Origin of the sequence: Agromyces sp. NBRC 114283 (genome assembly GCF_030268405.1) — a bacterium.
Lineage (GTDB): Bacteria > Actinomycetota > Actinomycetes > Actinomycetales > Microbacteriaceae > Agromyces > Agromyces mediolanus.
In genome coordinates, this window is sequence record NZ_BSQP01000001.1 from 1,896,070 (window position 1) to 1,950,833 (window position 54,764).

At 71.6% G+C, this 54,764-nt stretch carries 56 protein-coding genes, 2 tRNA genes and 1 other RNA gene (2 of these 59 only partly in view); 33 read left to right on the forward strand and 26 right to left on the reverse strand.

Going from position 1 to position 54,764, the window contains the following annotated elements; genetic code table 11:
• Both QSJ60_RS09125 and QSJ60_RS09130 read right to left on the reverse strand, forming a co-directional pair.
• On the reverse strand, positions 1-384 hold the 5' end (the start) of the coding sequence (locus tag QSJ60_RS09125) for an ABC transporter ATP-binding protein (protein ID WP_230762871.1). It extends 405 nt beyond the left edge of the window; 384 of the gene's 789 nt are visible here — the first part of the coding sequence; it begins with the start codon at positions 382-384; its stop codon lies beyond the left edge, outside the window.
• Positions 384-1,157, reverse strand: coding sequence for an ABC transporter permease (locus QSJ60_RS09130; RefSeq protein WP_229781646.1), 774 nt, complete (start codon positions 1,155-1,157; stop codon positions 384-386). The genes QSJ60_RS09125 and QSJ60_RS09130 overlap by 1 nt, the downstream gene beginning before the upstream one ends.
• A gap of 107 nt (positions 1,158-1,264) precedes the next feature.
• Between QSJ60_RS09130 and QSJ60_RS09135 the strand changes: the two genes are divergently transcribed.
• Positions 1,265-1,813: an ECF transporter S component gene (locus tag QSJ60_RS09135; RefSeq protein ID WP_285463393.1), complete on the forward strand. Its 549-nt coding sequence runs from the start codon at positions 1,265-1,267 to the stop codon at positions 1,811-1,813.
• An 84-nt stretch (positions 1,814-1,897) separates the two neighbouring features.
• On the opposite strand, the gene QSJ60_RS09140 is transcribed toward QSJ60_RS09135, so the two are convergent.
• Positions 1,898-2,590, reverse strand: a complete 693-nt coding sequence (locus QSJ60_RS09140) for a phosphocholine cytidylyltransferase family protein (protein WP_189084636.1) — start codon at positions 2,588-2,590, stop codon at positions 1,898-1,900.
• 211 nt (positions 2,591-2,801) lie between these two features.
• Positions 2,802-3,368: a hypothetical protein gene (locus QSJ60_RS09145; RefSeq protein WP_285463394.1), complete on the reverse strand. Its 567-nt coding sequence runs from the start codon at positions 3,366-3,368 to the stop codon at positions 2,802-2,804.
• Here QSJ60_RS09145 and QSJ60_RS09150 point away from each other — a divergent pair.
• Genes QSJ60_RS09150 through QSJ60_RS09160 form a run of 3 tightly spaced genes read left to right on the forward strand, consistent with a single transcriptional unit; the run spans position 3,358 to position 6,406 of the window.
• Complete coding sequence (locus tag QSJ60_RS09150) at positions 3,358-4,521, forward strand: ABC transporter ATP-binding protein (protein ID WP_285463395.1); 1,164 nt, start codon at positions 3,358-3,360, stop codon at positions 4,519-4,521. The two genes, QSJ60_RS09145 and QSJ60_RS09150, sit on opposite strands and share 11 nt — an antisense overlap.
• Entirely contained in the window at positions 4,497-6,071 is a 1,575-nt protein-coding gene (locus QSJ60_RS09155; protein ID WP_285463396.1) for a hypothetical protein, read from the forward strand. Before QSJ60_RS09150 ends, QSJ60_RS09155 begins: the two co-directional genes overlap by 25 nt.
• A 47-nt stretch (positions 6,072-6,118) precedes the next feature.
• Complete coding sequence (locus tag QSJ60_RS09160) at positions 6,119-6,406, forward strand: DUF3039 domain-containing protein (protein WP_189084639.1); 288 nt, start codon at positions 6,119-6,121, stop codon at positions 6,404-6,406.
• A gap of 45 nt (positions 6,407-6,451) precedes the next feature.
• Here the strand turns inward: QSJ60_RS09160 and QSJ60_RS09165 are convergent, their stop codons facing one another.
• A complete protein-coding gene (locus QSJ60_RS09165; RefSeq protein WP_285463397.1) occupies positions 6,452-7,771 on the reverse strand; it encodes a nicotinate phosphoribosyltransferase in 1,320 nt (439 codons plus the stop codon).
• 93 nt (positions 7,772-7,864) lie between these two features.
• On the opposite strand from QSJ60_RS09165, the gene murI reads away from it, so the two are divergent.
• The 4 genes from murI (at position 7,865) to QSJ60_RS09185 (ending at position 11,088) form a co-directional block, all read left to right on the forward strand.
• Positions 7,865-8,704, forward strand: coding sequence for a glutamate racemase (murI, locus tag QSJ60_RS09170; RefSeq protein WP_230762881.1), 840 nt, complete (start codon positions 7,865-7,867; stop codon positions 8,702-8,704).
• Positions 8,689-9,465 (forward strand): ribonuclease PH, encoded by a 777-nt coding sequence (gene rph / locus QSJ60_RS09175; RefSeq protein ID WP_502871383.1) that lies wholly within the window; start codon positions 8,689-8,691, stop codon positions 9,463-9,465. Before murI ends, rph begins: the two co-directional genes overlap by 16 nt.
• Positions 9,462-10,097 carry an RdgB/HAM1 family non-canonical purine NTP pyrophosphatase gene (gene rdgB / locus QSJ60_RS09180; protein WP_285463399.1) on the forward strand — a complete coding sequence of 212 codons (636 nt, stop codon included), beginning with the start codon at positions 9,462-9,464 and terminating at the stop codon, positions 10,095-10,097. Before rph ends, rdgB begins: the two co-directional genes overlap by 4 nt.
• 64 nt (positions 10,098-10,161) lie before the next feature.
• Positions 10,162-11,088: a cation diffusion facilitator family transporter gene (locus QSJ60_RS09185; protein ID WP_285463400.1), complete on the forward strand. Its 927-nt coding sequence runs from the start codon at positions 10,162-10,164 to the stop codon at positions 11,086-11,088.
• A gap of 30 nt (positions 11,089-11,118) precedes the next feature.
• Here the strand turns inward: QSJ60_RS09185 and QSJ60_RS09190 are convergent, their stop codons facing one another.
• Together QSJ60_RS09190 and QSJ60_RS09195 are read right to left on the reverse strand one after the other, a co-directional pair.
• Positions 11,119-11,865: a DedA family protein gene (locus QSJ60_RS09190; RefSeq protein WP_285463401.1), complete on the reverse strand. Its 747-nt coding sequence runs from the start codon at positions 11,863-11,865 to the stop codon at positions 11,119-11,121.
• A 156-nt stretch (positions 11,866-12,021) separates the two neighbouring features.
• Positions 12,022-12,675: a biliverdin-producing heme oxygenase gene (locus QSJ60_RS09195; protein WP_285463402.1), complete on the reverse strand. Its 654-nt coding sequence runs from the start codon at positions 12,673-12,675 to the stop codon at positions 12,022-12,024.
• Between the two features lie 101 nt (positions 12,676-12,776).
• Between QSJ60_RS09195 and QSJ60_RS09200 the strand changes: the two genes are divergently transcribed.
• The 3 genes from QSJ60_RS09200 to QSJ60_RS09210 are packed head-to-tail and all read left to right on the forward strand — an operon-like array spanning position 12,777 to position 15,107.
• A complete protein-coding gene (locus QSJ60_RS09200; RefSeq protein ID WP_285463403.1) occupies positions 12,777-13,655 on the forward strand; it encodes an LLM class flavin-dependent oxidoreductase in 879 nt (292 codons plus the stop codon).
• Positions 13,656-13,689: 34 nt separating this feature from the next.
• Positions 13,690-14,328 carry a hypothetical protein gene (locus QSJ60_RS09205; RefSeq protein ID WP_285463404.1) on the forward strand — a complete coding sequence of 213 codons (639 nt, stop codon included), beginning with the start codon at positions 13,690-13,692 and terminating at the stop codon, positions 14,326-14,328.
• 44 nt (positions 14,329-14,372) lie between these two features.
• Complete coding sequence (locus QSJ60_RS09210) at positions 14,373-15,107, forward strand: YcnI family copper-binding membrane protein (protein ID WP_285463405.1); 735 nt, start codon at positions 14,373-14,375, stop codon at positions 15,105-15,107.
• Positions 15,108-15,198: 91 nt separating this feature from the next.
• Here QSJ60_RS09210 and QSJ60_RS09215 read toward each other — a convergent pair.
• Positions 15,199-15,283: transfer RNA gene (locus QSJ60_RS09215), tRNA-Leu, on the reverse strand.
• A 99-nt stretch (positions 15,284-15,382) separates the two neighbouring features.
• On the opposite strand from QSJ60_RS09215, the gene QSJ60_RS09220 reads away from it, so the two are divergent.
• The 7 genes from QSJ60_RS09220 to QSJ60_RS09250 all read left to right on the forward strand — a co-directional run bounded on the left by QSJ60_RS09220 (position 15,383) and on the right by QSJ60_RS09250 (position 20,081).
• Positions 15,383-16,609 (forward strand): TadA family conjugal transfer-associated ATPase, encoded by a 1,227-nt coding sequence (locus QSJ60_RS09220; RefSeq protein WP_285463406.1) that lies wholly within the window; start codon positions 15,383-15,385, stop codon positions 16,607-16,609.
• The gene (locus QSJ60_RS09225; protein ID WP_285463407.1) at positions 16,606-17,505 is read left to right on the forward strand and encodes a type II secretion system F family protein; all 900 of its coding nucleotides are present in this window, start codon (positions 16,606-16,608) and stop codon (positions 17,503-17,505) included. Before QSJ60_RS09220 ends, QSJ60_RS09225 begins: the two co-directional genes overlap by 4 nt.
• The gene (locus tag QSJ60_RS09230) at positions 17,502-18,425 is read left to right on the forward strand and encodes a type II secretion system F family protein (RefSeq protein ID WP_285463408.1); all 924 of its coding nucleotides are present in this window, start codon (positions 17,502-17,504) and stop codon (positions 18,423-18,425) included. The genes QSJ60_RS09225 and QSJ60_RS09230 overlap by 4 nt, the downstream gene beginning before the upstream one ends.
• A 73-nt stretch (positions 18,426-18,498) precedes the next feature.
• Complete coding sequence (locus tag QSJ60_RS09235; RefSeq protein WP_285463409.1) at positions 18,499-18,681, forward strand: hypothetical protein; 183 nt, start codon at positions 18,499-18,501, stop codon at positions 18,679-18,681.
• Between the two features lie 38 nt (positions 18,682-18,719).
• Entirely contained in the window at positions 18,720-19,112 is a 393-nt protein-coding gene (locus QSJ60_RS09240) for a TadE/TadG family type IV pilus assembly protein (RefSeq protein WP_285465292.1), read from the forward strand.
• Between the two features lie 88 nt (positions 19,113-19,200).
• Complete coding sequence (locus QSJ60_RS09245; RefSeq protein WP_285463410.1) at positions 19,201-19,581, forward strand: hypothetical protein; 381 nt, start codon at positions 19,201-19,203, stop codon at positions 19,579-19,581.
• Complete coding sequence (locus QSJ60_RS09250) at positions 19,578-20,081, forward strand: pilus assembly protein TadG-related protein (RefSeq protein ID WP_285463411.1); 504 nt, start codon at positions 19,578-19,580, stop codon at positions 20,079-20,081. The genes QSJ60_RS09245 and QSJ60_RS09250 overlap by 4 nt, the downstream gene beginning before the upstream one ends.
• Positions 20,082-20,108: 27 nt before the next feature.
• Here QSJ60_RS09250 and QSJ60_RS09255 read toward each other — a convergent pair whose 3' ends face one another.
• Both QSJ60_RS09255 and QSJ60_RS09260 read right to left on the reverse strand, forming a co-directional pair.
• Positions 20,109-20,807, reverse strand: a complete 699-nt coding sequence (locus QSJ60_RS09255) for a hypothetical protein (RefSeq protein ID WP_285463412.1) — start codon at positions 20,805-20,807, stop codon at positions 20,109-20,111.
• A complete protein-coding gene (locus tag QSJ60_RS09260; RefSeq protein ID WP_285463413.1) occupies positions 20,804-21,661 on the reverse strand; it encodes a hypothetical protein in 858 nt (285 codons plus the stop codon). The genes QSJ60_RS09255 and QSJ60_RS09260 overlap by 4 nt, the downstream gene beginning before the upstream one ends.
• Before the next feature lie 73 nt (positions 21,662-21,734).
• Here QSJ60_RS09260 and QSJ60_RS09265 point away from each other — a divergent pair, with 73 nt between their 5' ends.
• The gene (locus tag QSJ60_RS09265; RefSeq protein ID WP_285463414.1) at positions 21,735-22,133 is read left to right on the forward strand and encodes a TIGR03618 family F420-dependent PPOX class oxidoreductase; all 399 of its coding nucleotides are present in this window, start codon (positions 21,735-21,737) and stop codon (positions 22,131-22,133) included.
• A 49-nt stretch (positions 22,134-22,182) separates the two neighbouring features.
• On the opposite strand, the gene QSJ60_RS09270 is transcribed toward QSJ60_RS09265, so the two are convergent.
• On the reverse strand, positions 22,183-23,454 hold the full coding sequence (locus QSJ60_RS09270; RefSeq protein WP_285463415.1) for an MFS transporter: 1,272 nt from the start codon (positions 23,452-23,454) through the stop codon (positions 22,183-22,185).
• A gap of 64 nt (positions 23,455-23,518) precedes the next feature.
• Positions 23,519-24,379, reverse strand: a complete 861-nt coding sequence (locus tag QSJ60_RS09275; RefSeq protein ID WP_285463416.1) for a DUF3592 domain-containing protein — start codon at positions 24,377-24,379, stop codon at positions 23,519-23,521.
• An 85-nt stretch (positions 24,380-24,464) separates the two neighbouring features.
• Between QSJ60_RS09275 and prfB the strand changes: the two genes are divergently transcribed.
• Positions 24,465-25,574, forward strand: coding sequence for a peptide chain release factor 2 (gene prfB / locus QSJ60_RS09280; RefSeq protein WP_243567968.1), 1,110 nt, complete (start codon positions 24,465-24,467; stop codon positions 25,572-25,574).
• 18 nt (positions 25,575-25,592) lie between these two features.
• Here the strand turns inward: prfB and QSJ60_RS09285 are convergent, their stop codons facing one another.
• Complete coding sequence (locus tag QSJ60_RS09285; RefSeq protein WP_285463417.1) at positions 25,593-26,264, reverse strand: TetR/AcrR family transcriptional regulator; 672 nt, start codon at positions 26,262-26,264, stop codon at positions 25,593-25,595.
• Positions 26,265-26,370: 106 nt separating this feature from the next.
• On the opposite strand from QSJ60_RS09285, the gene QSJ60_RS09290 reads away from it, so the two are divergent.
• From QSJ60_RS09290 to QSJ60_RS09315, 6 genes are all read left to right on the forward strand, one after another.
• Positions 26,371-28,008 carry an amidohydrolase gene (locus QSJ60_RS09290; RefSeq protein WP_285463418.1) on the forward strand — a complete coding sequence of 546 codons (1,638 nt, stop codon included), beginning with the start codon at positions 26,371-26,373 and terminating at the stop codon, positions 28,006-28,008.
• A 24-nt stretch (positions 28,009-28,032) separates the two neighbouring features.
• A complete protein-coding gene (locus QSJ60_RS09295) occupies positions 28,033-29,493 on the forward strand; it encodes a Na+/H+ antiporter NhaC family protein (RefSeq protein ID WP_285463419.1) in 1,461 nt (486 codons plus the stop codon).
• A 98-nt stretch (positions 29,494-29,591) separates the two neighbouring features.
• Positions 29,592-30,710, forward strand: coding sequence for a cell division ATP-binding protein FtsE (gene ftsE / locus QSJ60_RS09300; protein WP_285463420.1), 1,119 nt, complete (start codon positions 29,592-29,594; stop codon positions 30,708-30,710).
• Positions 30,707-31,618 carry a permease-like cell division protein FtsX gene (ftsX, locus tag QSJ60_RS09305; RefSeq protein ID WP_189084665.1) on the forward strand — a complete coding sequence of 304 codons (912 nt, stop codon included), beginning with the start codon at positions 30,707-30,709 and terminating at the stop codon, positions 31,616-31,618. Before ftsE ends, ftsX begins: the two co-directional genes overlap by 4 nt.
• A gap of 114 nt (positions 31,619-31,732) precedes the next feature.
• Positions 31,733-32,209, forward strand: a complete 477-nt coding sequence (gene smpB / locus QSJ60_RS09310; RefSeq protein ID WP_189084666.1) for an SsrA-binding protein SmpB — start codon at positions 31,733-31,735, stop codon at positions 32,207-32,209.
• Between the two features lie 89 nt (positions 32,210-32,298).
• Positions 32,299-33,036: a tyrosine-protein phosphatase gene (locus QSJ60_RS09315; RefSeq protein WP_189084667.1), complete on the forward strand. Its 738-nt coding sequence runs from the start codon at positions 32,299-32,301 to the stop codon at positions 33,034-33,036.
• A gap of 37 nt (positions 33,037-33,073) precedes the next feature.
• Here QSJ60_RS09315 and QSJ60_RS09320 read toward each other — a convergent pair whose 3' ends face one another.
• Complete coding sequence (locus QSJ60_RS09320) at positions 33,074-33,742, reverse strand: SIMPL domain-containing protein (protein ID WP_285463421.1); 669 nt, start codon at positions 33,740-33,742, stop codon at positions 33,074-33,076.
• Positions 33,743-33,937: 195 nt separating this feature from the next.
• On the opposite strand from QSJ60_RS09320, the gene ssrA reads away from it, so the two are divergent.
• The 3 genes from ssrA (at position 33,938) to mgrA (ending at position 36,591) form a co-directional block, all read left to right on the forward strand.
• Positions 33,938-34,305, forward strand: a transfer-messenger RNA (tmRNA) gene (gene ssrA / locus QSJ60_RS09325).
• 127 nt (positions 34,306-34,432) lie between these two features.
• Entirely contained in the window at positions 34,433-35,458 is a 1,026-nt protein-coding gene (locus QSJ60_RS09330) for a hypothetical protein (RefSeq protein WP_285463422.1), read from the forward strand.
• Between the two features lie 77 nt (positions 35,459-35,535).
• Positions 35,536-36,591 carry an L-glyceraldehyde 3-phosphate reductase gene (mgrA, locus tag QSJ60_RS09335; RefSeq protein ID WP_285463423.1) on the forward strand — a complete coding sequence of 352 codons (1,056 nt, stop codon included), beginning with the start codon at positions 35,536-35,538 and terminating at the stop codon, positions 36,589-36,591.
• Between the two features lie 53 nt (positions 36,592-36,644).
• On the opposite strand, the gene QSJ60_RS09340 is transcribed toward mgrA, so the two are convergent.
• Together QSJ60_RS09340 and hisN are read right to left on the reverse strand one after the other, a co-directional pair.
• Positions 36,645-37,028 (reverse strand): hypothetical protein, encoded by a 384-nt coding sequence (locus QSJ60_RS09340; protein ID WP_189084671.1) that lies wholly within the window; start codon positions 37,026-37,028, stop codon positions 36,645-36,647.
• An 86-nt stretch (positions 37,029-37,114) separates the two neighbouring features.
• Positions 37,115-37,915, reverse strand: coding sequence for a histidinol-phosphatase (gene hisN / locus QSJ60_RS09345; RefSeq protein WP_285463424.1), 801 nt, complete (start codon positions 37,913-37,915; stop codon positions 37,115-37,117).
• A 153-nt stretch (positions 37,916-38,068) separates the two neighbouring features.
• On the opposite strand from hisN, the gene QSJ60_RS09350 reads away from it, so the two are divergent.
• Positions 38,069-38,144 (forward strand) — tRNA-Lys (locus QSJ60_RS09350).
• Between the two features lie 92 nt (positions 38,145-38,236).
• On the opposite strand, the gene QSJ60_RS09355 is transcribed toward QSJ60_RS09350, so the two are convergent.
• The 10 genes from QSJ60_RS09355 to QSJ60_RS09400 form a co-directional block, all read right to left on the reverse strand.
• Positions 38,237-41,791 (reverse strand): PIN domain-containing protein, encoded by a 3,555-nt coding sequence (locus QSJ60_RS09355; RefSeq protein WP_285463425.1) that lies wholly within the window; start codon positions 41,789-41,791, stop codon positions 38,237-38,239.
• 515 nt (positions 41,792-42,306) lie between these two features.
• Positions 42,307-43,350, reverse strand: coding sequence for a YihY/virulence factor BrkB family protein (locus QSJ60_RS09360; protein WP_285463426.1), 1,044 nt, complete (start codon positions 43,348-43,350; stop codon positions 42,307-42,309).
• A gap of 9 nt (positions 43,351-43,359) precedes the next feature.
• Positions 43,360-43,830, reverse strand: coding sequence for an SRPBCC family protein (locus QSJ60_RS09365; protein WP_285463427.1), 471 nt, complete (start codon positions 43,828-43,830; stop codon positions 43,360-43,362).
• Between the two features lie 62 nt (positions 43,831-43,892).
• Positions 43,893-44,486 carry an energy-coupling factor transporter transmembrane component T family protein gene (locus tag QSJ60_RS09370; RefSeq protein WP_285463428.1) on the reverse strand — a complete coding sequence of 198 codons (594 nt, stop codon included), beginning with the start codon at positions 44,484-44,486 and terminating at the stop codon, positions 43,893-43,895.
• On the reverse strand, positions 44,483-45,220 hold the full coding sequence (locus tag QSJ60_RS09375) for an energy-coupling factor ABC transporter ATP-binding protein (protein ID WP_285463429.1): 738 nt from the start codon (positions 45,218-45,220) through the stop codon (positions 44,483-44,485). The genes QSJ60_RS09370 and QSJ60_RS09375 overlap by 4 nt, the downstream gene beginning before the upstream one ends.
• Positions 45,217-46,341: a thiolase family protein gene (locus QSJ60_RS09380; protein ID WP_285463430.1), complete on the reverse strand. Its 1,125-nt coding sequence runs from the start codon at positions 46,339-46,341 to the stop codon at positions 45,217-45,219. The genes QSJ60_RS09375 and QSJ60_RS09380 overlap by 4 nt, the downstream gene beginning before the upstream one ends.
• The gene (locus QSJ60_RS09385; protein ID WP_285463431.1) at positions 46,338-47,594 is read right to left on the reverse strand and encodes an AMP-binding enzyme; all 1,257 of its coding nucleotides are present in this window, start codon (positions 47,592-47,594) and stop codon (positions 46,338-46,340) included. The genes QSJ60_RS09380 and QSJ60_RS09385 overlap by 4 nt, the downstream gene beginning before the upstream one ends.
• Complete coding sequence (locus QSJ60_RS09390) at positions 47,591-48,262, reverse strand: biotin transporter BioY (protein WP_285463432.1); 672 nt, start codon at positions 48,260-48,262, stop codon at positions 47,591-47,593. Before QSJ60_RS09390 ends, QSJ60_RS09385 begins: the two co-directional genes overlap by 4 nt.
• Positions 48,263-48,396: 134 nt before the next feature.
• A complete protein-coding gene (locus QSJ60_RS09395; protein ID WP_285463433.1) occupies positions 48,397-48,876 on the reverse strand; it encodes a hypothetical protein in 480 nt (159 codons plus the stop codon).
• A 92-nt stretch (positions 48,877-48,968) separates the two neighbouring features.
• A complete protein-coding gene (locus tag QSJ60_RS09400) occupies positions 48,969-49,154 on the reverse strand; it encodes a hypothetical protein (RefSeq protein WP_189084681.1) in 186 nt (61 codons plus the stop codon).
• A 164-nt stretch (positions 49,155-49,318) separates the two neighbouring features.
• Here QSJ60_RS09400 and QSJ60_RS09405 point away from each other — a divergent pair, with 164 nt between their 5' ends.
• The 3 genes in view from QSJ60_RS09405 to QSJ60_RS09415 are tightly spaced (at most 13 nt apart) and all read left to right on the forward strand, a layout consistent with a single transcriptional unit that may run on beyond the window.
• Complete coding sequence (locus QSJ60_RS09405) at positions 49,319-49,924, forward strand: TetR/AcrR family transcriptional regulator (protein ID WP_230762966.1); 606 nt, start codon at positions 49,319-49,321, stop codon at positions 49,922-49,924.
• 13 nt (positions 49,925-49,937) lie between these two features.
• The gene (locus tag QSJ60_RS09410) at positions 49,938-52,865 is read left to right on the forward strand and encodes an MMPL family transporter (protein ID WP_285463434.1); all 2,928 of its coding nucleotides are present in this window, start codon (positions 49,938-49,940) and stop codon (positions 52,863-52,865) included.
• Positions 52,862-54,764, forward strand: partial view of a YhgE/Pip family protein gene (locus tag QSJ60_RS09415; protein ID WP_285463435.1) — the 5' portion only. It continues 53 nt past the right edge of the window; only the first 1,903 of its 1,956 coding nucleotides appear in the window; the start codon lies at positions 52,862-52,864; its stop codon lies off the right edge, out of view. Before QSJ60_RS09410 ends, QSJ60_RS09415 begins: the two co-directional genes overlap by 4 nt.

Below are 54,764 nucleotides of genomic sequence, written 5' to 3' on the forward strand. Positions count from 1 at the left end.
GTACACGTTGTCGCGCACCGTGAGGTCGTCGACGAAGCCGCCCGTGATCTCGATGAGCGGCGCGACACCGCCGGCCACGGTGACGGAGCCCTCGTCGGGCAGCAGCACCCCGGCGACGAGCTTCAGCAGCGTCGACTTGCCCTGGCCGTTGCGGCCGACGACGCCGATCGCCTCGCCCGGTCGCACGTCGAAGGACACCTCGCGCAGGGCCCAGAACTCGCCCGGGCGGGTGCGGCGCTTGCGGCCCGCGAGAAGGTCCTTGAACGAGCGGCGGCCACGGCGGTTGCGTCGGAACCGGACGCCGAGGGTGCTGACGCGGATCGCGAAGCCGCCCGAGGCGGACCGCTCGCCCGTGGTGCCGTCGGCGGTGACGGAGTGCGTCATCAGATCTCCTTCAGCATCTGGCGCTCGGAGGCGCGGAACACGAGGAGGCCGACGACGAGGAAGGCGATCGACATCAGCGCCGAGATCAGCACCTCGAACCAGATCAGCTGCTGCGGGAAGAACGCGGCGCGGTAGAGCGAGAAGATGCCGGAGAGCGGATTGAACGCGGCCCAGAACTGCACGCCGCTCGGCAGGTCGGTCGTCGCGTAGATGATCGGCGTCGCGTAGAACAAGAAGCGCAGGATGAGCTTCACTGCCCGCTCGAGGTCGCGGAAGAAGACGACGAGCGGCGCCGCGATGAGGCAGATGCCCGCGGTGAGCACGGCCTGGAGCACGATCGCGAGCGGGAAGAAGACGATCTCCCAGCTCGGCGCGGCACCGAAGAGGACCGCGAAGAGCGCGAGCACCGGCAGCGCGAAGAGGAACTCGATGCCCTTGGAGAGCACGATCCGGTTCACCCAGATCGTGCGTGGGATCATCGTCGACCGCACGAGCTTCGCGTCCTTGAGGAACGCGCGGGTGGAGTCGGAGACCGAGCCGTTGAACCACATCCACGGCAGCAGCGCGCTCAGCAGGAAGACGATGTACGGTTCGAAGCCGGCCGAGCGGTCGAAGACCTGGGTGAACACGAACCAGTAGATGCCCGCCATCACGAGCGGGTCGAGCACCGACCAGACGTACCCGAGCACCGAGGTCGAGTACCGCACCTTCAGGTCCCGCGTCGTGAGCAGCCACAGGGAATGCCGGTAGCTGGCGAGCGGCTTCCGGCGCAGCGGATGCACGTCGCCTCCGACGCGAGTGGTGGCAGCAGTCACGCTCTCATCGTAGAGGCGTTCGCCGGGAGAACCGTGCCGGGCCGGCGCGACGGTAGATTTGGAACGTGGCCACTCGCACCAGCACCAGCACCCGGATCCTCCTGAGCTGCGCCGCCATCGGCGTGGCCGGCGGCGTCGTCGCGGGCGGGTCCGGGTACCTCGCGCTCGTGCTCGCGGCGATCGGCCCGATGTTCTACGGCGTGACCATCGGCGTGCACTTCCTGCCGAGCGTCGTCGCCTTCGCCCTGCTGCGCAGGCCGGGCACCGCGCTCCTCGCCGGCCTCATCGCGGGGCTCGTCGGCGCGGCGTTCGCCCCGCAGTGGCTGCCGCGGTTGATCGGCACGGCGCTCCTCGTCGGCGTGCTCGTCGAGCTGCCGTTCCTGCTCACGCGCTACCGCCGGTGGGAGCCCTGGCTCTACTACGCTTCCGGGCTCACCTCGGGCATCGTCATCGCCGTCGTGGTGTACCTCGCGCTCGGTGGGGAGCACTTCCCGGCCTGGATGTGGGCGATCGCGCTGCCCCTCTACGCCGGCAGCCCGGTGCTCTTCACTTGGATCGGGCGGGTCATCGCGCTCCAGCTCGAGCGGGCGGGCGTCGCCCGCGGGCTCCGTTAGACCCCCGCGGCACACCACACGGGGCGGATGCCGTTCGGCATCCGCCCCGTGTCGCTGTGGTGCTGCAGGACGCAGCGTTCCGGATCACACGAAGTGGTTCGCGCGCTCCAGGTCTTCCGCGAAGTCGATCTCGACCGCGTAGAGGTCGGAGACGTCCATCGGCTCGATGAGCAGGCCGTTCTGCTCGATCGCGAGCTCGAGGCCGCGCTCGAAGTAGTCCTGCGCGCCGACGCGCTGCAGCTGGGCGAGGAAGGTGGCCTTGTCGCGGCTCGAGATGTAGTTGATGCCGACCGCCTCGCCGAGGCCGCCCTTGACGGTCTTCGAGAGCTCCTTGATGTAGCCCTCGGCGGTGGTGGTGTACTTCACCTCTTCATCGGACACCTTCGCGGTGTTCACCGTGACGAAGGACTGGTCGCGGGCGATGAGCGCGACGGCGCGGTCGAGGATGCGCGGGTCGAAGACGACGTCGCCGTTCATCCACAGCACGCCCCCGCTCTGCGACGCCTGCAGGGCGCGCATGAGCGACTTCGAGGTGTTCGTCTGGTCGTACTCCTCGTTGTAGACGAAGGACGCCTGCGGGAACGCCTCGATGATGTGCTCGAGTTTGTAGCCGACGACGATCGTCACATCGGCGTCGCCGCCGAAGGCGTGGCCGATGTTGTCGAACTGCTGGCCCATGATGGTGCGGCCGTCGCCGAGCTCGGTGAGCGGCTTGGGGAGGGAACGCCCGAGCCGGCTCCCCATGCCGGCTGCGAGGATCACGATCTGCGTGGTCACTGCATCTCCTTCGGTGGTGCGGGTGCCGAGACGATCGGTCGCGATGGGCCCGCTCGGGGCCGATCGAAACCTCGTGTTCGCCTTCGGTTCACCCGGAAGTTCACATTGGGACACGCCGTTATGCCGGGACCAGCGTATCCGGTGTCACCCGTCCGGGGCGGGCTGCGCCGAGGAGTCGTAGTGCGATCGTGATACGCCGCACAGGGAATGCTCAGTTTCCGGAGGGGGCGCGAACCGCCACAGGACACGGATCCAGCGCCGGCAGTTGGTAGGTTTGCTGGGTGACTTCCGTTTCTCGCTCCGATTCGACCGACGAGGCTCCCGAAGGCACCGGCACGGGGGTGTCCGCGCAGGCCGACCACGGGGAGTCGACGTCGGCCGCGCCCGCGCGGGCGAAGGGCGCCACGGCCCCGAAGCGACCTGCGGCCGCGAAGAAGAAGGCGGCGAAGTCCACGGCCGCCGGCTCGGCCGAGGCCGCCGCGAAGAGCGCGAAGCGTTCGGAGGCGGCGAAGCGGGCCGCGGCGACCCGCGCCGCCCGCAAAGCGGAGGCGGCGAAGGCCGAAGCCGCCCGGCAGCAGAGCGGCGAGGAGACTGAGACCGCGAGCGAACCGGCACCCGCGTCGAAGCGCTCGGGCGCCTCGAGGAGCGCCTCGAGTCGAGCGACCGCCGAGCGCACGAGCGCGGCGAGCTCCGCGCGGGCCGCGAAGAGCGCTGCGAAGGCGGACGCCCCGGCGTCGCCCGCCGCGCGATCCCGCTCGACCAGCAGTGTGAGCGCCAAGCGCCAGGCGCTCCGTGCGGCCGCCGCGGTCACCACCGACACCACCGCGGCCGAGCGCCCCAAGAAGCCGGTCGAGCCCGAGGCGAGCGAAGCTGCCGCGGTCGTCGCGGTGGCCGAGACCATCCTCGAGCCCGAGACGGTCGCCGATTCGAGCGCGGTCGACGAGGAGACCCGGGAGCGGGTCCCCTCCGCCGCGCCGGTCGCCGATGCCGTGGTCGACGATCGCGTCGACGAGGAGACCCGCGAGCGCGTCGTCCCGGAGCCGCCGGCCGAGGCGGAGGCGGGCGAGCGCGCCCCCGACGTCGCGGTCGCCGTCATCCCCGCGCCGGCGAAGAAGGCGAGCCGCAAGAAGCGCACGCTCCGCGTCGCCCGCGAGGCGCCGCCCGAGAGCGCGGACCGTGTGCTCGTGGTCGACTCGCTCGTGAAGCGCTTCGGCGACAAGACCGCGGTCGACCGGATCTCGCTGCAGGTGCGCGCCGGCTCGTTCTTCGGCGTCGTCGGCCCGAACGGGGCGGGCAAGACGACCACCCTCTCGATGGTGACCGGGCTGCTGCGGCCCGACGAGGGCACGGTGCGCATCCACGACATCGATGCCTGGGCCGACCCCGAGGCGGCCAAGCGGGCGACCGGTGTCCTGCCAGACCGGCTCCGGCTCTTCGACCGCCTCACCGGCGGGCAGCTGCTCCACTACTCCGGCATCCTCCGCGGCCTCGACGCGCGCACGGTCCGCGAGCGCAGCGCCGACCTCATCGCGGCCTTCGGACTCGACGACGCCGTCGACCGGCTGGTCGCCGACTACTCGGCGGGCATGACGAAGAAGATCGCGCTCGCGTGCGCGATGATCCACTCGCCGCGCCTGCTCGTGCTCGACGAACCGTTCGAGTCCGTCGACCCGGTCTCGGCGGCGAACCTCACCGAGATCCTCGAACGGTACGTCGCCGGTGGCGGCACGGTCGTGCTCTCGAGCCACGGCATGGACCTCATCGAGCGGGTCTGCGACTCGGTCGCGGTCGTCGTCGGCGGCAAGGTGCTCGCCGCCGGCACGCTCGACGAGGTGCGCCAGGGCGAGACCCTGGAAGATCGATTCGTCGCGCTCGCCGGTGGGCGCAAGGCAGCGGAAGGCATGGAATGGTTGCACAGTTTCTCGGACTGAAGCTGCGCCTCCTCGCCAACATCTTCCGACGCAGCCCCTGGCAGGTCGTCGGCATCGTGGTGGGGCTCGTCTACGGGCTCGGCATCGCGGGTCTGCTCTTCTTCGTGCTCGTCGCTCTGCGGTTCGTCGACGACGTCTCGGTCATCCGCGACGCGCTCGTCGTGGCGGGCTCGGCGACGGTCGTCGGCTTCATCGTCTTCCCGCTGATCTTCGGGGTCGACGACACGATGGATCCGCGCAAGTTCGCGCTGTTCGGCATCCCCGGACGGCGACTGGCGATCTCGCTCGCCGTGGCCGCCCTGATCGGCATCCCCGCGTTCGTGCTCGGCATCGTGCTGCTCGGCAGCGTGGTGACCTGGTCGCGCGGCGTGGGGGAGACGATCCTCGCGATCCTCTCGGCCGCGCTGGCCTTCGCGACCTGCCTGCTGCTCGCGCGCGTCGCGACGGCGGTCGCCTCGTTCCTGCTCGCCACACGCCGGGCGCGGGAACTGACCGGCGTCCTCGGCCTGCTGCTCGTCGTGGCGGCCTCGCCGGTGATCGTCGCCCTGACGACCGTCGACTGGGCGCGTGAGGGACGGCAGGTGCTCGAGGGGCTCGCCGGATGGCTGGGCTGGACGCCGCTCGGCGCCGCGTTCGCGGTCCCGGGTGATGCGGCCAACGGTGACTGGGGCGTCGCCGTGCTGAAGCTCCTCATCGCCGTGGCCACGCTCGCCCTGCTCGGGCTCGGCTGGATCCGCCTCGTCGAGACGATGCTCGTCACCCCGGAACGCGAGGGGGCGTCGAAGAGCTACCGCGGGCTCGGCTGGTTCGATCGGCTGCCGCAGAACGCGAGCGGCGCGGTCGCCGCGCGCAGCTTCACCTACTGGTTCCGCGACGCACGGTACTGGGTGTCGATCGTCATGGTGCCGCTCGCGCCGGTCATCTTCATCATCGCCTTCAGCATCGTCGGCGTGCCGATGGAGTACCTCGGGCTCGCCCCGGTGCCGCTGATGTGCCTGTTCCTCGGGTGGTCCCTGCACAACGACACGGCCTACGACTCGACCGCGATCTGGTTGCACGTCGTCTCCGGAGTCCGCGGCACCGCCGACCGGTTCGGCCGCCTCGTACCCGTGATCGTGCTCGGCGTCGTCGTGATCGGGCTCGGCAGCGCGCTGACCGTGTTCGTGCTCGACGACTGGCGCCCGTTGCCGTCGCTCATCGGCGTGTCCACGGTGCTGCTCCTCTCCGGTCTCGGCATCGGCTCGGTCACCTCGGCGCGCTTCCCGTATCCGGCGGTGAAGCCCGGCGACAGCCCGTTCCAGCAGCCGCAGTCGACCGGCAGCCTCTCCTCGCTCGTGCAGTCGATCACGATGTTCGGCTCGCTGATCGTGGCCGCCCCGGCCGTCGCGTTCGCGCTCCTCGGCGTCTTCGCCGATCCGAGCTGGCATCTGGCCGCCTTCCTCTCGGGCACCGTGCTGGGGCTCGTCGTGATCGTCGCGGGCGTCTGGCTCGGCGGTCGGGTCTTCGATCGTCGCGGGCCGGAGATCCTCGCCGCAGCCATCCGCGCGTAGCTCGCCCAGCGGCCCGGAGGCTCCGACGGGCGCGTAGAATCGAGCGCATGATCCACCCCGTGCACGCGAGCATCGCCGACCCCGGCCAGCCCGGAGGCGGCACCGACGTCCTCGACCGGGAGCTCGAGAAGCTCCTCGAAGAGGAGCTCATCGAGCCCGGCGACCACGAGCGCTTCTCGCACTACGTGCCGAAGGACAAGATCCTCGAGTCGGCGATCACCGGCAAGCCCGTCAAGGCGCTCTGCGGCAAGAAGTGGACTCCGGGCCGCGACCCGGAGAAGTTCCCGGTCTGCCCCGCCTGCAAGGCGATCTACGAGAAGATGCGCGGCGAGTAGCATCCGGCCGCAGCCGGTTGGGGCCGAGCGGCCTCGTCGCCGGCCTCAGCGGTAGTTCGTCGGGATGACGGCCTCACCGCGCCCGAGCCGGAACGCCTCGATCGGCAGCTCCTGCATGACCTCGGCCCGGTGCGCCCGGGCCGCCTCGGTGCCCGCGCGGCCGGTGTACGCCGCATCCGCGACGCCGTCCACCATCAACGGCACCATCAGCGGTCGCAGCTCGTCGCCGGCCTCGAACTCGGCTTCGCCGCCAGGCCCGTCGCCGACGAAGACGAGCTCCTCGCGCGCCGTGCGCGTGGAGTCGAGCCGGCGCGCCGCGTTCTTGCGTCCGCCCACGCTCGCCTTCTGCGACGAAGCTTTCGCGACGGCGATCCAGTCGCCGGCGTCGTCCCGCCGCGCGACGAGCTTGTAGACCATGCCGGCGGCCGGGAAACCGGAGCCGGTGACGACCGAGGTGCCGACGCCGTAGGAGTCGACCGGCGCGCCGGAGAGCCCGGCGATCGTGAACTCGTCGAGGTCGCTCGTGACGGTGATCTTCGTGTTCACGGCGCCGAGCGAGTCGAGCTGCTCGCGCACCGCGGCGACCACGGTGGGCAGGTCGCCCGAGTCGATGCGCACCGCGCCGAGCTCGGGGCCGGCGACGGCGACGGCGAGCTCGACGCCCTTCGCGATGTCGTAGGTGTCGACGAGCAGCGTCGTGGAGGGGCCGAAGGCGTCCACCTGGGCGCGGAACGCCTGCTCCTCGGTGTCGTGCAGCAGCGTGAACGCATGCGCCGCGGTGCCCATGGTGGGGATGCCCCAGGTGCGGCCCGCCTCGAGGTTCGAGGTGGCGTCGAAGCCGGCGATGTAGGCGGCGCGAGCGGCCGCGACGGCCGAGCGCTCGTTCGTGCGCCGCGAGCCCATCTCGGCGAGGGGGCGGCCGAGCGCGACGGAGACCATGCGCGCTGCGGCACTCGCGACGGAGGAATCGTAGTTGAGCGTCGACAGCACGAGCGTCTCGAGCATGACCGCTTCGGCGAAGCTCGCCTGGATCGTCAGCAGAGGAGAGCCCGGGAAGTACGCCTCGCCCTCGCGGTACCCCCAGACGTCGCCTGCGAAGCGGTAGTCGGCGAGCCAGTCGAGCGTCGCCGGGCGCACCACCTCGTGCTCCCGGAGCCATTCGAGCTCGGCATCCTCGAAGCGGAAGCGCTCGATGAGCTCGAGCAGCCGCCCGGTGCCGGCGACGACGCCGTAGCGGCGGCCGTCGGGGAGTCGTCTCGCGAACGCCTCGAAGAGCGACTCCCGGTGGGCGGTGCCGTCGAGGAGGGCGGCATCCACCATGGTGAGTTCGTAGCGGTCGGTGAAGAGCGCAGCTGAGCCGGTCACGAAGGAGAGCCTAGTTGCTCGCGCGGGGGATGCCGAGGCATCCGCTCCCGGTGGCGCAGCGCCGCGCGCGCCGCTCGCCTAAGCTTGATCCTCGTGACGGACGCGCCGATCGGGATCTTCGACTCTGGGGTCGGCGGGCTCACCGTCGCCCGGGCGGTGAAGGATCAGCTGCCGAACGAGTCGATCCTCTACGTCGGCGACCTGGAGCACTCGCCCTACGGGCCCAAGCCGATCGCCGACGTGCGCCGCTACGCGCTCGCCGTGCTCGACGACCTCGTCGCCCAGGGCGTCAAGATGCTGGTCATCGCCTGCAACACCGCCTCCGCCGCCATGCTCCGCGACGCCCGCGAGCGCTACGACGTCCCCGTCGTCGAGGTCATCCAGCCGGCGGTGCGCCGGGCGGTCGCCGCCACGAAGTCCGGGCGGGTCGGGGTCATCGGCACGGCCGGCACCGTGCAGTCCCGCGCCTACGACGACGCCTTCGCCGCCGCGCCGCACCTGCAGCTGTTCAGCCAGGCCTGCCCGCGCTTCGTCGAGTTCGTCGAGGCCGGGGTGACCACGGGCGAGGAGGTGCTCTCGGTCGCCGAGGAGTACCTGGCGCCGCTGAAGCGCGCCGAGATCGACACGCTCGTGCTCGGCTGCACCCACTACCCCTTCCTGAAAGGCGCGATCTCGTACGTCATGGGCGAGGGCGTCACCCTCGTCTCGAGCGACGTCGAGACCGCGAACGACGTCTACCGGGTGCTCGTCTCGACGGGCACCGAGCGGCGCGCCGACACGCCGCCCACGCACCGCTACGAGGCCACGGGGGAGTCCACGAGCGCCTTCCTCGACCTCGCCAACCGTCTCATCGGTCCGGAGATCCCGAGCGTCGAGCTCGTGCAGACCGGCTCGATCGCCCTGCCGCACCGTTCCGAATGGAGAACCTCGTGACCGACACCTCAGCCATCGTCCGCGCCGACGGGCGCACGCCGGACCAGCTCCGCGAGGTCACCATCGAACGCGGCTGGAGCGCGCACGCCGAGGGCAGCGCGCTGATCTCCTTCGGCGGCACGAAGGTGCTCTGCACCGCGAGCTTCACGAACGGCGTGCCGCGCTGGCTCACGGGCAAGGGCACCGGCTGGGTCACCGCCGAGTACTCGATGCTGCCGCGCTCGACGAACACCCGCAACGACCGCGAATCGGTCAAGGGCCGCATCGGCGGCCGCACGCACGAGATCAGCCGGCTCATCGGCCGCAGCCTCCGCGCCGTCATCGACACGAAGGCGCTCGGCGAGAACACCGTCGTCATCGACTGCGACGTGCTGCAGGCCGACGGCGGCACCCGCACCGCGGCGATCACGGGCGCGTACGTCGCGCTCGCCGACGCGGTCGAGTGGGCCCGCACCAAGAAGTTCATCGGACAGAAGTCGACCCCGCTTATCGACACGGTCTCGGCCGTCTCGGTCGGCATCATCGACGGCACGCCCATGCTCGACCTCGCCTACGTCGAGGACGTCCGCGCCGAGACCGACATGAACGTCGTCGCCACCGGCCGCGGCCTCTTCGTCGAGGTGCAGGGCACCGCGGAGGGCGCGCCGTTCGACCGCCGCGAGCTCGATGCGCTCCTCGACCTCGCCCTCGGCGGCAACGCCGAGCTCGCCGCGCTCCAGGTCGCGGCGCTCGCCGCGGGCCGCGAGGCGGCCGACGCGTGAGCGGCACCGACGCGCTCGAGGTCGTGCTCGCGACGCACAACGCGCACAAGGTCGCCGAGTTCCAGCGGATCCTGGGGGAGCGGATGCCGCAGCTCCAGGTGCTCGGCTACGACGGGCCCGAGCCCGTCGAGGACGGCACGAGCTTCGCCGCGAACGCCCTGATCAAGGCGCGGGCCGCCGCAGAGCACACGGGGCGCATCGCGCTCGCTGACGACTCGGGCATCGCGGTCGACGTCATGGGCGGCTCGCCCGGCATCTTCTCGGCCCGCTGGGCGGGGCACGGGGCGGGCGACGAGGCGAACCGCACCCTGCTGCTCGCGCAGCTCGCCGACGTGCGTCGGCCGAACCGGGCGGCTTCGTTCCACTGCACCATCGCGCTCGTCGTGCCGGCCGCGCTCGCCGGCACCGAGGAGCCGGTCGAGATCGTCGTCGACGGCACCTGGCCGGGGCAGGTGGCCTACGAGCCGCGCGGCTCGCACGGTTTCGGCTACGACCCGGTGTTCGAGCCCGAGGGCCACGAGATCACCGCGGCCGAGCTGCTGCCCGAGCAGAAGAATGCGATCAGCCACCGGGCGCGGGCCTTCGAGGCGCTCATCCCCGAGCTCGAGCGGATCGCTGCGTCGCTCGGCTGAGAACGCTATTCATTCCCACTTCTATCTTGGGCTGACCAGGGAATTCTCGCCTAAGCTCGAGGTGATGGCACACGATCACTCCCACGACCACGCCCAGGGGGCGAACCGCACGCGACTCATCGTCGCGATCGCGATCATCGGCGCATTCCTCGTCGCGCAGCTGATCGGCGGCCTGCTGAGCGGCTCGCTCGCGCTGCTCGCCGATGCCGGGCACATGGCGAGCGATCTGCTCGGCCTCGTCGTGGCCCTCGTCGCGGCGATCGTGGCGGCCCGGCCGGCGACCGACCGGCAGACCTACGGGTTCCGGCGCTTCGAGGTCTTCGGGGCGCTCGTCAACGGCCTGATCCTCCTCGGGGTCGCCGTCTCCGTCGCGATCAGTGCCGTCGGTCGCCTGATCTCCGGAGCGGACGGGGAGGCGCACGAGGTGCAGGGCGGGCTCATGCTCGTCGTGGCGATCCTCGGCCTCGCGGCGAACATCGCGGCGATGCTGGTGCTCCGCAGCGGAGCGAAGGACTCGATCAACCTGCGCGGCGCCTACCTCGAGGTGCTCGGCGACACGATCGGGTCGGCGCTCGTGATCGTCGCCGCGGTCGTCATCCTCCTCACCGGCTGGAACGCGGCCGACGCGCTCGCTTCGCTCGCGATCGCGGCCCTCATCATCCCGCGGGCGCTCATCCTGCTCCGAGACGTCGCGCACGTGCTGAGCGAGTCCGCACCGGCCGACACCGATGTGGCCGAGATCCGCGAGCACATCCTGCGGACCCGCGGCGTGGTGGCGGTCCACGATGTGCACGTCTGGCAGATCACCTCGGGGCAGCCGGTGTTCACGGCGCACGTCGAGGTCGAGCCCGAGGTGTTCGAGTCCGGCCGCACGGGGGAGCTGCTCGACGAGCTGGGCGGATGCCTCACCGCGCACTTCGACGTCGAGCACTCGACCTTCCAGCTGGAGCCCGCGGGACGCGCCGGGCAGGAGCAGGGCTCGCACCGCTAGTCGCGGTGCGGCGCGGCAGGCGCCTTGGAGCTACTGCTCCTCGTGGCGCGGGCCGCGCTCGAACACGTCCTGGTCGAGCACGAGCTGCTCCGCCTCGTCCTCGTCGGTGACGACGTCCTCGCCGGCGGCTGCGGCGCGCTTCGCCTTGCGGGCCGACTGGAAGTAGTGCCAGAGCGTCGGGATGAGGGTGAGTACGACGGCGCCGATGAGGATGACGTCGATGTAGCTCTGCACGAAGTCCGCGACCGGCGGGATGTAGCCGATCAGGAAGCCGAAGTACGTGAGGCCGACACCCCAGATGAGGGCGCCGATGAGGTTGTAGAGCGTGTACTTGCGGTAGTTCATGTGGCCGACGCCGGCCGCGACGGGCGTGAATGTGCGCACGATCGGCACGAAGCGCGCGAGGATGACCGCGAGGGCGCCGAACCGGTCGAAGAAGGCGTTCGTGCGTTCGACGTTCTTCACGCTGAACAGCCCCGACTCTTTTCGTTCGAAGATGCGGGGACCGAACTTGTGCCCGATCAGATAGCCGACTTCTCCGCCGACGAATGCCGCGAGGCCGATCGCGAGGCAGACCCACCAGATGTCGACGCCGAACACGAGACTCGTGTGCGTGAGGAGGCCCGAGATGATGAGCAGCGTGTCGCCCGGCAGCAGGAAGCCGACGAGCAGGCCGGTCTCGGCGAACACGATCAGGCACACGACGACGAGGGCCCAGGGGCCGGCCGCGGCGATGATGTTCTCCGGGTCGAGCCAGGGGATGAGTGCGGTGTGCATCACGGGAAAGCTCCAGTCGTCGGGCACGGGTCGACGTGCCGCGGCGTGCAGTGTCGATGCAGTCTACCCACGCGGCCCGCTCGCCAGCCGCGTGCGCGGTGGGAAATCATCCCCTCGTAGGGGTGCGGGGTCATCCCGTCGTATGAGGGCGGGCGATCAGGCGTCGAGCGCCTCGAAGATCGCCCCGTTGAAGCGGAACGAGGCGCGCACCTCGTCGATGAGGGCGTCGACCTCTTCGGCCGAGAGTCGGAGCTCGTTCATGGCGGTGCGGTAGCGGCGCTTGTACTGCACCGGTCCGCCCTCGAGGTCGAAGGAGTAGAAGCCGAGCTGCTCCGGGGTGGCGCCGTAGTGGCGGGCCACGAGCGCGGCGATCGCCTGGCCGCCGGAGAGGTCGCCGAGGTAGCGCGTGTAGTGGTGCGCGAGGTAGCGCACGTCGTCGTCGGCGAGGCTGCGGAGGTGCGCCGCGTAGTCGGCGGTGGCCGGCAGCGCGGGGTGCGTCTCGCGCCAGTCCGGGGCGCCGAGCGCGGCGAGGTCGGCGTCGATCGCCGCCATCCGGGCGAGTGCCGGGTCGAAGACCTCCGGGTCGTCGGCGCGGGCGCCGCGGGCCTCGAGCGCCTCGTAGATCCAGGCGAGCTGGGCGAGGTAGCGCGTGTAGTCGTCGAGCGAGCGCTCGCCGCGCATCAGTTCCACGATGAAGCCGCGGGTCTCGGTCGCGCGGTGGTCGTCGGCCGAAGCGGCGCGGACCAGGGCGGCGACGTCGAGGGGATCGGCGGCGGTCTCGCGGTCGATGACGGGCGTAGCAGTCGACATGGTGACCCTCGGGTTTCTCGAAAGGATAGGCAAGGGTTACCTTACCGTGCGGGACTCGGGATCGCACCCGGGATGTCGGTGGGGAGCGATAGCTTCACCGCATGCGCTACGGATTCATCTTCCCCGGCACCGATCCCGAGCTCGCGGTGGAGCTCGCCGAGCTGGCCGAGCAGCACGGCTGGCACGGCTTCTTCGTGTGGGAGGGCATCTGGGCTCCCGACCCCTGGGCCATCCTCGCCGCTGCGGCCGTGCGCACCTCGACGATCCGCCTCGGTACGATGCTGACGCCGGTGCCGCGCCGCCGACCGTGGGAGCTGGCGGGGCAGACCATGACCGTCGACCGGCTCTCGAAGGGCCGCGTCGTGCTCTCGGCCGGCCTCGGCGTGCCCGAGGAGGTCGAGGAGCGGTTCTGGATCTTCGAGCACGACCCCGGCCGACGCGTGCGCGCCGAGCAGCTCGACGAGACGCTCGAGCTGCTGCCGAAGCTCTGGCGCGGCGAGCCCTTCGCCTACGAGGGACGCCACTTCACCGCCCGCCGCACGGAGGAGATGCTGCCGCCGCCGACGGTGCAGCAGCCCGGGGTGCCGATCTGGGCCGTCGGGCTCTGGCCGAGCCAGAAGTCGATGCGGCGGGTCGCCCAGCTCGACGGCTGGCTGCCGAACTACGCCCCGCCGGGCGAAGGGGTCGCGGGGCCCGACACGCAGCAGCAGGTGTTCACCCCTGAGATCGGGCGCGAGGCCTACGAGTGGCTGCTCGCCGAGCGCGAGCGGCTGGGGCTCGGCGAGCGGCCGTTCGACTGGGTGCAGGAGGGCACGACGGGCGGAGTCGATGCGGCGGCGGATGCCGCGGTCGTGCACCCGTGGGCTGAGGCCGGGGCGAGCTGGTGGCTCGACACGGACTGGTCGGTGCCGGCCGAGCAGATCGAGCAGTATGCGCGAGCGCGTATCGCCGCGGGCCCCCCGACGGAGCCGACCGGCTGAGCGAATGGCGCGCGGGCGACTAGGCTCAGTGCTCGTGCACAGCGCGCGCGCCGCCCGCACCACGCGGGGACTCCTGGTCGCGTCTTCGTCGACCCTGCTCGCTTCGCTCGCGCACACCATCGGCGGGGGAAGCCCGCCCGGCTTCGTCGCTCTCGCGGTGGCCCTCGCATTCTCGGTGCCGTTCGGCATCCTGATGGTCGGCCGCGGTGCGCGCTGGCCCGGCGCCGCGATCGCCGCGGTGGTGGCGCAGCTCACCTTGCACGTCACGTTCTCGCTGTCGGCGGGAAGTTCGCCGAGCGGCATCGTCGCGGGCGCCGACCCGCACGCCCTGCACGGAGCGGCCGGGACCGTGAGCCGTGACGCCTGGCTCGCCGTCGCCGGCACCGGGCAGTTCGGGCACGGCGAGCACTTCGGTGCGGCCATGCCCGTCGCGCACCTCCTCGCCGCCGTGCTCGCGGTCGTCAGCATCGCGGTGGCCGACCGTGCCGTTCGGGCGCTCGGCCGGGTGGCGCGCGGCGCCCTCGTCGCCGTCGCCCTGCTCGTCGTGGCGCCCGTGGAAGCGCCGGCGCGGGTCGCGAGCCCGGCCGAGCACCCGTGGCGCCTGCCGGTGCTTCGCCGTCTCGCCGCGATCGTGGTGCGGCGCGGGCCGCCGTGCGGAGTCTGCGCCGCTTGATCGGCGCACGCTTCCATCTCCCACTTCGCACGAAAGCACCCACCATGACCACGAAGACCCACGTCCGCCCTGCCTTCATGACCGCCGCCGCCCTCGGCGCAGGCGCCCTGCTCGCGCTCGGCGCCCCGCTCGCCGCGAGCGCCCACGTCGGCGTCGACTCCACCTCGACCGCCGCCGGCGCCTACACCGTGCTGAGCTTCGGCATCCCGCACGGCTGCGGCACGAGCCCGACCACCAAGCTCACCTTCACGATGCCCGAGGGGATCGACCGGGTGACGCCGACCGTCAACTCCGGCTGGACCATCGCGACGGTCGTCGAGAAGCTGCCCGAGCCGAAGATCGATTCGCACGGCGCGAGCGTCGTCGACCGGGTCGCGCAGGTCGTCTACACCGCGACCACACCGCTGCCCAGCGAGCTTCGCGACGTCATCGAGCTCTCGCTGCAGCTGCCCGCCGACGCCGAGGGGGAGACCCTCGCGTTCCCGGTGCTCCAGGAGTGCGTCGAAGGTTCGACCGACTGGAGCGAACCCACCGCAGAGGGCGAGGAGGAGCCGGAGCACCCGGCGCCCTCGATCACCGTCACTGCCGCGGAGGACGGCGGCCATCACGGCGCCGCCGCCCCCGCGCACGGCGACGAGCACGAGGCGGCCGACGCCGCTGCGAGCGACGACGGCATGGCGCGCGCGCTCGGCATCACCGGCATCGCGGTGGGCGTGCTCGGACTCGGCGCCGCCATCGCGGCGCTCGCGCTCGGGCGTCGCTCCCGCAAGGCGGACTAGCGCTCAGGCCGCGCCCGGCCGGTCGGACTCGGGCGCGGCCTTCCGCGTGACGTTCCCGTCGCCGCAGCGCGCTCGGTATCGAACGAGCAGGTGGTGCGGAAGGAGGGACTCGAACCCTCACGCCCGAAGGCACAGGAACCTAAATCCTGCGTGTCTACCGATTTCACCACTCCCGCGAGTGCCCGACCAGTCTAGGTGCGCGTGGCTGCGGGGACGGTCGTCGAGTTGTGGATAGAATCCGACCCGCCGACGCCGCGCTCTGGAGGATGGCTGGCATGCCAGATGCCGTCCGCACCCTCTCCCGTCTCGTCCGAGAGCGCGCGATCCGCGAGGGCGTCGATCTCTCGGCCGACCCCGTCGCCGCCGGCCGTGTCGCCCGCGAAGAGGTGCGCCGCTACGGCGAGCGGGCGTTGGCGAGCGGCGGTGAGCCGCTCGGCGACGAGGGTGTGGCGACCGCGGGCGTCCTCGCCGAGCTCACCGGCTACGGGCCGCTGCAGTCCTACTTCGACGACCCCGAGGTGGAGGAGATCTGGATCAACGGGCCCGATCGAGTCTTCGTCGCCCGCAACGGCGTCGCCGAACTGACGCCCGTCACGCTCGAGCAGCGCGAGGTGCGCGAGCTCGTCGAGCGCATGCTGCGGCCGTCCGGTCGCCGCCTCGACCTCTCCCAGCCGTTCGTCGATGCCGCACTGCCCGACGGCTCTCGGCTGCACGTCGCGATCCCGGAGGTGACGCGGGCCTGGGCGGTCAACGTGCGCAAGTTCCGCCGGGGCCTGCACTCGTTGCCGGCGCTCGTCGGGCTCGAGACGCTCAGCCGTGAGGCCGCCGAGTTCCTGCGTATGGCGGTGCTCGCGGGCGCGAACGTGCTCGTGTCGGGCGCGACGCACACCGGCAAGACGACGCTGCTGAACGCACTCGCGGCATGCCTGAGAATCGGCGAACGCGTGGTCACCGTCGAGGAGACCTTCGAGCTCGACATCGAGGCGCGCGATCTCGTCGCGATGCAGTGCCGTCCGCCGAACCTCGAGGGCGCGGGCGAGATCACGCTCCGCAGGCTCGTCAAGGAGTCGCTCCGGATGCGCCCCGACCGCCTGATCGTGGGGGAGGTACGCGACGCGGAGAGCCTCGACCTATTGATCGCGTTGAACTCCGGCATCGCGGGCATGTGCACGATTCACGCGAACTCGGCTCATGACGCGCTCGTGAAGCTCTGCACGCTCCCGCTGCTCGCCGGCCGCAACATCGACGCCGGATTCGTGGTCCCCACCGTCGCGGCCAGCGTCGACGTCGTCGTCCAGCTCGGCATCGACCGCCACGGGCGGCGTCGCGTCCTCGAGATCGTGGCGACCACCGGCGCCCACGGCGAGGCCGCGATCGAGACGGTGCCGGTTTTCCGGCGCGTCGATGGCCGGCTCGAGGCGACCGGGGAGCGAATGCCCCGGCTGGAGAAGTTCACCGCCGCCGGCTTCGACCCCGGCATCGTGCTCGGCGGTCGCGCATGAGCCTTCCGCCGATCGCAGCGCTCCCGCTGAGCGCGGTGCTCGGGCTCGCCTTCAGCGCCGGCGTGCTCCTGGTCCTCGCACCGTGGTTCTGGCCGCAACCCGCGGTGTCCGCGCGGATGGGCACCGCACCGGTCGCACTCGCGCGCGTTCGCGACGAACTCGTGCTCGCCGGCCTCGGCCGAGTCCCACTCGCCGTTGCCGTCGCTGCGAGCGGGTGCATGGCCCTGCTGTGCGGGGCGGTCGCCCTCGGCCTGTTCGGCGTGCCGGCGCTCGCGGCGGCCGCAGCCGGCCTCGGGCTGCTGCTCCTCCCGATGTCGGTCCGCCGACGGGCAAACGCGAGGCGGCTCGAGTATCGGGCGATCTGGCCGGACGTCGTCGATCACCTCCTGGCCTCGGTCCGGGCGGGCCGCCCCCTTCCGGATTCGCTCGCCGAGCTCGCCCGCCGCGGGCCGGCCGGCCTGCGCGCGGCGTTCACGTCGTTCGCGGAGGGCTATGCGCGCACCGGGGACTTCGGCGGCGAGCTCGAGGCGCTGAAGCACCGGCTGGCCGACCCGACGGCCGACCGCCTGCTCGAGGCCGTCAGGATGGCGCGGGAGGTCGGCGGGACCGAACTGCCGCAGGTGCTGCGCGCGCTGTCCAGCGCGCTCCGCGAAGAGGGGGCGGTCCGCGCGGAGGTGCACGCGCGCCAGTCCTGGTTGCGCAACGCGGCTCGGCTCGGCGCTGCCGCGCCGTGGCTATTGCTCGGCGTGCTCGCGACCCGCCCCGAAGCGATCCGCGCGTACGACTCGCCGGCGGGCGCGCTGGTCATCGGCGGAGGCATCGTCGTCACCGTGCTCGCGTATCGGTTGATGCTCGCCATCGGCCGGCTCCGGCCCGAGCGTCGGTGGTTCCGGTGACGCCGTACGCCTTCGCCCTCGGGGTGCTGCTGGGCATCGGGCTGTGGCTCGTCCTGGCCAGCACGCCTCGATTCGGGCGGCGCTCGCTCGTCGAACGCGTCGCACCGCTCGTCGCGGATGTGTCTCCCGGGGCACGCACCGTCCTCGATCGTCGCGCGAGCGATCCCGCGATGGTGTTCGCCGCGATGATCGAGCCGTGGAGCGCGCAGCTGCGGCGGATCCCGACCATGTTCGCGGGTACCCAGACGGTGGCGCTGCGCTTGCGGCAGGCGGCGTGGCGCCGCGGGGCGGAACGATTCCGTTTCGAACAGCTGAGCCTCGCGGCGGGCTCGGCGGTGGTGACGGTCGCGGTGCTGCTGTTCACCCCGCTCGACGCCGCGACGCCCTGGCTCGCCGTGGCGGCGCCCATCCTCGTCGGGATCGCCGTGTCATCGCTCGCCGAGTTGGTCCTCCGGCGCGCGGCCGGCCGACGGCTCGCCCGAATCGACGAGGAGCTGCCCACCGTGCTCGAGTTCCTCACGCTCAGCCTGACGGCCGGCGAGTCCCTGCTCGACGCCGTGCGTCGCATCGCCCGATCCGAGGGCGGCGAGTTGAGCGGCGAGTTCGCACGGGCGGTCGCGGACGCCGGTGCCGGCGCCCCGCTCACCGAGGCGCTCGCCGGGATGCGGGATCGGCTCGCGCATCCGCCGCTCACGCAGGCGATCGATCAGGTGATCGGTGCGGTCGAGCGAGGGGCTCCTCTCGCGTCGGTCCTGCGGTCACAGGCCGCCGACGCGCGCGAAGCGGCGAAGCGCCGACTCATCGAGTCCGCCGGGCGCAAGGAGATCGCAATGCTCGTGCCGCTCGTGTTCCTCATCCTGCCGGTGACCGTGGTGTTCGGGCTCTTTCCCGGCTACCTGGTGCTGCAGGCGGGCTTCTGAACGGCGCAGCGGAGGACACGTGCCGACCTGGCACCAGGAAGAGACGACTGATGAGAGATGGGAAGGGAACACGATGGGGATGAATCGGATGCCGCAGCGGCTCGGGAGGCTCGCACGGGAGGAACGTGGCGACGTTCCCGGATGGGTGCTCATCACACTGATGACCGCGGGCCTCGTCGCCGTGATCTGGGCGCTCGCCGGGCCGGCGCTCGGCGGCATGTTCGAGCAGGCGATCGAGCGGGTGAGCGGGCTCTGAGCGAGGAGATCCGGCGTGGCAGTCCGGACACCGGGCGGATTCGGGAAGGGGCGCTCGCCGATGAGCGCGGCTCGGCGGTCGCCGAGTTCGCGATGGTCGCCATGCTGCTCACGGTGCTCGCGCTCGCCGTCATCCAGCTCGCCCTCGCGCTGCACGTGCGGAACACCGTGCTCGACGCCGCATCCGAGGGCGCCAGATTCGCCGCCCTCGCGGGCGCGGCACCGGACGCGGGTGCCCTGCGGACCCGGGAACTCATCACCACCGCGGTCGGCGCGGCGTACGCCACCGAGATCGAGCAGCTGCGCGTCGAACGCGAGGGCGTCGAACTCGCCCGCGTCACCGTTCGGGCGGCGCTACCGGTGCTCGGCCTCCTCGGGCCGCCGGGGAGTCTGGAGGTGTCGGGCCATGCGGCGATCGAGACGATCGAGTGACCGGCCGGGTCGCCGGGCGCGCCCGCACCGGACGGGGAACGAACGAGGCTCGGCCTCGCTCGAGTTCCTCGGGGCCGCGCTCCTGCTCATGCTGCCGATCGTGTACCTCGTGCTCGCACTCGCCGAACTCCAGGCGGCGACGTTCGCCGCGGAAGGAGCGGCGCGGCACGCAGCTCGGGTCGCCGTGCGCCAGGGCGAGGCATCCGATGTCCGCCGTTCGGCGAATGCGGCCGTGGAACTCGTGCTCGACGACTTCGGCCGTTCGGACGATGAACGAACGGTTGTCGTCGACTGCGGTGGGGCGCGCTGCGGGATGCCCGGCACGCGTCTGCGGGTGACGGTGGAGCTCGAGGTGCGGCTGCCCTTCGCCCCACCGGTGCTCGGACTCGATCGGGTGCTCGTCGTGCCCGTCGAAGCCAGCGCCCTGCAGCCGGTCTCCCGATGGGCGTCGATGGAGGGGGAGAGATGAGCCGGCGCGCGGGCCGATGCGGCCGCGGTGCGGAACCGACCACCCCGGGTCGCACGCTGGCGAGTTTCGCCGACGAGCGCGGCTCCACGCTGCCGCTCGTGTTCGGGTTCGCGCTGCTCGCGCTCGCCGTGGTGCTCGTCGTCGCCTCGGCGAGCTCGCTCTACCTGGAACGGAAGCGTCTCCTCGCTCTCGCGGACGGGGCCGCGCTCGCCGCGGCCGACGCCTGGGCGATCGAGGATGCCGTCGCTCAGCGCGACGGGGTGCGCGTCGAGGCCGAGCAGCGTGCGATGCAGGAAGCGGCCGACGGCTACCTCGCCCAGATCGCGCCGAGGGGCGTCGCGCTCGCAGCGGTGGAGTCACGCGACGGCACGAGTGCGACCGTTCGGCTTCGCGGCCTCTGGCGGGCGCCGGTGAGCAGTGAGCTGCTGCCGATCGAAGTCGAGCTCGAGGTCGAATCGACTGCGCGTTCGGTCTTCAGCGTGCCGGCGGAGCCGGAATGAATCGAGCACGCGCAGACCGGGGCGAGCTCAGCCCGCCAGCGGCGACGGCAGCTTCGAGGAGCGGTAACCGTCGCGCGCTCGGGTCGGCTGCCACCGTCGCCAGTGCTTCGTCGACAGCCGGAACGGCAGATGGTCCTGCAGGTGCCGTGCCGCCGGGGCGAGCCGCTCGTCGGCGGGCAGGTTCAGCCAGAGCGAGAGGGAGGAGCCCGCCGTTCCGTAGCTCGCGCGGACCCCGGAGACGCCGAGCCCCCGGCCGTAGCCGTCGACCGCGAAGCCGCCGAACGCCGTCGGCGAGAGCCCGGCGAATGGGCCGCCCGTTGCCGGGTCGATGAGCTGCACTGGCAGGCTCTGCGAGAGCGTCGCGAGCGACGCCCCGTACTTCGTCGTCGCACCGCTCTCGGCGGCGATCGCCTCGATCACCTCGAGCGCCGCCTCAGGAGGCACGTTCCAGTCACGTCGGATCCGCTGCGTCCGGCGTGGCCCGCCCAGCAGCTCGGCCGCGAAGGCCGCCAATCGTTCCGTCGCCGCCGGGTCGCCGTCGGCGGAGATCGAGAAGGTCCACGTCGCTGGCTCGGCCGGCACCGTGCACGCCGCGAGGAAGCGCTGCACCCGTTCATGGGCGTCGGCCGGGCGCTTCACCCGCAGGGAGTGCGCGCCGCCCGCCGACGCGGGCAGCCCGTCGTACGTCACGACCTCGGGCATCGGGGGCTTCGCGCGGTCCGTCATGACGTCGCCTCCGGCGAACGCGAGTCGAACCACCCGCTCGCGCGCCGCTCGGCGACGAGTTCGGCGAGCGCGGCGAAGGGCGCAGGGTCGTCGATCACGACGAACTCGACCCCCGCGGGCATGTCGGCCGCCGAGGCATCCGTCGCACCGAACGCGACCACGAGCCGCAGCGACGGGAAGGCGAGTTCCGCCTCGCTCACCCCGGCCCCCGCTGGGAGCACGAGCACCTGCGCCGGGCCGCCGCGGAACGCCCCGGGCGCAGCCGTGCCCGCGAGCGTGGCCGCGAGTCCGCCGTTCAGCGACACGGAGGGCAGGAGCTGGGCGTAGCCGGACAGCGTCAGGCCCTCCGCGGCGAGCGCTTGCCGCAGGCCGAGCATCGGCAGCGCCACGACGACCGTCGGACCATCGGCGGGAGCGGCGACGATCGTAGCGGGGCTCGGTGGGCCATCCGCCGTGATCCCGTCGCCGAGCTCCTCGGCGGCGATCGACCAGAACGTCTCCGGCTCCGCGAGCTCGGCGGCGACGACCCGCACCGCCGCGAGCAGCGCCCCCTCGATCACCCGCAGCTCGTGTTCGCTCGCCCCGGCCGAGCGCGCGACGGAGTCGGCGTACGCGTCGCCGAGCACGGCGAGCGCGGCCAGCGACGGCGCGATCGTCTGGGCCGCCCCGCTCGCGAGCTCGATACCGAACACCCGTCCGCTCTCGCGATCGACCCGGAGCTCGGAGAGCCCGGCGTCGCGCGCGACGAGCGCCTGCCGCTCGTCGTCGAACGGGGGCTCCAGCCACTCGCCGGGATACGGCACGGCGCGGGCGGATGCGGTCAGGGACGCGACGATCTCGGCATCGGTGAGCACCACTGCAGGCTAGCCGAGCCCGGCCGGATGAGCCGAGGCGGATGAGTCGAGCCGAGGTGATTGACTGGTGCCCATGACGATCGAGATCCCCGAGCACCTCCTCCGAATCCTCACCGCGCCGGTCTACGGCCACCTCGCCACCGTGCGCCCGAACGGCGAGGTGCAGGTGAATCCCATGTGGTTCGAGTTCGACGCCGAGGCGCAGGTGATCCGCTTCACGCACACCACGAAGCGCGCCAAGTTCCGGAACCTCCAGGACAACCCGGTCATGACGCTCGAGGCGCTCGACGCGGAGTCGCCGTTCAAGTACGTCGAGGTGCGCGGCCGTCTCGTCGACACGGTCGCCGACCCGACCGGCGAGTTCTACGCCCACCTGGGTCGCCGCTACGGCGACGCCGACGCGCAGCCGCCGGCCGACAAGGCCGACCGGGTCATCCTGGTGATGTCCGTCGAGAAGGTCGCCGGGCAGTAACCGCCGCGCAGGTGCCGACGAGGCATCCGAGCTCCGGGGGAACGGCGCCTCAGCCCGTTCCCTCGGCCGGCCCTTCGCCTTCGCCGCGGCGACGCCCTCGGCGTCCGGGCACGTAGCGCGGGATCCAGCGCAGCAGCATTCCCGCGCCCACGAAGCCGAGCACGCCGATCGCCGCGCTCGCCGCGGCGAGCGAGACGAGCGACGTCACCGCGGAGACGACGAGGGGAGCGGCGGCCTGCCCGGCGTCGCCGATGGTGCGGTACGCGCCGAGGAAGGCCGCCGGATGCCGCTTCGGCGCGAGGTCCGCACCCACCGTCAGGATGACGCCGCTGGAGACGCCGTTCGCGACACCGAAGAGCACGGCGACCGCGATGAACCAGGCCCCGTTTCCCGGCACGTCGTGCGTGAAGGCGAGGATCAGGTGCCCGGTCGAGAGGCCGACCAGGCCGGGGATCGCGCCCCACAGCCGGCCGAAGCGGTCCATCACCTGCCCGCTGACGTAGAACAGGCAGAAGTCGATCGTCGCGGAGATGCCGATGACGAGCGCGGCCGCCTCGGGCGGCATGCCGATCGACACGGCCCAGAGCGGCAGGATGATCGTGCGACTCGCGCGGACCGCGGCGAGCAGGCCGATGCCGGAACCGACCCGGGCGAGCACGCCGCGGTGCTCGACGATGGCCCGGAGCACGCCCTGCGGCGCCTCCTCGCCCGTGCCGGTTGCGGCGCCGCGGCCGACGCCGAAGACGCGCTCGGGATCCGGGAGCAGCACGAGCACGACGACGACGGCGAGGCAGGCCGCGACGAGCACCCAGAACACCGGTTCGGAGCTCCCCGTCCACGCGATGATCGCGGCGGCGACGAAGGGGCCGACCGCCCATCCCGCCCGGAACACGCCGGCGAGCGTGGAGAGCGCCCGGGCGCGCACGCGCGCGGGCACGTAGCTCGTCAGGAAGGCGTGCCGGGCGAGCCCGAACACCGCGGTGGCGAGGCCGAGCAGCAGGATGCCGATCGCGAGCGCGGTCACGCTCGGCAGCGCGAGCGCCACGACGACGCCGATGACCGCGAGCATGGCCGCGCCGATCATGGCGTTCCGTTCGCCGATGCGGGCGACGAGCCAGCCGGCGGGCAGGTCGCCGAGCAGTTCGCCGATCATGAGCATCGCGGCGACGAGGCCGGCGAGCGCGATCGAGGCGCCTCGCTCGGACGCGACGACGGGGATGACTGGGATGATCGCGCCCTCGCCGAGCGAGAAGAGCAGCGTCGGCAGGTAGGCGGGGAGGACGATCGAGCCCCACGAGAACTGGGGCTGGGAGTCGGTCATCGTCTCCGACGCTACACCCGGCGGCGGGACCCGCCGCGCGCCCCGGCGCTCGGGACGATCCGGCTCAGAGCTCGTTGCGGCGGAAGTCGGCCGCGGTCTCGGCAGGCCCGCTGGCGAGGAAGATGCGCGAGGTGTCGCCCGGGTTCGCCGGGTCGTAGAGCACCGTCACCGGCGCGCCGACGGGGGGCACCTCGGCGGTGCGGTACTTCACCGTGCGCTTCACCCAGCGGTCGGTTCCGTTCAGATCGGTGAACTTCACGGTCAGCGTGAACAGGACCGAACTCGCCTCGCCGGACGGCAGCGTGCTCTCGGTGACGACCCCGGGGGCGCGCCGACCGGTGACGAGCATCCGCTCGATGAGCGCGGTGCGGCCGGCGCTGCGGCGTCGCCCCGCCACCCCGGCGAAGTAGGCGGCGACCGCGAGCACACCGACGAGGGCGGGCAGCCACCACTGTGCGGCGTAGAAGATCCAGGCGCCGGCGCCCCAGGCCTCGTGCTCGCCGAAGGTGGGGTCGATCCGCGTGCCGGGCTGATCGGGCGCGGTCCAGGCGGAGCACCCGAGCCAGAGCCCGATCGCGAGGCCGAGCAGCACGAGGGTCAGCGGGCCGACGCCGACGAAGCGGGTCGTGTCGCCCGTGAAGCGGTGGTTCCACTTCGCGTAGAGCGCCCACGCGGCGATGGTGGCGAAGATGCCGATGGGGAGCCCGAACGTCGTGTCCGGCATCTGCGACTCCCAGTTCGAGAAGACGCTGTTCAGCTGCATCAGCCGGAAGGTGTCGAGGATGCCGGCGAAGCTGTACCCGATGACGGCGGAGGTCGCGACGAGCAGCAGGGCGAAGGCGGCCGCGGCGAGGGCTGCGCCGGTGCTGCCCCGCTGCCGTTCGAGGCGTTCGCTGCGGGCGGCGGCGGGATCGATCGTGCTCACCGCGTCAGCCTAGCGACCCTCGCACGGGGGAGGCGGTGGTTCGTGCACGACGGCGGGCCCGGCCACGACTAGGCTTGGGGACGCCATGTTCGAACTTGACCTGTCGACCGAGATCTCCGCGCTCCGCGCGACCTTCCGTGAAATCCGCGCCGTCGTCGACACCGACGCGCTCGAGGCGGACATCGCCCGCCTCTCGGAGGAGGCCGGCGCGCCCGATCTCTGGGACGACCCCGCGAACGCGCAGAAGGTCACGAGCGCGCTGAGCCACCGTCAGGCGGAGCTCAAGCGCATCACGGGCATCGAGTCGCGCATCGACGACCTCGAGGTGCTCGTCGAGCTGGCGAACGAGGCCGGCGACGAGGACAGCGCCGCCGAGGCTCGCGCCGAGGTCGTCGCGCTGCAGAAGACCATCGGCGACCTCGAGGTGCAGACGCTCCTCGACGGCGAGTACGACGACCGCGGCGCGGTCGTGACGATCCGCTCCGGCGCGGGCGGCGACGACGCCACCGACTTCGCCGAGATGCTCATGCGCATGTACCTGCGCTGGGCCGAGCGCCACGACTACCCCGTGAAGGTGCTCGACATCTCCTACGCCGAGGGCGCCGGCATCAAGTCCGCCACCTTCGAGATCGACGCCCCGTACCTCTACGGCACCCTCTCGGTCGAGGCCGGCACGCACCGCCTCGCTCGCATCAGCCCCTTCGGCGGTGCCGACAAGCGCCAGACGAGCTTCGCCGCGGTCGAGGTCATCCCGATCATGGAGGAGGCGAAGGAGGTCGAGGTCCCCGAGAACGACATCCGCGTCGACGTGTTCCGCTCCTCGGGTCCCGGCGGGCAGTCGGTCAACACGACCGACTCGGCCGTGCGCATCACGCACATCCCGACCGGCATCGTCGTCTCGATGCAGAACGAGAAGTCGCAGATCCAGAACCGCGCCGCGGCCATGCGCGTGCTCCAGACCCGCCTGCTGCTCGCCAAGCGCGAGGAGGAGGCGGCGCAGAAGAAGGAGCTCGCCGGCACGATCACCGCGAGCTGGGGCGACCAGATGCGCTCCTACTTCCTCTACGGCCAGCAGCTCGTGAAGGACCTGCGCACCGGGTACGAGGTCGGCAATCCGGCGGTCGTCTTCGACGGCGATCTCGACGGGCTCATCGCGGCCGGCATCCGCTGGCGCAAGCAGAAGCCGACCGACTGATCAGCTGCGCGCGGCGCGTCAGCCGCGCGACCACTCGGCGCGGAGCCCGCTGAGCAGTACCCGCACGCCGAGCGCGAAGCTGCGGTCGGTCGGGCGGATGCCTTCGGCGGATGCTCCGGCCGCGCGCGCCGCCTCGGCTGCGGCGAACACCGGCGAGCCCGCGCCCGCGTCGCCCGGCGCCATGATGTCGTCGGGCGCGGCGGCGTCGAGCGCGGAGCCGATGATGAGGGCCTCGAAGGTGACGAGCGCGTCGACGGCCTCGTCCTCGGGGCAGCCTTCGGCGATGAATCGCCGCACGATGGCGTCGTAGTTCTGCACGGAACGCTCTTGCCCGTCGATCGGGGTCGTCGCGAGCAGCTCGATGCCGGCCGGATGCGCGGCGGTGACGTCGCGATAGGAGCGGGCCCACCTGACGACGGCGGTGTCGAGCGGGACCGCGTCGTCGGCGAACCCGCTCACGTCGAGCTGCTCGGCGAGGGCTCCGCGCATGGCGCGGACCACATCGGCCTTGCCGCCGAAATAGTGGTAGAGGGCGGGCGGACGCACCTCGAGCGAGCGGGCGAGCGCGGTCATCGTGAAGCCGTCCGGGCCGGCCGTGCGGGCGAGTTCGAAGGCCGCGTCGACGATCTGCTCGGCGCTCAGGACCCGGGTGCGCGGACGGCCCGCTCGTCGGGCGCTCGTTTCAGGCAAGAGTCCTCCGGTTTTGCAGTGGCACTTCAGTGAGAGTAGCGTGTGCGCTACAAATTTAAGCACCTTAAATAAGGCGGTCGCAGTCGACCGTTCGGAAGGCGGCGACATGCACTGGAGCTTCGCGGACACCGTGCTCGTAGGCGGGCGCATCATCACGATGAACCCCATGCGCCCGACGGCGGAGGCGATCGCGATCCGCGACGGCCGCATCGTCGCCGTCGGCGACGAGTCCGTGGTGCGCGACTTCCGCGGCGCCGCGACGGAGGTCGTCGACCTGCGCGGCGGCGTCGTCACGCCCGGCCTCATCGACGCCCACATGCACCCCATCCAGGGCTTCGAGCTCGCCGTCGGCATCGACTTCGGGGGCGTCCGCGACGCCGAGACGTTCCTCGCCATGCTCCGCTCCGAGGCGCGCCGCGTCGCCGACGGCCGTGCCGCCGGCGGCTGGGTGCGCGGCTGGAACATCGACTACGACGTCTTCAGCCGACTGCCGATGACGGCCGCCGCGATCGACGACGCCGTCGAGGGCGCGCCGGCGTTCCTGATGTTCTTCGACGGGCACACCGCGCTCGCCTCGAGCGAGGCGCTGCGGCGGGCCGGCATCACCGGGGCGCGCCGCTTCGGCGACACCTCCGAGATCGTCGTGGACGAGCAGGGCCGACCCACCGGCGCGCTGCGCGAGGACTCCGCCTTCGACCTCGTGCTCCGCACCGCGCCGGAGCACAGCGCCGCCGAGATGCGCGAGCTCGTGCGGGACCTGCTCGGCGGGCTCGCCGAGAGCGGCATCACCGGGGCCTGCATCATGGACGGCAACCCCGGTACCCTCGACCTGCTCGACGACCTCGACGGCACCGGGGGCGGCCTGCCGCTGCGGCTCGTCTCGGCGATGGCGCACAACCCGGGCTACGACGAGGAGCGCACCCAGCACTACCTGGCCCAGCGCGACCGGCACGGCCGGCGCTGGCGCGGCGGGCTCGTGAAGCTCTTCAACGACGGCGTCATCGACACCGGCACCGGCTGGCTCTACGAGCCGGACACCCATGGCGAGGGCCTCAACTCCTTCTGGGCCGACGGCGCCGAGTTCGAGCGCGTCGTGCAGCGCTACAGCGAGGCCGGCTTCCAGATCGCCACCCACGCGATCGGCGACCGCGCCATCGGCACCACGATCGACGCGTACCTGAAGGCCGGCGTCCAGTCTGGCCGCGGCGCCCCGCACCGGATCGAGCACCTCGAGCTGCTCGCCGATCGCGATCTCGCCCGGCTTGGCCAGACCGGCATCACCGCCTCGGTGCAGCCGCTGCACATGCAGTGGCGCAAGGCCGACGGCTCCGACTTCTGGGCCGAGCGGCTCGGCCCGGAGCGCGCCGCGCTCGGCTGGCGGGTGCGCGACATGATCGACGCGGGGGCGATGGTCGCCCTCGGCTCCGACTGGCCCGTCGCGCAGACCGATGCGCGCATCGGCCTCGCCTGGGCGCGCCTCCGGCGCGAACCCGGCACCCCCGACGCCCCGGTGTTCGAGCCCGACCAGCGGCTCAGCCCGTACCAGGCCCTACAGGGCTACACGGTCTGGGCGGCCTTCGCCCAGGGCGACCGCGACCTCGGCGTCATCGCGCCGGGCTACCGCGCCGACCTCGTCGTCTGGGAGGACAGCCCGCTCGACGTCGACGCCGACGAACTCCTCGACCTGCCCGTCCGGACCACGATGGTCGACGGGCACCCCGTGTACGCGGCATCCGCCGCCTGACCCCCACCGAATCAGAGGCCCCCAATGCAAGACGTCGGCGCGCTCGCGCTCCTCCCCGTCGTCACCATCCTCGTTATCGCCGTCGCCACGCGGCGCACGCTCTTCGCGATGATCTGCGGCACCCTCGTCGGCGCCGTGCTGCTCGGCGGCTGGGAGTTCTTCGACTCCTGGATCGGCTACTTCGGCACGGCCATGGCGGACGAGACCCTGCAGTGGCTCATGCTCGTCGTCGTCCTCTTCGGCATCCTGATCACGCTCTTCGAGCGCTCCGGCGCCGTCAGCGAGTTCGCCGCCTGGGCCGAGCGCTTCGTGAACTCCCGCCGGAAGTCGCTCGTGCTGAGCTTCCTGCTGGCCGTCGTGCTCTTCGTCGACGACTATCTGAGCGTGCTCACCGTCGGCACCTCGATGAAGGGCATCACCGACCGCTACCGGGTGCCGCGCACCCAGCTCGGCACCATCATGAAGCTCACGGCGGCGCCCGTCGCGGTGATCGTGCCGTTCTCGACCTGGGCGCTGTTCTTCGCCGGCCTGCTCGAGGCGCAGGGCGTGACGGCGAACGGCTCCGGCTTCGGCGCTTACCTGCAAGCCATCCCGTTCATCTTCTTCGGCTGGATCGCCCTCGCCATCGCCGCGCTCGTCGCGCTCGGCTGGTTCCCGAAGCTCGGCGTGCTGAAGAAGGACGTCGCGCGGGCGGAGGCCACCGGTGACGTGTTCCCGCTCGGCACCACCGAGGAGGAGCGCGCCGCCGAGGGCGCCGCCTCCGTCGACGTCGAGGTCGGCGAGTTCGCCGCGCAGGGCGACGCGGGGGAGCGGGCCGCGGTCGCGGCCCCCGTCGCCGTCGCCACCCGCGCTCCCGGCATCGCGAAGCCGAGGCCCTGGAACTTCGTCGTCCCGATCGCGGTCATGATCGCCGTCACGATCCTCACCGAGGTCGACGTGCTGAAGGGCACCGTCGCCGCGCTCCTCGTCGCGATCATCATGTACACGGCGCAGCGCCGCCTCGGCATCCGCAAGGTCTTCGACGCGGCGTTCGACGGCGTCGGCAGCATGCTCTTCGTCATCGTGCTCACGGCGCTCGCCTTCATGGTGCAGCACATGAACATCGAGCTGAAGCTCGCCGACTTCGTGATCGACTCCACCGAGCCGTACATGTCCGGCGCGCTGCTGCCGGCAGTCGTGTTCCTCGTCTGCGGCGTCTACGCCTACGCGACCGGCTCGTTCTGGGACCTCGCCGCCGTGATCACGCCCATCGTCATCCCGCTCGCCTTCGCGATGGAGGTGAACCCGATCATCGCGGGCGCGGCCGTGTTCTCGGGCGCCGCGCTCGGCTCGACGACGTGCCTCTACGGCGACGGCATCATCCTCGCCTCCCGCTCCACGGGCATCAAGCCGCTCAACCTGATGACGGCGATCCTGCCCTACGCCGCGATCGCCGCGGCGATCTCGCTCGTGCTGTACCTCGTGGTCGGCTTCGCCGGAATCTGAGGCCCGACGCGGCCGATCGTCCCGAGTGCGGGTGGCGCGCTGGCGAAATCCAGTGTCGCTGCCCGCATTCGGCGCTCCGCTGCTTAGGCTCGAACACGATGATCCGCTTCGATTCCGTCACCAAGACCTATTCGGGCCAGGCGAGGCCCGCCCTGAACGACGTCGGGGTCGAGATCCTGCGCGGCGAGTTCGTCTTCCTCGTCGGCGCCTCGGGCTCCGGCAAGTCGAGCTTCCTGCGGCTGATCCTCAAGGAGGAGAAGCCGACGAAGGGCGAGATCCACGTCCTCGGCCAGCACCTCGGCTCGATCTCGAGCCGCAAGGTGCCCTACTTCCGCCGCAACCTCGGCGTGGTGTTCCAGGACTTCCGGCTGCTGCCGAACAAGTCCGTCTACGACAACGTCGCGTTCACGCTGCGCGTGATCGGCAAGTCGCGCGGGTACATCCAGTCCGCCGTGCCCGAGACGCTGAAGCTCGTGGGCCTCGACGGCAAGGAGAAGCGGATGCCGCACGAGCTCTCCGGCGGTGAGCAGCAGCGCGTCGCCATCGCCAGGGCCATCGTGAACAAGCCGCAGATCCTGCTCGCCGACGAGCCGACGGGAAACCTCGACCCGGTGACGAGCGCGGGCATCATGACACTGCTCGAACGCATCAACGCGGGCGGCACGACCGTCGTGATGGCGACGCACGAGGCCGGCATCGTCGACCAGATGCAGCGCCGCGTGATCGAGCTCTCCGCCGGCCAGATCGTGCGCGACGAGCTCGACGCGGGCTACGACGGGCAGACCGTGCGCGACGTGAACCTGCCGCCGCGCACCGTGCCCGCCGCGGTCGTCGCCTCGGTGCTCGAGCCCGAGGGCGAGGCGCGCGCCGCCGAAGCCGCGGGCGAGGCCCCGCAGCGTGCGCCGCTCGAACCGATCGCCGACACGGGGATCAGCCCCGCCGCCCCGAAGGTGACGGCGGAGATCATGCGCGAGGCGCAGCCGCTCTACATCGAGCCGGAGGAGACGCGCGACGCCGTCACCGAGGAGGCCGCGGCGATCACTGCCGCCGCCACCGGGCAAATCGACGTCGACCCCGAGCGCCTCCGCGCCCAGGCGCCGCCACCGGCGGAGGATCCTGAGGGCCCGCCGCTCACCCTCGCCGAACGACTGGGCCTCCGCGCGCCCGGCGGCCCGCGCGCCGATGACGACCAGCAGGAAGTGGGGCCGACGAAGTGAGGATCGGACTCGTACTCGGTGAGGCCGCGAACGGACTTCGCCGGAACGCCTCGATGGTGGTCTCGGTGGTGCTCGTCACCTTCGTGTCGCTCACCTTCGTCGGCACGGCCGCGCTGCTGCAGCTGCAGATCGCGCAGATGAAGAACTACTGGTACGACCGCGCGCAGGTCGCGGTGTACCTCTGCACCTCGCTGTCGAGCACCGCGGGCTGCGTCGACGGCGAAGCGACCGAGGAGCAGAAGTCGGCGGTCGAGGCGCAGCTGAACAGCAGCACCCTCGCGCCGTACATCGACAAGTACTACTTCGAGGACCACCAGCAGGCCTACGACAACTTCCAGGAGCAGTTCAAGGGCAGCCCGGCGGCCGACTACGTCACCCCCGAGGTGCTGAACGAGAGCTTCTGGGTGAACCTGAAGAACCCGGACCAGTCCGACGTGCTCGTCGAGGCGCTCGCGGGGATGCCGGGCGTCGAGTCGGTGAGCGACCAGCGGCGCCTGCTCGATCAGATCTTCGACGTGCTGAACGCGGCGAGCTACTCGGCGATCGCGGTCGCCGCGATCATGCTCGTCGCCGCGGCGCTGCTCATCGCCACGACCATCCGCCTCTCCGCCTTCTCGAGACGCAGGGAGCTCGGCATCATGCGGCTCGTCGGCGCCTCGAACCGCTTCATCCAAACCCCGTTCGTGCTCGAGGGCGTCTTCGCGGGCCTGATCGGATCGTTGCTGGCGGGCGGGGCGGTGGTCGCGATCGTGCAGTTCTTCGTGCAGGGCTACCTGGCACAGAACCTCGCGTTCACCTTCGTCGACCTCGGCGACGCGCTGCTCGTGGTGCCCTTGCTCATCGTCGTGGGCGTGCTGCTCGCGGCGGTCTCGGCCGGCATCGCGATCACCCGCTACCTCAAGGTCTGATCACGGCACCGGGCCGGGTGGTCTGCGCCACCCCGCCCGGGCCGGTAGACTGAACGGCTCGCCGCGCGCAGTTCGCGGCATCCGTCATTCGCAGCAGACCGTGAGGAGAGGGCCGTGCCCAGGGAACGCGGACAGAAGGTCGTCGCGACCAACCGCAAGGCGCGGCACGAGTACACCATCGAGGACACCTACGAGGCCGGCATCGTCCTCCAGGGCACCGAGGTGAAGTCCCTCCGCGAGGGGCGCGCCTCCCTCGTCGACGGCTACGCCTTCATCGACGGCGGCGAGATGTGGCTCGACGCGGTGCACATCCCCGAGTACACCGAGGGCACCTGGAACAATCACACGCCGCGCCGCAAGCGCAAGCTGCTGCTGCACAAGCAGGAGATCGTGAAGATCAGCCATCGGGTGAAGGACGGCGGCTACACGCTCATCCCGCTCTCGATCTACTTCAGCGACGGCCGAGCGAAGGTCGAGCTCGCGATCGCGAAGGGCAAGCGCGAGTACGACAAGCGGCAGGCGCTGCGCGAACGGCAGGACAAGCGCGAGGCGGATCGGGCCATGTCGAGCCGCCGCCACCTCGGCGAGTAGCGCCGATCGGCGCGCTGCGGGGCGGATGCCTCGTGGCGCCCGCTCGGCGTCCGGCCGATGCCCTGGCGGCTCGGGGTAGGCTCGGCTCGATGGAGACTTCGCTTCGGATCCCCGTTCCCGGCACCTACAACTTCCGCGACGTCGGCGGGCTCGTCGCCCGTGACGGGTTCGTGCGGCCCGGGGTGCTCTTCCGCTCCGACGGGCTGCACGCCCTCGGCGACGCGGGCAAGGCCGAGCTGCGCCAGCTCGGCGTCGGCGTCGTCATCGACCTGCGCGACGAGCAGGAGGTGGCGCGCATGCCCGACGACCTCGCCGGGCTCGACGTCGAGGTGCTGCGGCTGCCCGTGTTCGAGGGCTCGGGCGCCTCGCAGGGCATGGCCGGCATCTCGCTCGACGCGCTCTACGAGCGCATCGTCGTGCAGCACTCCTCGGTCGTCGTCGACGCGGTGCGCGAGATCTCCTCCGCCCGCGACCGCTCCGTCGTCGTGCACTGCACGGCGGGCAAGGACCGTACGGGCGTCGTGATCGCGCTGACCCTCCTGGCGGTCGGGGTCGACCGAGACCTCGTGGTCGCCGACTACGAGCGCACCGAGCAGAACCTCGCCGGCGAGTGGCTCGAGCGCATGGTCGGCCTCGCCGGCCAGTACGGGGTGCCCGACACCCCGGCGCTGCGTGTGCTCATGGGCGGGAGCCCGCCCGAGGCCATCGACGGCATGATCGAGCTCGTCGAGCGCGACCACGGCAGCGCGCGCGAGTACCTGCTGTCCTCCGGGCTCGCGCTGGAGGAGCTGGCGACGCTCGAGCGGCAGCTCGTCGAGCGCGACTGAGCGCGCGGTTCGCCCCGGAGCCCGGTTCTTGACCTCGCTAGCCGGCCGGGGGCGCGTCGAAGCGCGCCTCCACGGTCGCAGCGACGACGAGCTCGGCGGGCACGAACTCGGTTGCGGGCTGCGACGCGTCCGCGGCGAAGGCGAGCGAACGCGCGAGGTGCCCCTTCGGCATCGGTGTCGGCCTGGCGTCGAGCAGGCCTGAGTCCGCCAGCTCAACGGGGGAGGGCGCGCCGAGGCCGAGCGCCGAGGCGTAGACGCCCGCCTTCGCGACCGCCTCGGCGACCGCGCGCCGCTGCGCCGTCTCGCGGACGCGGGCGGCGGTCGCCTCGGTGAGCCGCCAGTCGACGCCGCCGAGCGAGAGCTCCTCACCGGCCGCCTGCTCGCTCACCCAGGCGGAGAGCGCGGCGAGGTCGCGGAAGACGAGCTCGAGCTCGCCCCTCGCCTCGTGCACGACGGGGAGCTGGCGCCCCTCGGCGTTGAACGGCCGATGCGACCAGACCCGCAGCTGTCCGGCCGACCACTGCTCGAGGGCGCCCTCGGCGTCGAGCCGGCGCACCTCGGCGAGCAGTCGCTCGTGCGCGGCGGCGGTGCGGTCGACGACCTGCTGCCGATCGGCCCCGGAGGCGCCGACGGAGAGCTGCACCGCGCCGAGCTCGGGCCACGCGCGCTCCTCGGCGGTGGCGGTGACGGTGATGAGCGTGCCCATGGGCGACCTCCAGCTGGTTCGGCGTCGACGGGGCGACGCGGCCGGGAATGGCGGAAGCATCCCGCCTGTTCTAGACTGTAAGGCCGCGCACCCCTCGCCGTCCCGGCGAAGTGTGCGGAACATGGCAACTCCACAGCGTGCGACAACGGCCCTCCGAACGGACGACTCCTCACGGGGGACTCCGGCGGTGCTCATGGGGATGATCGGTTTCGACATCGCCTGTGCGCCCACGAGAAGCGGGCCGAGGATGCAGGGTTATCTCGTGAACGCCCCCTGCGAACAAATAACTGCCAATAAGAAGCAGTCCGACTTCGCCCTCGCTGCCTAAGCGAGTCCGATAGTCCGTCAGTCCGGGTTGGTTCCCGCCCCGGTCCCTGGCGTCATTTAGGGAACTTGCTGCGCGTCGTCGCCTGAGCGACGTGCGGGACTTTTTCAGGCTGGGCTCGTCGACCGAGGTGCCTGTGACAACGGTCGGGGCCGAGCAGAACGCTCCACAGGATGCGCCCGGAGAAGGCGTGGAAACTCAGCGATGGACGGGGGTTCAATTCCCCCCATCTCCACCACCGGTCGTTGTCGCACGCGAATGCCAGCAGACGGGCCGCCCCTCGGGGCGGCCCGTCGTGCGTTCGGCGCAGCGGCATCCCCCTGGGGTGGCATCCCCGTGGCGTGGCATCCCCTAGGCTGGCGATCGTGCGTCCGGCCCTCGACACCACCGCGCTCACCGCGCCGTTCGGGCCGGAGGAGGAGCGCCAGCTCGCGCTCGCCGCCAGGGCCGACCGGCCGTCGCCGCTGGGACTGCTCTGGCGGGCCCTCGGCGCAGGCTTCCTCGCGCTCGTGTTCACCGCGACGTTCCTGGGCGTCCTCGACGAGTGGGTCGAGCGCGGGCCGTGGCCGGCGGCGTTCTTCCTGCTCGTGCTCTGCGGCATGGCCGCGTTCGTCGTCGCGATCAGCATCTCGTCGCTCGGCGCGGCGCGGCGGCGTCGGGCGCGTCACCTGCGGCTCGAGCGCTTCGCCCGGGACAACCGGCTGTACTGGATGCCGGAGGGCAACGCCCCCCAGTACCCGGGGACGATCTTCTCGGTCGGAACCACCCGGCTCGTGCGCGACCGGCTGTTCGCCGGCTCGGGCGAGTTCTTCGACGTCGGCGTGCTGCAGGCCGTGACCGGTAGCGGCAAGGAGCGGCGCACCGTCGAGTGGTCGTACCTGGCGTTACGGCTCACCCGTGATCTGCCGCACCTCGTGCTCGACTCGACCCGGGACAACGTGCTCGGGCAGAGCTCGCTGCCGGAGACGATGCACCGGGCGCAGCGGCTCTCGCTCGAGGGCGACTTCGACCGGCACTTCGCCCTGTACTGCCCGGCGGGCTACGAGCGCGACGCGCTCTACGTGTTCACGCCCGATCTGATGGCGCTGCTCATCGACGAGGCGGGCGACTTCGACGTCGAGATCGTCGAGGACCGGATGACGCTGTTCACCCGTCGCTCCGTCGATCCGCTCGACCCGGAGACCTGGCGGCGCTACGAGCGGATCATGGAGCTCGTGCTGCCGAAGGCCAGGCGGCAGACGCGCCGCTACCGCGACGAGCGAGCCGACGAGGGGGAGACCATCGCGCTCGAGGGGCGCCGGCTCCGCACGGGCGTCCCCTGGAGCGGCCTCGCCATCGGCGTCGGCGTGTTGGCCGGCTGGGTCGTGCTGCGCTTCGTGCTCGGCGGCTGACGCGAGCACGCCGCCGCGTCGGGCGCGGAGCGCGGATGGCTCGGCCCGGCGTCGGCGGCCGCCGCTACGATCGAGCGATGAGCTACTCCGCGGCGTCCGACCGCTACGACCAGATGACGTTCCGCCGTTCGGGCCGTTCCGGCCTGCAGCTGCCCCTGCTCTCGCTCGGGATCTGGCAGAACTTCGGCGACGACCGCCCGGCCGAACGGCAGCGCGACATCCTGCTGCGCGCCTTCGATCGCGGCGTCATCCACTTCGACCTGGCGAACAACTACGGCCCGCCCTACGGCGCCTCCGAGGTGAACGTCGGGCGCGTGCTCGGCCGCGAGCTCCGCGCGCACCGCGACGAGATCGTCGTGTCGACGAAAGCCGGGTGGGACATGTGGCCGGGACCGTACGGCTCCGGCGGCAGCCGCAAGTACCTGCTGTCGAGCCTCGACGCCTCGCTCGGCCGGCTCGGGCTCGACTTCGTCGACGTCTTCTACCACCACCGGCCCGACCCCGGCACCCCGCTCGAAGAGACGGCCTCGGCGCTCGACGCCGTCGTGCGCTCGGGCAAGGCGCTCTACGTCGGCATCTCCTCGTACTCCGCGGCCGACGCGCGCACGATGGCGGGGCTGCTCGCCGAGCTCGGTACGCCGCTCACGATCCACCAGCCGTCCTATTCGATGCTGAACCGCTGGATCGAGACCGAGGGGCTGCTCGACGCCGCCGGCGAGCTCGGCTTCGGCGTCATCGGCTTCACGGCGCTCGCGCAGGGCCTGCTCACGAGCAAGTACCTCGGCGGGGTGCCGGAGGGGTCGCGCGCCGCCTCAGACGGCTCGCTCGACCGCGCCGTGCTCACCGAGGAGCTCACCGCTCACCTGCGCGCGCTCAACGAGATCGCCGCCTCGCGCGGGCAGTCGCTCGCGCAGCTCGCGCTCGCCTGGGCGCTCCGCGACGAGCGGGTGACGAGCCTCGTGGTGGGCGCGTCGAGCGTTGCGCAGCTCGACGAGAACCTCGACGCGCTCGACCGGCTCGACTTCGACGAGGCCGAGCTGCGGGCGATCGACGAGCACGCGGTCGATTCCGGCATCGACCTGTGGGCCGACGCCCGCGGCGGCGGGCCGGTGCCGGTGCTGAAGCCCGAGTGAGCTGAGCGCCCGGCCGGCAGCGCCGGCCGGGCACGCACGCCGGCGCGCGGCGCTCAGGCGTTGTCGATGCGGTGCGCGAGCACCTGGCGCGCGACGAGGTCGTTCGCCACGGCGTCGCCCGTCTCGCCGAAGATCGTGGCGGTCTTCGCCGCCCCGATCGCCCCGCCGAGCAGTGCGCCGCTCGTCATGTCGCGGTGCAGCCGGGCGACGAGCAGACCCTGCGCGTCCGTCATGAAGTCGACGGCGAGGTTGATCACGAACTTCGAGCCGGCCATGGCGCCGAGCCATACGGTGCGCGCGGTGCTGCCGCGCTTCGCGAAGAAGCCGCCGGTCGGCGTCTCGGTGATCGTGAAGCCCTGCGCCTCGAGCGCGCCGCGGATCGCGGCCCGGGCGGCGGCGTGATCGCCGAGGAGGAAGTAGTCGTACGACGAGGCCATCTGGTGCTCCAGTCGGGTCGGGTCGGGTCGGATGGATGCCGCTCGACTCTATCGGCACGCGGCCCCCGTTCGGGTGGTGGCTCGCCTCAGCGCAGGGCGTCGAGCACGAGCTCGTGCAGCGCGCCGTTGGTGGCGAGCGAGCTGCCGTGCTGGGGCCCGGGCTCGCCGGTGATCGAGGTGAAGCGGCCGCCGGCCTCCTCGACGATCGGGATGAGGGCGGCGAGGTCGTAGATCTTCACGTCGAACTCGCCGACGATGTCGATGACGCCCTCGGCGAGCAGCATGTACGACCAGAGGTCGCCGTAGGCGCGGTCGCGCCACACCCGCTCCGAGAGCGCCAGGAGGCGGTCCAGATAGCCGGCGTCGCGCCACTGGGCGAGGCTCTGGAAGCTCAGCGAGGCATCCGCCAGTCCCGAGACCGCGGAGACCGCGAGGCGACGCGGCTCGGGGCGCACGCCCGACTCGTCGGGCAGTTCGCGCGTCCAGGCGCCCTCGCCGGTGGAGGCCCACCAGCGCCGGCCCATCGCGGGTGCCGAGACGACCCCGACGACGGGGACGCCGTCGACGGCGAGCGCGATGAGCGTGCCCCACACCGGCACCCCGCGCAGGAAGTTGGCCGTGCCGTCGATCGGGTCGATGATCCACTGCCGGCTCGTGCTGCCCTCGGTGCCGAACTCCTCGCCGATGATGCCGTCGTCGGGTCGCGAGGCGGCCAGACGCTCGCGGATGGCGCGCTCGACCGCGAGGTCGGCCTCGGTCACCGGGGTGCGGTCGGGCTTCGTCTGCACGTCGAGGTCGACGGCGCGGAATCGGGAGAGCGAGATCGCGTCGGCGAGATCGGCGAGTTCGAGGGCGAGCGCGAGGTCGTCGGCGAAGGAATCGATCACGGCTTCAGCGTATCGGCCGGGAGTGAACGGCGAGGTTCCGGGCCGGCATCCGGGCGACGCGCCCGGGGTGCGGACGACCCTGCGCTCGATTGGCGCGAAGGTGACGGAGCTGATAGCGTGGTCTCTCGGTTCGGTTCGCAAGATCCGCACTTCGCACCTCTAGCTCAATCGGCAGAGCAACTGACTCTTAATCAGTGGGTTCAGGGTTCAAGTCCCTGGGGGTGCACCAGCAGAAAAGCCCGGTGAGAAGATGTTCTTCGCCGGGCTTTTCCTTGCATTCCCGAGGCGCGTGCAATCTACGTGCGATTGGCCCCTGCATCATCATCGCCGCAGCACTATCGTGAGCACCTGCAGGCGTTCTGATTCGGGCAGTTCGGTTATGAGCCCCAGAAGGTATCTGCTCGCCGCGGCGGCTCCTTGAGCCTCGGTCGCGAGTAGGTGGAAGCTCGCCAACGCGTCCAGTGCGGGAGCAAACCAATCCTCATCCTCACGCGCCGCTTCACGAAATCCGGCCACCAAGAATGGGAGCGTCGAGGGCGAAAGCCACGACTGCCGAAGCAACTCAAATGCCCAGGTTCGCAGGTTCTGGCGCGCGGCTTCGTCACCGTCCGTTCTTCGAACTAGCCAGTGGCAGAAGGTCGCGACCCATTCCGTTAGCCTCACGGGAGTCCCGACCTCCTCTGCGATTACCTGAAGGACGAACGAGGCACGCGCCCCTGCGGCGTCGCCGTCTCCGTGGGCCATCGCATACATGACCCCTGACGTGTTAGCAGGCTGTATCTTGCGTGCCTCACGATAGATGTCGGCACGGAACCGGATTCCGACATAGCCCCGGGATACGAGCACGACCTCGGCAAATTGCACCTGTTCAGGAGACAAAGCGCCCGACTGGGCGAGCACTTCCAAGAGGGCAGGAGTTCCGAACGCTTCTACCCCTTCGCTTTGTGCGAGCTGACGGAGGGCCACGTCGTCGGCCCAGAGCACGGCTCTCGGTTCGCTTCCAGCCGCCAGATCGACTGCCGAGAGCCAGGTGCGGACTCCGTCCTGAACGTCCTCTGGCAACGGCCCGATCGCGCTGATGACGGGGCGACCCACCCGTCGAAAGGTTCGCATCCTCTCAGTGAGTGACGTCGCTTCTGCCGCGCGCCGTGCTTCCTCCCCTTCGGTGATCTCAGTGACGCGGCTGGCCTCTACTGTCGGCCCTGGCGTGATCGAAAGCCGTGACCTCATGCCGGGATCCTCCGAAGCGGCCGCTGCGTCTCGGAGTTGTTCAAGCGTGACCAGGATCTCCTCGCAGTCCGGAGCGATCTCAATCCCAGCTGCGGCGAGCACGATCGACGTGAACGCCGCTGTCGTGTCGATTACGACGGGGAGCGCTCGCGCATGTTCGAGCGCACTCAGCTGATCGTCAGCAGTTGCGGCACCCGCGAATCGGGGTCCGATTCCTGTGACGGTCAATTCGGCGTATGACTTGCCGTGGACGAACGCCGCCATTCCAATCGGCATGGCTCCCTGCACCACAGCGCTGTCGAGTTCGTCGGTGTTACTGCGTTCACCGATGGCGTCGAGCAGGCTTTGGATCGGGTTGGCGAGGTCGACGCTCACTTGTCGAATGAAGGTGTTATCCGGGAAGTCGTTCAGGTACTCCGCAATAGCCTGCCCGAAGGCGGGTCGCTTAGGCGCATCAACTTGATCAGTTGCCTCGGCGCTGCTGTCGTCTCCACGGGAGCCCTTCAAGAAGGCACCCACTACGTGCCTCCGAATTTCTTCATCCGTGCGCCAGTGGTCCGCCACGGCCAGCAACTCGTCGTCCGAACCAGCCTCCTCTCCGAACACACGGACAAACTCGATCCAAAGCAGGACGTCTTTCCGATTCGTCGGGGACGGTCGTCCGCCAACCTGGTTCCAGGTATTGAATGCCTCAGTCGCGTCGCCGTTGAAAAACTGGCAATGCGTCAGCGCCCAAATCCGCCGCGCATCGTTTGGATCGCGCCTCAGGAGATTAGCCGCAGCATCGACAGCACCTGGCCAATCCCCGCGCGCTGAGAGGATCTCGACCTGAAGTCGGTACATGTCATCCTGCCCACCCCAGGCTGATCCCCCCGCGAGGATGGCAGAGCGAGAGGACTCCAACGCCTCAGGTCTTTGGAGTTCATGCTGCAATCGCGCCGCGATAGCCCAGAAGTACGCTTCGCCCCAACGATGGGCGGCACCGAGCACGAATCGCAGTGCTCGGTCCGGGTCGTTGGGGAGGTAGTAGTGGATCAGGGCCTGAGATACCTGCTTGTTCTCCCGGGCTCTAGATTGGGCCCTCGCTTCGGCACCAGGGGCGGCCGAGAAGAGGTCTGCGATCAAGCGGATGTCGGCGGCAAGTTCAGGATTGTCAGCCGCAAACTCATCGACGAAGCCTGTGAGCTGACCGTGCAGCGCCAAGCGCAGACTAATCTCGGCCTTCTCACTCCAATCGTCGGTTGCTACGAGAGCTTCATTCCAGTTGGCCATGGCGCGCTCGACGTCTTCTTCTCGCTCGGCGATTGCAGCGAGGGCACGCGACTTGTTCGCTGAGGCAGGGAGTTGCATTGTCAGTTGACGTGCCCGGTCGAGGTCACCCTCCTCCGCGGTCATCAGCGCGTCGATCCCGCGGAGCCCTTCGGACTGCGCTTCTTCCTGAGTGGCGTTGCGAACGATGTCCCATGCCTGCTGCGGGTTCAACAGCACCCGAGCCGACCTAGCCGCGAGGACGGCTGCTTCCGCGCTGTCCATCCCCCAATTTCTTCGTTGATCGCGAACGGCCAAGGCGAGGTCCAGCCCCCGTGCGACATCTCCGCGATGAAGCGGCGAGGCGAGCTGCGCGCCCCGTTGAACGAGCGCCTTTGCGGCGATGAGCCCTGCGCTCGTGCTCTTCTCGTGCTCGTACGAGCGGAGCCCGATAGCGATCCCTGCGTCCAGGTCCAGTGCTGCAGTCGCCCAGCTCGCGCGATGGAGATCTCTTAGCACCCGCTCTCGGTGGGTAACCGGTTCCCAGCCATCCAGAGTTCGCCGCGCGCCTTCGAGGTCCTGTTCGGCTGCACGAATGATGGCGCTGGCGAGGGGATAATCGGACACGCCGGCGAGGACCGTCGGCGCATCCGACCCGTCCCCCGGAGAGACTATGAAGAGACGAACCGTCCAGTACGGGCGTGGCGTTAGCCCGTCGCTCAGCGCGTCAACGATCAGGCGTCGCGATGCTTCGGGCAATCGCGAGGCGGAGAAGAGGTCCGCAACCCACGCTTTTGCAGCTGGAGGCGCATCACCAACCCAGTCGGGAAGGGCCGTCGCCCAGTCCGTAAGCACGGTTCTTCGCTCGGAAGGGTTAGCCAGCATGGCGACAGCCCGTTCGACGTACGGCCAATCTTGGCGCAGGTGGACAGCCTCGGAGGCGTAAAGCGGATGGAAACCTACGAGTCGCGACTCAAAGAGGATGGAGTCGGCGTTTCGGTCCTGAATCTGGGCAGAGAGCCTTTGTGTGTCTTCCTCACGAGATAGTGCCGCTAGCCGGGCTTGAACGAACAAACCGTCGCCCCGAGGTAGCTTTTCTTCGTACGCTCGGGCCACCAACGTAAGGAGCGCGTCTGCGTTGTCGCTGTCAAGTTGGCGAAACACGTCCCTCGCCTGCTCAAGCGATTCTGCGTCGCCAGTGCGCAGCTTCTGAAGGATACGCCCAACCCCGAGCGCGCGACGGAGTTGTCGACGATCTACCCTTTCGCCGTCAGTTTGTATAGCCTTCGCAACCTGGCGGGCCACGCGCATGTCAAGCGTAAGCCAGTTCCATAATCTGAGGAGCAGGCTGCGGACAGCGTCGAACAAGGCTGAAAGAAATGTCTCCTCTAGCGCCACGAAATCTCCTCAATGGATGCCCGTTAGTCCAGGTGCTGACGACAAACTCTTCCAAATGATCCCATTTGGTGCGGCTTCGTCGTCGACTTGAAACCCGTACGGAATCTGAGCCGTTATACGCGGAGCAGAGAAGGGACCGAGCGGGAGGGGTGGGGTGGGTACCTCTGGTGCGCCCGTTGACTGCTCGGAAGTCATCGCGCAGGTATCGCACACTCGCGGGAGGCCGTCACGGCACGACGAGCGTGAACGCGAGTCCGCGCCGGAGGCGAATCCGAGCGCGGCCCGGCACGACGAGGCTAGGAGCACTGTGCGCCTGACTCACGGCCGAACGTCGCTCGTACGTGTCCCGGTAAACGCGGACGAGGCTGGGCGGCGAGGCGGTCTCACTGCCTTCCGGGAGGCGCGGGCGTTCAGGGTACTCCCCTTGGCCCCTACAGGCTGCGCAACTGACGAGCGAAGGCAGCCTGTGCGTCGTTCAGTTCAACGACCGCTGGCGTCGCCTCGGTCGCGCTCGCTCAGCCGCGCTCCTTCTCGACGGCTTCGCGCGCGGACTGCACCTCCGCGACCGCGGCCATCGCCCGGCGCTCGGCGCGCTGCAGGCGGCGCACGGCGATCGTGGGGCTGCCGTACCGCGCCGCGACCCGGTCGTGCTCCTCGTCGACGCCGGTGACGATGTACGCACCGGCGATGAGCACGACCTGGCTCGAGAGATTCAGCCAGAGCAGCAGCGCGATGATCGAGGCGAACGAGGCCAGCAGCGGGTTCGATGACGCCCCGCCGATGAACAGCCCCGAGAGCACCTGCAGCACGGTGAGCCCGACGCCGCCGAGCAGCGCCCCGGTCCAGAGCGAACGGCGGCGCGGCCGGAGCCCGGACAGCAGGCGGAACAGCGCGGCGACGGCCACCGTGTCGATCGCGAGCACCACGAGGATCGAGAGGGCCTGCACGCCGAAATCGGCGAGGCCGGAGCGTGAGGGGACGCCGAGCCAGTCGAGCACGGAGCCAATGGCGGCGGTGCCGGCCATGGTGACGACGGCGCCCGCCCCGAGGGCGACGCCGAATCCGACCGCGATCGCGAGGTTCCGCAGCACGGCCCAGACGACGAAGGTCTGATCCGGTGCCTGGTCCGCGAGTTCGCGGAAGGCGATGGCGAGCGAGCCGACGGCGCCGATCGCGGTGCCCACCAGCCCCACGAGGCCGACGATGCCCGCGACGCTGAACGCGACGGGCTGCACGAGCGAGCTGGGATCGATCGCGCCGCCCTCGCCGACGAGGCCCGGGATGGTCCGGCCGACGGCGTCGACGAGCGCCTGCATGGCCTCGTCGTCGCGGGAGAGCCAGATGCCGGCCACCGAGAAGCCCAGGAGCACGCCCGCGAACACCGAGAAGAGCGCCCGGTAGGTGACGCTGTCGGCGAGCATCGGGCCGTGGTGCTCCTGGTACAACAGGAACGCCCGCACAGGCTTCCGTTCGAGCACCCAGGCGACGAGGCGCTTCAGCCAGCCCGCCTTCGAGGGCGTCGTGGTGGCGGGAGTCGTCTCTCGTTCGGCGGCGCTCATATGGTCAGGCTAGCCAGCGGCCGGAATCCTCGCCGGAGGGTTGACGGCGGCCGCACGCCCCTCCGACAGGAACGCCAGGCGGCGCAGCGATTCCCGGTTCCGCAGCCGCAGCATCGGCTCGAGCAGGCCGCGCGGGAGCCAGCGCGCGGGTCCCGCCGTCGGCTCCTCCTGCAGGCGGACGAGGCATCCGGCCCCGCTCGTCCGCACCTCGATGCGGACCCGGGCCTCCCCGAGCGGCCAGCCCTTGGCCAGTACGGTCAGCGATGTCGGGGTGCGTTCGACGCTCACCGTGCGGTCGTCGAGCAGCAGCGGCCAGGCGCCGACCGAGTGGTGCAGCTCCGCTCCCGGCTCGGGCCAGTGCCGGTCGACCTGCCGCATCCGCGACGCCCCGACGACCCAGGCGGGGTACAGCCAGCCGTCGGCGAGCACGGCGAGCACGGCATCCGCGGGGCAGTGCATTCGGCGTACGTTCTGCGACATGACGTCATGGTGACCGACGGCGCGCACTGCGGTCAGGGGCTTGACGTGGTGCCCGGTTCGGCTCAGTCGTCGAGGCCGCGGGCGACGAGCGCCTCGCCGAGGTGGTCGGCGGTGCGCAGCGCGCGCACGATCACGGGCACGGCGACGGCGCGGATCGAGCCCTCCGCCCCGCGCGCCCGGCGGGCGTCGAGCACCTCCGCGACGATCTCGCCGAGGAGGGGGATGGCTCGGATCGCGAGGGCGAGGGCGAGCCCGACGCGGTCGGCGTCGATCCAGCGGCGGAACGGCCGCAGCAGCGTCTGCGCCGCGTCGAGGGTCTCGGTCACCGGCGTCGTGAGCGAGTACACCCCGGCCAGGACGACCGCGAGCAACAGCCGCAGGGCGACGGTGACGGCGAGCTCCCAGCCGGCGAGGAAGAGCTGGACCGGCACGGCGATCGCCAGCAGCCAGAGCAGCGGCACGAGCTGGCGCCAGAGCAGGCGCAGCGGCACCCGGGCGAGCGCGACGATGCCCGCGACCAGCACGCACGCGCCTCCGAGCACGAGCACCGAGTGCTGCAGCGCGATGGCCGTCACGAGCGCCGCGAGGAGGCCGAGCTTCAGCAGCGCCGGCGCGCGGTGCACGAGCGAGTCGCCCGGGTGGAAGACGCCGATCACGGGCGGCTCCGCTCCTCGGCGGCGTCCTGCGCATCGTCGTCGGCGTCGCCCTCGGCGTCGATGAGATCGCGGTACCGGGGGAGGGCCACCGCGGGCACGTCGTCGCAGACGACACGTCCGCGCTCCATCACGATGACCCGGTCGAAGTCGTCGAGGAGCTCCAGCTGGTGGCTCACGACGACGAGCTGCTCGTCGAGGCCGGCAAGATGGCGCGCGACGCGGCGCGCGTTCCTGGCGTCGAGGAGTGTCGTGGGCTCGTCGGCGACGAGAATCGCGGGATGCCCCACGAGCACGCTCGCGAGGGCCAGCAGCTGCTTCTGCCCGCCGGACAGCCGGTGCGCCGGCCGCTCGGCGAGCTCGGTCAGCCCGAAGCGGGCGAGCGCGGCATCCACCCGCTCGTTCGCCTCCGCCGGGGCGAGCCGGTGCCGGCGCAGGGTGAAGGCGACGTCCTCCCGCACGGTCGGCATGACGATCTGGGTGTCGGCGTTGGTGAACACGAAGCCGACGCGGCGGCGCACCTCGCGGCCCTGCTTCGCCACGTCGAGCCCGTCGACGAGCACCCGCCCGGCGTCGGGCTCGACGAGGCCGTTGATCATCCGCGCCAGCGTGGACTTGCCGGAGCCGTTGGCGCCGACGATGCCGATCCGGTGCTCGACGAGCTCGAGGGAGACGTCGTCGACGACCCGCCGTCCGTCGAAACTGCGGCTCACCCGCTCGAACACGATCGCGCTCATGCGATCCGCTCCACGATCATCGCCACGCCCTGGCCGCCGCCGATGGAGCACGCCGCGAGGGCGGGCCGATCGTCGTCGTCGGCGAGCAGACGTGCGGCGAGCCGCACGACGAGCACGGCTCCGGAGGCGCCCCAGGGGTGCCCGAGCGCGATCGCGCCGCCGTCGGCACTGATCGCCTCCTCGTCGAGCCCGAGCTCGTCGCTCACGGCCAGCAGCTGCGCGGCGAAGGCCTCGGTGATCTCGACGGCGCCGAGGGCGCGCGGCGCGACCCCGGCGCGGTCGAGCGCGAACCGCGCGGCGCGGGCCGCGCCGAGGCCGGGCAGCGCCGGATCGGATGCCGCGACCGCAGCCGCACGCACGCGCAACGCGGGCAGGCCGAGCTCACGGGCGATCTCGGGCGTCGTCACCGCCATCGCGGCGGCGCCGTCGGAGAAGCCGCAGGAGTTCCCCGGCGTCACGCTGCCCTGCCCGTCCGGAGCGAAGGCGGGGGCGAAACGGGCGAGCACGGCCGCCGTCAGGCGGGCGTTCGGCCGGTCGTCGGCGGTGACCTCGGCGACGGGAACGAGCTCCGCGTCGAAACGGCCCGCCGCGCGCGCCGCAACGGCCCGGGCGTGCGAACGCGCGGCCCAGGCGTCCTGGCGTTCGCGGTCGATGCCGCGCAGCCGCGCCACGGCCTCGGCGGCCGGACCCATGTCGGGGTCGGGGAATCCGGCGGGCGCGAACGGTGCCCGGGTGTACGGCGTGCCGTCGGGCCAGCTGCGCTGCGGCGCGGTGGAGGCGGACTCGGCGCCGCCCGCGAGGACGAGCCGGGCGTCGCCCGCGCGGACGCGCGACGCGGCCTGCAGCACGGCGTCGAGACCCGAGCCGCACTGGCGATCGACGGTCACGCCGGGCACCTCGTGGCCGAGGCCGGCGCGGAGCGCGGCGATCCGGGCGAGGTCGCCGCCCGGGCCCATGCAGTTGCCGAGGACGACGTCGTCGATCCCCAGGCCGGACGGTGCGATGAGGCGCGCCGTCTCGGCGAGCACGACCGCGGCCAGTTCGTCGACCGTGCGCGTGGCGAGGCTGCGGGCGGCCGTGCCGATCGGGGTGCGCCGTGCGGCCACGATGACGGCGTTCATGCCCCGACCTCCGCCTCGTGCGCCGCGACGGAGGAGGCGATGCGCGGGTACCGGCCCGCGGCGAGTGCGCTCGCGACGGCTCCGCGGGCGGGCTTGCCCGAGGGGGTCGTCGGGAGGGCCTCGGCGCGATGCCAGCGCCTGGGCCGCCACGCGGGCGGCAGCGCCTGGGCCGCGGCGAGGACGAGCTCGGGCTCGGCCGGCGTCGCGAGCTCGACGACCGCGACGAGGCGCTGCCCCAGGAGTCCGTCGGGCTCGCCGAGGACGATCGCGGTGGCGATGCCGGGCAGTTCGCCGAGACGGCGCTCGACGTCCTCGGCCAGCACGGTCTCGCCGGCGACCGTGATGGCGGCATCGCCGCGGCCGAGGATGCGGAACCGCGGCTCACCGGATCCGCCACGGCGCCCCGCGTCGGACTCGACCGGCTCGGCGAGATCGCCGACCGTGGCGAAGCCGTGGGCGTCCCGGCGGAGCATCCCGCCGCCGACGACCCCGAGCGCGAGGTAGGGCGAGCGCGCCCAGAGCTCGGAGCCGACGGCGCTCGGGCGCAGCTCGATCTCGACGCCGGGGAAGGGGCGCAGGCCGTCGCCCTCGTCGATGGCGACGAAGGAGAGCTCGGCGGCGCCGTAGTACTCGACGAGCCGCACTCCGCGTGCGGCGGCACGGGCGCGCAGCCCGTCGTGCAGGGCGGCCCCGGCGACGGCCGCGGTGCGCGGAGCAGCGGGTCCGTCGAGGAGGCGGGCGAGCCGGGTCGGCGTCGCATGCACGATCGTGCCGCGGTCCGGCTCGTCGCTCGCGGTCGCGCCGAGCTGCAGGGCATGCAGCGCGGCGTAGAGATACATCGAGACGTGCAGCGGGCCGGAGATGCGCACGACGCTGTCGGGGCCCGCTCCGGTCGCCTCGGCGAGCGGGGCCGAGGACGCGAGCCACGACGCGCTGCTGCGGGCGACGATCCTCGGCCGGCCGCTCGGCGCGCTCGAACCGGAGGTGGTCAGGGCGAGCTCGGTCCCCGCGGGGAGCGGTTCGGCCGGCACGGCGTCCGCGCCGACGAGCACCGGGCGGCCCCGCTCGAGGCCCGCGATGACGGCCACGATCGTCTCGACGGGATGCGCCTCTGGTCGGACGACGATCGCCCCGCCGTCATCCGGCGGTTCGAAGGCGGCGACGGCTCGACCGAGCGCGCGGTAGTCGAGCGTCCGCCCGCCGAGGGCGAGTGCCGGACGCCCGCCCGCTCCGCCGAGCCAGCCGCCGCTCACGCGCGCTCGTCGACCGACGCGCCCGCGCTGCGGCGCCACGGCCACGGCTTCGGCTCGATGAGACCCGGCCAGGCGCGGTGCACGCCTTTCGCGACGAGTACGGTCGCGCCGACCTTGATCGCGTCGCCGATGAGGAAGACGGCCGCTCCGGCAGCCGCGAGACCGATGGGCGTGGCCGTCACCAGTGCGAAGACGGGGATGCCGACGGCGTAGACCGCGACGATGCCGCCGAGCGCGGTCCAGAGCAGCGCCGGCACGAGCCGGTAGCGGGGGAGCAGTCGTGCGGTCGCCCAGCCGATCACGGCGGCGCCGAGCAGCCAGCCCAGCAGGTAGCCGACCGAGGGGCCGACGAAGACGCCCAGGCCGCCGCGCCCGCCGGACAGCAGGGGCAGGCCGGCCGCGACGAGCGCGATGAACAGCAGCACGGCGAGGGAGCCCTTGCGCGCGCCGAGAATCGCCCCGGCCAGCATGACTCCGAGCGTCTGCAGGGTGATCGGCACGCCCTCGGGCCCGAGCGGGATCGCGCCGGGAACACCGAGCGCGGCGATAAGCGCCGCGAACACGGCGATCTGGGCGAGGTCCCTGGCGGTCGTACGGCGACGGCGCACGGGCGCGGCGGGTTCGGCCGGAGCGGCCTGCTCGGATCCGGTGCTCGGTGCGGTGCTCATCTGCTGCGTCCCTCTCGCGGAGTCGTCGGGCGGGTTCGCCCGGTTCTCACGCTAGAAGCGCGGTACGACCGCTCGCGCGGATCGCCGTACAAGAATCCGGCGCTGATTTTGGACGCCGGCGGATCCTCGGGGCGTCAGGCGGCGCGGGCGTGCAGCGGCGCCTGGGCGGCGGATGCCTCGTCGGCCTCCGCGCCGTGCGCCGGTGCGTCGGCCCCAACCTCGGCTGCGGCGTCCGACGCCTCGGGCGTGGCGACGTGCGCGCCGAGCGGCTCGGCCCAGACGACGAGGGGGGCCGGTTCCCAGTCGAGCGCGAGCTGCTGCTCGCCCTCGGGGACGACGACGGCGACGCTGTCGCGCTCGTCGAGGATGCTGCGGGTGAGCTCGGCGGCGATCTGGTGGGTCACGATCGCGTGGAAGATGCGGTCGGAGTCGGCGTCCGTGCGGCGGACGAGCGTCCACTCGCCGGAGGAGCCGATGAACTCGGAGAGCTTGCCGTGCAGCAGGTCGAAGATCTGCTCGCCGCGGAGATCGGCGGCGGAGGGGCGAGGTGCCGGGGCGGCGACGTGCTCCGAGGCTTCGGCGGTGAGCCTCGTGCGGCGCCAGCGGCGGAACATCATACGACCCTCTCGATCTCGTGCAGTGCCTCAAGTCTCGGGCACCAGCACGTCATCGAGCGGGGGACACGCCGCAGAACGGCAGGCGGAGCTTACTCCAGTTCTTCGCGCTTCGTCTCGTCGGCGACGGTGCCGATCGCGACGGCGAGGCTCGCGGCCCAGGCGATCCACATCATGAGCAGCCGCCAGTCGCGGGGGCCGGACATGGTCGCCTTGACGACGCCGATGCCGCTGATGGCGGCACTCAGCACGGCTCCGCTGAAGAGGTACTTGCGCATGCCGCAACGCTACCCGGCGGAGCGGGCCCGCGTCGCCCCCTTGACGGGATCCGTGCGGCGAGGCATCCGCCGTTCGTGACGGGACGGTGAACGAGCGCTGGGAGTCGACCGAGAATCTGACCGATCGGACAGAGTCTGACCGATCGGTCAGCTACCGTCGAAGCATGCCCACTGACGCCACCCTCCCTGTGCGCGCCCGCGCCGGCGACGAGCTGCGCCAGGCCGCGCTCGAACAGTTCGCCACCGTCGGCTTCGCCGCGACCTCGCTGCAGCAGATCGCCGACCACGCCGGGTACTCGAAGTCGAGCGTGCTCTATCACTACGCCTCGAAGGAGGCACTGCTGGAGGCGGCCGTCACCCCCGCCATCGATCAGCTCGAGGTGCTCGTCGCGGAGTTCGCCGAGGGCCGCCGCTCCGACGCGGCGCGCGGCGCCTTCATCGCGCGCTTCGTCGACCTGCTGCTCGGCGAACGCCTCGCCGTGCACCTCTTCGTCAGCCAGGGCCACTCCCTCCGAGGCATCCCCGCGATCGAGCGCGGCAACGCCGCGATCCGCGTCCTCGCCGACGCGATCTGCACCGGCGCCTCGCTCGCCGAGCAGATGCGCTTCGGCGTCGCGCTCGCCGGCGCCACCTACGCACTCGTGGCGGGCGCCACCTTCTTCGACGACGACGAGATGAGTCAGCTCGTCACCTCCTACTCGGACGACGACGTGCGCGCCGCGCTCATCGACGTCCTCACCGAACTGCTGATCCCGGCCGCCGGCCGCTGACCCGGAAGACACCATGGCCCTCCTCCTGCACCGCATCGGCCGCTTCGCCTACCGCCGCGGCTGGCTCGTCATCGTCACCTGGGTGCTCGCGCTCGGCGCGTTCCTCGGCGCCGGCATCGGGCTCGGCGGCCAGCTCCAGGAATCGTTCGCGATCCCCGGAACCGAGTCGCAGTCGGCGATCGATCAGCTCGCCGCCGTCTTCCCGCAGACCGCGGGCGCTTCAGCCCGCGCCGTCGTCGAGGCGCCGGAGGGCGCCTCCGTCGAGGACGCCCCCTACCGCGACGCCATCGACGAGATGTCGAGCGAGCTCGCCGACATCGACGGCGTCGCGAGCGTGCTCGGACCGTTCGACGAGTACGCCGGCGACCAGGTCTCCGGCGACGAGCGCACCGCCATCATCCAGGTGCAGTTCGACGGGCCGAGCACCGACGTCACGCAGGAGCAGCTCGACGCCGTCACCGCCACGAAGCAGCTCGCGAGTGACGCCGGCATGGAGGTCGCCTTCGGCGGCGAGGTCTTCCAGGACACGAGCTTCGGTCTGACCGTCACCGAGGCGCTCGGCGTGCTGTTCGCGGGCGTCGTGCTCTTCATCACCTTCGGCTCGCTGCTCTCGGCAGGCATGCCGCTGCTCACCGCGCTCGTCGGCGTGGGTCTCGCGTTCGGCGGGATCTCGATCGTCGCCGCCATCACGCCGGTCTCGAGCACCGCGCCGATGCTCGCAGTCATGATCGGTCTCGCCGTCGGCATCGACTACGCGCTGTTCATCCTGTCCAGGCACCGAACCCAGCTCGCCCGCGGACAGGATCCGGAGGAGAGCGCCGCCGAGGCGGTCGCGACGGCCGGCGGCGCGGTCGTCTTCGCGGGCCTCACGGTCATCATCGCCCTGCTGGGGCTCCTCGTCGTCGGCATCCCCTTCCTCAGCGTCATGGGCGTCGGCGCGGCGTTCGCGGTGCTCATCGCGGTCGTCGGTGCGGTGACCCTGCTCCCGGCCCTCCTCGGGGTGCTCGGCAAGCGGCTCGTCCCGAAGCCCGGCAGCCGTGCGCACCGGCGAGCGAACGCCGACGACGACGGCGGCAAGAAGCCGCTCGGCCGACGCTGGGTCGACACCGTGCTCAAGGCGCCGATCGCCTTCGTCGTCGTCATCGTCGGGCTCCTCGGTGCGGCCTCCGTGCCGGCGCTGAGCCTCGACCTGAACCTGCCGAGCGCCGCCACCGATCCCGTCGGCTCCAGCTCCCGCGAGGCCTACGACCTCATCTCCGACGGCTTCGGACCCGGGTACAACGGGCCGCTCATCGTCACGGTCGACATCACCCAGACGACCGACATCTTCGACGACCTCGACGCCATCGGGGCCCGCATCGGCGCCCTCGACGACGTCGCCTACGTCGGCGACGGCATGCCGAACCCGACCGTCGACACCGCGATCATCCAGGTGATCCCGGAGAGCGCGCCCGACGACCCCGCGACGAAGCAGCTCGTGGAGTCGATCCGCGAGCTCGAGCCCGGCATCCAGGCCGACTTCGGCACGCCCATCGCCGTCACCGGATACACCGCCGTCTCGATCGACATCTCGCAGCGGCTCACCGACGCGCTCGTGCCCTTCGCGCTCATCGTGGTCGGGCTGTCGATCGTGCTGCTGCTCATCGTGTTCCGCTCGGTGTTCGTGCCGGTGAAGGCCGCGCTCGGCTTCCTGCTCTCCGCGTTCGGCGCCATCGGCGTCACGGTCGCGGTGTTCCAGTGGGGCTGGTTCGCCGACCTCCTGCACATCGAGCCCGGGCCGATCCTGAGCTTCCTGCCGATCCTGCTGATGGCGGTGCTGTTCGGGCTCGCGATGGACTACGAGGTGTTCCTCGTCTCGGGCATGCGGGAGGAGTTCGTGCGATCGAAGCGCGAGACGCCGGGCGGGCGTCCGCGCGAGGCCATCGTGCACGGATTCCAGCACGCTGCCCGCGTCGTCACGGCTGCCGCGCTCATCATGTTCTTCGTGTTCTTCGCCTTCGTGCCCGAGGGATCGGGTCCGATCAAGGGCATCGCCTTCGCCCTCGCGATCGGCGTCGCGTTCGACGCCTTCCTGGTGCGGATGACGCTCGTCCCCGCCGCGATGGCGCTCGCCGGGCGCGGCGCCTGGTGGCTGCCGAAGTGGCTCGGGCGTCTCCTGCCCGACGTCGACATCGAGGGAGAGGGCCTGCGCGCCCACCTCGATCAGGAAGCCTGGGCAAAGGCGCGGCCGGCGGCCGTGCTCGCGGAGGGGGCCGTGTTCGGCCTGCCCGAGCGCACGATCGGACCGGTCGACGTGGAGGTGCCCGAGCACGGCGCCCTGCTCGTCCGCGGCAGCGCGGTCGATCGGCGCGTCGTCGTCGCGACCCTCGCCGCCCGCCTCGCGCCCGTCGACGGCCGGCTCGCCGTGCTCGGCCGTCCGCTGCCGGGTTCCGGCGGCGAGGTGCTCCGCCGCGTCGCGATCGCCGAGCTCTCCGCCGACCAGGCGCTCGACGGCGGCACCGTGGGCGAGCTCATCGCCCGCCGGCTCGACGCCACCCGCCCCTGGTACCGGCTCGCGCCGGCTTCGCAGGCCGCCTCTGAGTGGGCGCGCAAGGCGGCGCTGGCGATCGGCGAGCGCTTCGACGGCGACACCCCGCTCGAATCGCTCGGCGCCGTAGCCCGTGCCGTCGTCGCGACCGCCGCGGCGCTCGCCGAACGGCCGAGCGCCGTCGCCATCGACCTCGACGAGGCGCCCGGCGCGGCCACGACCGAGCTCTGGGACGCTCTCGCCGTCCTCGTCCCCGCCGACGTCGCCCTGATCGTCGGCATCGGCCGCTCCGCCCAGGGACCGGCCGTCGGCAGTCTCTTCGCCGCCCGCGGTGTCGAGACCGTCGATCTCGCGGCCCTGCCGGCCGCGCCAGCTTCCCCCGTTCCCACCGACCACCAGGAGGCCCTGCGATGAGCGGCCGACTCTCCCGACTCTTCGGCACCACCCCGTCCCAGCGCCGGCTCCGCTACGGCGTGCTGCTCGCCGCCGTCGTCGCCGTTCCGCTCGCCGTCGCGGGCCTCGTGTCCGGCGCGGTCGCGGGCAGCAACGACCAGCTCGAGCAGATCCCGGCGATCGTCGTGAACGACGACGAGATGGTCACGACCACCGACGCCGACGGCGCCGAGCAGCAGGTGCTCGCCGGCCGGCTCCTCGTCACCGAGCTCACCGGCGGCGAGGCGAGCGGCTTCGACTGGACCATCTCGAACGACGAAGAGGCCGCGAAGAAGCTCGCCGACGGCGAGGCGTACGCGGTGCTCACGATCCCGTCCGACTTCTCCGCCTCGGTCACCTCGCTCTCGGGCTCGAACCCGACGAAGGCGAACCTCGAGATCCGCACCGACGACGCACACTCGTACCTCGCCGGTTCGGTCGTGCAGTCCGTCGGCGACGCGATGACCGCGGCCTTCGGGCGCACGCTCACGCAGCAGTACCTCGAGGGGCTCTACGCCGGGCTCGCCGATTTCGGCGGCTCGCTCGACCAGGCCGCCGACGGGGCCTCCTCCCTCGCGTCCGGCGCGGGCTCGCTCTCGACGGGCGTCGGTCAGCTCTCCACGGGCGTCGCCTCGGCCGCGTCGGGCGCCTCGGATGCTGCGAGTGGAGCCTCGCAGTACGCCGACGGCGTGCGGCAGTACACCGAGGGAGTCGACGGGCTCGCCTCGGGCCTGGCGCAGGCGAGCGCCGGATCCGCCGGTCTCGACACGCTCGCCGGTGGAGTGAGTGCCTATGTCGGGGGAGTGAACTCCGCCGTCGGTCAGTTCGGCAGCACCTTCACCACCCTGATCGCGCAGCTCGAGCAGGCGAAGGTCGACCATCCGGAGCTCGCTCCCCAGCTCGATGCCCTCATCGCCCAGCTGCAGGCGCAGGCGGGTGCCCTGCAGCCGCAGCTCGACCAGTTCACGGCTCAGGGGGCGCAGCTCGCCGCCGGAGTGCAGAGCGGCGTCGACCAGACGCAGGCCGGCCTCGCCGAGCTCTCGAACGGGGCAGCGCAGCTGTCCGGCGGCTCCGCCGCCATCCGGGACGGCGCCTCGAGCCTCGCCTCCGGCGTCGGCGAGCTCGCGGGCGGCCTGAGCCAGCTGTCGAGCGGTGCGTCGAGCGCAGCGACGGGTGCGGGGGAGCTTGCGAACGGCGCCACGCAGTTCGCGAACGGCCTCGCGGACGGCGCCGAGCAGGCGGGCGCGCTCACGAACGTGAACGGCGAGGAGATGGCCGACGTCGTCTCCCAGCCCGTCACGGTGGACACCGCGCGCGACCACGAGATCGCCTCGACCGGTGAGGCCGTCGGCATGTGGTTCGCTCCGATCGGCCTGTGGGTCGGTGCGCTGGCGATGTTCCTCGTGTTCCGGCCGTTCGGCCGCGAGGCGCTGCGCAGCACCGCCTCGACCGGCGGCCTGGTGTGGCGGGCGCTCGCCCGCGCCGGACTCGTCGCGCTCGGTCAGGCGGTCGCCGTCGTCGGGCTGCTGCACCTCGCGCTCGGGGTGTCGTGGTCGCTGCTGCCGCAGACCCTGGCGTTCTCGGCGCTCACGGCGCTCGCGTTCACCGCGGTGCACGCCTGGCTGATGACGTGGCTCGGGCGGGGCGGCATGATCATCTCGCTGATCCTCGTCGCGCTGCAGCTCACGACCACGGGCCTCGTGCCGATCGAGGCGTTGAGCGGCCCCTACCAGACGATCAGCCCGTTCCTGCCGCTCACCTGGGCGGTGCAGGGCATGCAGCTCATCGTGTCCGGCGCCGGGGGAGCCGGCGTGGCGGGAGCCGCGGGCGTACTCGCGCTGTTCGCGCTGATCGGTGTGCTCGGCACCGCGATCGTGGTCG

Excerpts from the sequence above, each read along its gene's own strand:
- QSJ60_RS09190 (WP_285463401.1), bottom strand. The coding sequence starts at position 11,865 with ATGCACACCGCACTCATCCCCTGGCTCGACCCGGAGAACATCATCGCC.
- QSJ60_RS09290 (WP_285463418.1), top strand. The coding sequence starts at position 26,371 with ATGCACTGGAGCTTCGCGGACACCGTGCTCGTAGGCGGGCGCATCATC.
- QSJ60_RS09225 (WP_285463407.1), top strand. The coding sequence starts at position 16,606 with ATGAGCCTTCCGCCGATCGCAGCGCTCCCGCTGAGCGCGGTGCTCGGG.
- QSJ60_RS09185 (WP_285463400.1), top strand. The coding sequence starts at position 10,162 with ATGGCACACGATCACTCCCACGACCACGCCCAGGGGGCGAACCGCACG.
- QSJ60_RS09390 (WP_285463432.1), bottom strand. The coding sequence starts at position 48,262 with ATGAGCACCGCACCGAGCACCGGATCCGAGCAGGCCGCTCCGGCCGAA.
- QSJ60_RS09270 (WP_285463415.1), bottom strand. The coding sequence starts at position 23,454 with ATGACCGACTCCCAGCCCCAGTTCTCGTGGGGCTCGATCGTCCTCCCC.
- QSJ60_RS09195 (WP_285463402.1), bottom strand. The coding sequence starts at position 12,675 with ATGTCGACTGCTACGCCCGTCATCGACCGCGAGACCGCCGCCGATCCC.
- QSJ60_RS09160 (WP_189084639.1), top strand. The coding sequence starts at position 6,119 with ATGATCCACCCCGTGCACGCGAGCATCGCCGACCCCGGCCAGCCCGGA.
- QSJ60_RS09250 (WP_285463411.1), top strand. The coding sequence starts at position 19,578 with ATGAGCCGGCGCGCGGGCCGATGCGGCCGCGGTGCGGAACCGACCACC.
- QSJ60_RS09380 (WP_285463430.1), bottom strand. The coding sequence starts at position 46,341 with ATGAACGCCGTCATCGTGGCCGCACGGCGCACCCCGATCGGCACGGCC.
- QSJ60_RS09265 (WP_285463414.1), top strand. The coding sequence starts at position 21,735 with ATGACGATCGAGATCCCCGAGCACCTCCTCCGAATCCTCACCGCGCCG.
- QSJ60_RS09235 (WP_285463409.1), top strand. The coding sequence starts at position 18,499 with ATGGGGATGAATCGGATGCCGCAGCGGCTCGGGAGGCTCGCACGGGAG.
- QSJ60_RS09315 (WP_189084667.1), top strand. The coding sequence starts at position 32,299 with ATGGAGACTTCGCTTCGGATCCCCGTTCCCGGCACCTACAACTTCCGC.
- QSJ60_RS09200 (WP_285463403.1), top strand. The coding sequence starts at position 12,777 with ATGCGCTACGGATTCATCTTCCCCGGCACCGATCCCGAGCTCGCGGTG.
- QSJ60_RS09320 (WP_285463421.1), bottom strand. The coding sequence starts at position 33,742 with ATGGGCACGCTCATCACCGTCACCGCCACCGCCGAGGAGCGCGCGTGG.
- QSJ60_RS09295 (WP_285463419.1), top strand. The coding sequence starts at position 28,033 with ATGCAAGACGTCGGCGCGCTCGCGCTCCTCCCCGTCGTCACCATCCTC.
- QSJ60_RS09255 (WP_285463412.1), bottom strand. The coding sequence starts at position 20,807 with ATGACGGACCGCGCGAAGCCCCCGATGCCCGAGGTCGTGACGTACGAC.
- QSJ60_RS09245 (WP_285463410.1), top strand. The coding sequence starts at position 19,201 with ATGCTGCCGATCGTGTACCTCGTGCTCGCACTCGCCGAACTCCAGGCG.
- ftsE (WP_285463420.1), top strand. The coding sequence starts at position 29,592 with ATGATCCGCTTCGATTCCGTCACCAAGACCTATTCGGGCCAGGCGAGG.
- rph (WP_502871383.1), top strand. The coding sequence starts at position 8,689 with ATGGAGAACCTCGTGACCGACACCTCAGCCATCGTCCGCGCCGACGGG.
- QSJ60_RS09395 (WP_285463433.1), bottom strand. The coding sequence starts at position 48,876 with ATGTTCCGCCGCTGGCGCCGCACGAGGCTCACCGCCGAAGCCTCGGAG.
- prfB (WP_243567968.1), top strand. The coding sequence starts at position 24,465 with ATGTTCGAACTTGACCTGTCGACCGAGATCTCCGCGCTCCGCGCGACC.
- QSJ60_RS09340 (WP_189084671.1), bottom strand. The coding sequence starts at position 37,028 with ATGGCCTCGTCGTACGACTACTTCCTCCTCGGCGATCACGCCGCCGCC.
- mgrA (WP_285463423.1), top strand. The coding sequence starts at position 35,536 with ATGAGCTACTCCGCGGCGTCCGACCGCTACGACCAGATGACGTTCCGC.
- QSJ60_RS09210 (WP_285463405.1), top strand. The coding sequence starts at position 14,373 with ATGACCACGAAGACCCACGTCCGCCCTGCCTTCATGACCGCCGCCGCC.
- QSJ60_RS09365 (WP_285463427.1), bottom strand. The coding sequence starts at position 43,830 with ATGTCGCAGAACGTACGCCGAATGCACTGCCCCGCGGATGCCGTGCTC.
- QSJ60_RS09405 (WP_230762966.1), top strand. The coding sequence starts at position 49,319 with ATGCCCACTGACGCCACCCTCCCTGTGCGCGCCCGCGCCGGCGACGAG.
- QSJ60_RS09410 (WP_285463434.1), top strand. The coding sequence starts at position 49,938 with ATGGCCCTCCTCCTGCACCGCATCGGCCGCTTCGCCTACCGCCGCGGC.
- QSJ60_RS09400 (WP_189084681.1), bottom strand. The coding sequence starts at position 49,154 with ATGCGCAAGTACCTCTTCAGCGGAGCCGTGCTGAGTGCCGCCATCAGC.
- QSJ60_RS09155 (WP_285463396.1), top strand. The coding sequence starts at position 4,497 with ATGGTTGCACAGTTTCTCGGACTGAAGCTGCGCCTCCTCGCCAACATC.
- QSJ60_RS09220 (WP_285463406.1), top strand. The coding sequence starts at position 15,383 with ATGCCAGATGCCGTCCGCACCCTCTCCCGTCTCGTCCGAGAGCGCGCG.
- QSJ60_RS09375 (WP_285463429.1), bottom strand. The coding sequence starts at position 45,220 with ATGAGCGCGATCGTGTTCGAGCGGGTGAGCCGCAGTTTCGACGGACGG.
- QSJ60_RS09360 (WP_285463426.1), bottom strand. The coding sequence starts at position 43,350 with ATGAGCGCCGCCGAACGAGAGACGACTCCCGCCACCACGACGCCCTCG.